This window comes from Pseudomonas sp. IT-P218, assembly GCF_949767605.1.
GTDB lineage: Bacteria > Pseudomonadota > Gammaproteobacteria > Pseudomonadales > Pseudomonadaceae > Aquipseudomonas > Aquipseudomonas putida_AE.
Genome location: NZ_CATKQQ010000013.1, coordinates 1 through 57,671, shown reverse-complemented (window position 1 = coordinate 57,671; position 57,671 = coordinate 1). Strand labels below are relative to the sequence as shown.

39 protein-coding genes, 1 tRNA gene and 1 pseudogene (1 of these 41 running past the window's edge) are annotated in these 57,671 nt (G+C 61.9%); 25 read left to right on the top strand and 16 right to left on the bottom strand.

The annotated features are described in order from the left end of the window. Positions 1 to 344, bottom strand: partial view of an acyl-CoA dehydrogenase gene (locus tag ACM6I6_RS12455; protein WP_414919968.1) — the start only. 685 nt of this gene lie to the left of the window's left edge; only the first 344 of its 1,029 coding nucleotides appear in the window; its start codon is at positions 342 to 344; its stop codon lies beyond the left edge, outside the window. A gap of 174 nt (positions 345 to 518) precedes the next feature. Between ACM6I6_RS12455 and ACM6I6_RS12450 the strand changes: the two genes are divergently transcribed. Next, a complete protein-coding gene (locus tag ACM6I6_RS12450) occupies positions 519 to 1,058 on the top strand; it encodes a cupin (RefSeq protein ID WP_414919967.1) in 540 nt (179 codons plus the stop codon). A 51-nt stretch (positions 1,059 to 1,109) separates the two neighbouring features. Further along, on the top strand, positions 1,110 to 1,262 hold the full coding sequence (locus ACM6I6_RS12445; protein ID WP_166621360.1) for a hypothetical protein: 153 nt from the start codon (positions 1,110 to 1,112) through the stop codon (positions 1,260 to 1,262). A 12-nt stretch (positions 1,263 to 1,274) separates the two neighbouring features. Here the strand turns inward: ACM6I6_RS12445 and ACM6I6_RS12440 are convergent, their stop codons facing one another. Genes ACM6I6_RS12440 through ACM6I6_RS12430 form a run of 3 tightly spaced genes read right to left on the bottom strand, consistent with a single transcriptional unit; the run spans position 1,275 to position 3,864 of the window. Next, complete coding sequence (locus ACM6I6_RS12440) at positions 1,275 to 2,219, bottom strand: methyltransferase (protein ID WP_414919966.1); 945 nt, start codon at positions 2,217 to 2,219, stop codon at positions 1,275 to 1,277. Between the two features lie 17 nt (positions 2,220 to 2,236). Next, the gene (locus ACM6I6_RS12435) at positions 2,237 to 3,619 is read right to left on the bottom strand and encodes an iron-containing redox enzyme family protein (RefSeq protein ID WP_414919965.1); all 1,383 of its coding nucleotides are present in this window, start codon (positions 3,617 to 3,619) and stop codon (positions 2,237 to 2,239) included. A 47-nt stretch (positions 3,620 to 3,666) separates the two neighbouring features. After that, positions 3,667 to 3,864, bottom strand: coding sequence for a hypothetical protein (locus tag ACM6I6_RS12430; RefSeq protein ID WP_166621358.1), 198 nt, complete (start codon positions 3,862 to 3,864; stop codon positions 3,667 to 3,669). 1,117 nt (positions 3,865 to 4,981) lie between these two features. Between ACM6I6_RS12430 and ACM6I6_RS12425 the strand changes: the two genes are divergently transcribed. The 4 genes from ACM6I6_RS12425 (at position 4,982) to ACM6I6_RS12410 (ending at position 11,434) form a co-directional block, all read left to right on the top strand. Then, positions 4,982 to 7,690: a type VI secretion system Vgr family protein gene (locus tag ACM6I6_RS12425; protein ID WP_414919964.1), complete on the top strand. Its 2,709-nt coding sequence runs from the start codon at positions 4,982 to 4,984 to the stop codon at positions 7,688 to 7,690. Further along, a complete protein-coding gene (locus ACM6I6_RS12420) occupies positions 7,687 to 9,591 on the top strand; it encodes a phosphatidylserine/phosphatidylglycerophosphate/cardiolipin synthase family protein (protein WP_323609139.1) in 1,905 nt (634 codons plus the stop codon). The genes ACM6I6_RS12425 and ACM6I6_RS12420 overlap by 4 nt, the downstream gene beginning before the upstream one ends. Continuing rightward, positions 9,591 to 10,877 (top strand): sel1 repeat family protein, encoded by a 1,287-nt coding sequence (locus ACM6I6_RS12415; RefSeq protein WP_414919963.1) that lies wholly within the window; start codon positions 9,591 to 9,593, stop codon positions 10,875 to 10,877. Before ACM6I6_RS12420 ends, ACM6I6_RS12415 begins: the two co-directional genes overlap by 1 nt. Before the next feature lie 95 nt (positions 10,878 to 10,972). Beyond that, positions 10,973 to 11,434, top strand: a complete 462-nt coding sequence (locus ACM6I6_RS12410) for a hypothetical protein (protein WP_323609137.1) — start codon at positions 10,973 to 10,975, stop codon at positions 11,432 to 11,434. Between the two features lie 161 nt (positions 11,435 to 11,595). Here ACM6I6_RS12410 and ACM6I6_RS12405 read toward each other — a convergent pair whose 3' ends face one another. The 4 genes from ACM6I6_RS12405 to ACM6I6_RS12390 all read right to left on the bottom strand — a co-directional run bounded on the left by ACM6I6_RS12405 (position 11,596) and on the right by ACM6I6_RS12390 (position 15,606). After that, on the bottom strand, positions 11,596 to 13,272 hold the full coding sequence (locus ACM6I6_RS12405; RefSeq protein ID WP_323609136.1) for an MFS transporter: 1,677 nt from the start codon (positions 13,270 to 13,272) through the stop codon (positions 11,596 to 11,598). A 321-nt stretch (positions 13,273 to 13,593) separates the two neighbouring features. Further along, positions 13,594 to 13,668: transfer RNA gene (locus tag ACM6I6_RS12400), tRNA-Gln, on the bottom strand. 121 nt (positions 13,669 to 13,789) lie between these two features. Beyond that, complete coding sequence (locus ACM6I6_RS12395) at positions 13,790 to 14,788, bottom strand: bile acid:sodium symporter family protein (RefSeq protein WP_274076242.1); 999 nt, start codon at positions 14,786 to 14,788, stop codon at positions 13,790 to 13,792. Positions 14,789 to 15,219: 431 nt separating this feature from the next. Then, complete coding sequence (locus ACM6I6_RS12390) at positions 15,220 to 15,606, bottom strand: GFA family protein (protein ID WP_414919962.1); 387 nt, start codon at positions 15,604 to 15,606, stop codon at positions 15,220 to 15,222. A 216-nt stretch (positions 15,607 to 15,822) separates the two neighbouring features. On the opposite strand from ACM6I6_RS12390, the gene ACM6I6_RS12385 reads away from it, so the two are divergent. From ACM6I6_RS12385 to ACM6I6_RS12365, 5 genes are all read left to right on the top strand, one after another. Next, positions 15,823 to 17,196: a glutamine synthetase family protein gene (locus ACM6I6_RS12385; RefSeq protein ID WP_323609134.1), complete on the top strand. Its 1,374-nt coding sequence runs from the start codon at positions 15,823 to 15,825 to the stop codon at positions 17,194 to 17,196. 7 nt (positions 17,197 to 17,203) lie between these two features. Next, on the top strand, positions 17,204 to 18,595 hold the full coding sequence (locus ACM6I6_RS12380) for an aldehyde dehydrogenase family protein (RefSeq protein ID WP_414919961.1): 1,392 nt from the start codon (positions 17,204 to 17,206) through the stop codon (positions 18,593 to 18,595). A gap of 3 nt (positions 18,596 to 18,598) precedes the next feature. Next, the gene (locus tag ACM6I6_RS12375) at positions 18,599 to 19,759 is read left to right on the top strand and encodes an iron-containing alcohol dehydrogenase (RefSeq protein ID WP_323628895.1); all 1,161 of its coding nucleotides are present in this window, start codon (positions 18,599 to 18,601) and stop codon (positions 19,757 to 19,759) included. A gap of 134 nt (positions 19,760 to 19,893) precedes the next feature. After that, positions 19,894 to 21,456, top strand: a complete 1,563-nt coding sequence (locus ACM6I6_RS12370) for an amino acid permease (protein ID WP_323609141.1) — start codon at positions 19,894 to 19,896, stop codon at positions 21,454 to 21,456. A gap of 250 nt (positions 21,457 to 21,706) precedes the next feature. Beyond that, positions 21,707 to 23,833: a TonB-dependent receptor family protein gene (locus ACM6I6_RS12365; RefSeq protein WP_414919960.1), complete on the top strand. Its 2,127-nt coding sequence runs from the start codon at positions 21,707 to 21,709 to the stop codon at positions 23,831 to 23,833. 2,607 nt (positions 23,834 to 26,440) lie between these two features. On the opposite strand, the gene ACM6I6_RS12360 is transcribed toward ACM6I6_RS12365, so the two are convergent. Next, positions 26,441 to 27,226, bottom strand: a complete 786-nt coding sequence (locus tag ACM6I6_RS12360) for a FadR/GntR family transcriptional regulator (RefSeq protein ID WP_274076235.1) — start codon at positions 27,224 to 27,226, stop codon at positions 26,441 to 26,443. Between the two features lie 161 nt (positions 27,227 to 27,387). Between ACM6I6_RS12360 and ACM6I6_RS12355 the strand changes: the two genes are divergently transcribed. The 7 genes from ACM6I6_RS12355 to ACM6I6_RS12325 all read left to right on the top strand — a co-directional run bounded on the left by ACM6I6_RS12355 (position 27,388) and on the right by ACM6I6_RS12325 (position 34,967). Then, positions 27,388 to 28,698, top strand: a complete 1,311-nt coding sequence (locus ACM6I6_RS12355) for an MFS transporter (protein WP_274076234.1) — start codon at positions 27,388 to 27,390, stop codon at positions 28,696 to 28,698. A 15-nt stretch (positions 28,699 to 28,713) separates the two neighbouring features. Then, positions 28,714 to 29,688, top strand: coding sequence for a D-erythronate dehydrogenase (denD, locus tag ACM6I6_RS12350; protein WP_274076233.1), 975 nt, complete (start codon positions 28,714 to 28,716; stop codon positions 29,686 to 29,688). 19 nt (positions 29,689 to 29,707) lie between these two features. Further along, positions 29,708 to 31,000: a 3-oxo-tetronate kinase gene (gene otnK / locus ACM6I6_RS12345; RefSeq protein WP_414919959.1), complete on the top strand. Its 1,293-nt coding sequence runs from the start codon at positions 29,708 to 29,710 to the stop codon at positions 30,998 to 31,000. Further along, positions 30,997 to 31,635 (top strand): aldolase, encoded by a 639-nt coding sequence (locus tag ACM6I6_RS12340; protein WP_274076231.1) that lies wholly within the window; start codon positions 30,997 to 30,999, stop codon positions 31,633 to 31,635. The genes otnK and ACM6I6_RS12340 overlap by 4 nt, the downstream gene beginning before the upstream one ends. A gap of 162 nt (positions 31,636 to 31,797) precedes the next feature. Next, entirely contained in the window at positions 31,798 to 32,583 is a 786-nt protein-coding gene (gene otnI / locus ACM6I6_RS12335; protein WP_406592959.1) for a 2-oxo-tetronate isomerase, read from the top strand. 89 nt (positions 32,584 to 32,672) lie between these two features. Beyond that, entirely contained in the window at positions 32,673 to 33,830 is a 1,158-nt protein-coding gene (locus tag ACM6I6_RS12330) for a GGDEF domain-containing protein (protein ID WP_406592960.1), read from the top strand. Between the two features lie 147 nt (positions 33,831 to 33,977). Beyond that, positions 33,978 to 34,967 (top strand): MBL fold metallo-hydrolase, encoded by a 990-nt coding sequence (locus ACM6I6_RS12325; protein WP_414919958.1) that lies wholly within the window; start codon positions 33,978 to 33,980, stop codon positions 34,965 to 34,967. A gap of 366 nt (positions 34,968 to 35,333) precedes the next feature. On the opposite strand, the gene ACM6I6_RS12320 is transcribed toward ACM6I6_RS12325, so the two are convergent. Further along, the gene (locus ACM6I6_RS12320) at positions 35,334 to 35,855 is read right to left on the bottom strand and encodes a GNAT family N-acetyltransferase (protein ID WP_274076227.1); all 522 of its coding nucleotides are present in this window, start codon (positions 35,853 to 35,855) and stop codon (positions 35,334 to 35,336) included. Then, entirely contained in the window at positions 35,852 to 36,280 is a 429-nt protein-coding gene (locus ACM6I6_RS12315) for an NUDIX hydrolase (RefSeq protein WP_414919957.1), read from the bottom strand. Before ACM6I6_RS12315 ends, ACM6I6_RS12320 begins: the two co-directional genes overlap by 4 nt. A gap of 839 nt (positions 36,281 to 37,119) precedes the next feature. On the opposite strand from ACM6I6_RS12315, the gene ACM6I6_RS12310 reads away from it, so the two are divergent. Then, positions 37,120 to 37,332 carry a DUF4287 domain-containing protein gene (locus tag ACM6I6_RS12310; RefSeq protein ID WP_414919956.1) on the top strand — a complete coding sequence of 71 codons (213 nt, stop codon included), beginning with the start codon at positions 37,120 to 37,122 and terminating at the stop codon, positions 37,330 to 37,332. Between the two features lie 10 nt (positions 37,333 to 37,342). Here the strand turns inward: ACM6I6_RS12310 and ACM6I6_RS12305 are convergent, their stop codons facing one another. Then, positions 37,343 to 37,558: a hypothetical protein gene (locus ACM6I6_RS12305; protein WP_046816415.1), complete on the bottom strand. Its 216-nt coding sequence runs from the start codon at positions 37,556 to 37,558 to the stop codon at positions 37,343 to 37,345. Positions 37,559 to 37,730: 172 nt separating this feature from the next. Between ACM6I6_RS12305 and lldD the strand changes: the two genes are divergently transcribed. From lldD to katG, 6 genes are all read left to right on the top strand, one after another. Next, the gene (lldD, locus tag ACM6I6_RS12300; protein ID WP_414919955.1) at positions 37,731 to 38,876 is read left to right on the top strand and encodes an FMN-dependent L-lactate dehydrogenase LldD; all 1,146 of its coding nucleotides are present in this window, start codon (positions 37,731 to 37,733) and stop codon (positions 38,874 to 38,876) included. 27 nt (positions 38,877 to 38,903) lie between these two features. Next, the gene (locus ACM6I6_RS12295; protein WP_414919954.1) at positions 38,904 to 39,671 is read left to right on the top strand and encodes a metallophosphoesterase; all 768 of its coding nucleotides are present in this window, start codon (positions 38,904 to 38,906) and stop codon (positions 39,669 to 39,671) included. Positions 39,672 to 39,863: 192 nt separating this feature from the next. After that, the gene (locus tag ACM6I6_RS12290; protein ID WP_274076222.1) at positions 39,864 to 40,382 is read left to right on the top strand and encodes an HIT family protein; all 519 of its coding nucleotides are present in this window, start codon (positions 39,864 to 39,866) and stop codon (positions 40,380 to 40,382) included. 84 nt (positions 40,383 to 40,466) lie between these two features. After that, positions 40,467 to 42,173, top strand: coding sequence for an amidase (locus tag ACM6I6_RS12285; protein WP_414919953.1), 1,707 nt, complete (start codon positions 40,467 to 40,469; stop codon positions 42,171 to 42,173). A 343-nt stretch (positions 42,174 to 42,516) separates the two neighbouring features. Further along, entirely contained in the window at positions 42,517 to 46,611 is a 4,095-nt protein-coding gene (locus tag ACM6I6_RS12280) for a molybdopterin-dependent oxidoreductase (RefSeq protein WP_414919952.1), read from the top strand. A 1,949-nt stretch (positions 46,612 to 48,560) separates the two neighbouring features. Then, complete coding sequence (katG, locus tag ACM6I6_RS12275; protein ID WP_414919951.1) at positions 48,561 to 50,813, top strand: catalase/peroxidase HPI; 2,253 nt, start codon at positions 48,561 to 48,563, stop codon at positions 50,811 to 50,813. 61 nt (positions 50,814 to 50,874) lie between these two features. Here the strand turns inward: katG and ACM6I6_RS12270 are convergent, their stop codons facing one another. The 4 genes and pseudogenes from ACM6I6_RS12270 to ACM6I6_RS12255 all read right to left on the bottom strand — a co-directional run. Next, on the bottom strand, positions 50,875 to 52,872 hold the full coding sequence (locus ACM6I6_RS12270; protein ID WP_323609459.1) for a U32 family peptidase: 1,998 nt from the start codon (positions 52,870 to 52,872) through the stop codon (positions 50,875 to 50,877). Positions 52,873 to 53,106: 234 nt separating this feature from the next. Then, the gene (locus ACM6I6_RS12265; RefSeq protein WP_033044524.1) at positions 53,107 to 53,487 is read right to left on the bottom strand and encodes a RidA family protein; all 381 of its coding nucleotides are present in this window, start codon (positions 53,485 to 53,487) and stop codon (positions 53,107 to 53,109) included. A gap of 97 nt (positions 53,488 to 53,584) precedes the next feature. Continuing rightward, the gene (locus tag ACM6I6_RS12260; RefSeq protein ID WP_414919950.1) at positions 53,585 to 56,395 is read right to left on the bottom strand and encodes an amino acid adenylation domain-containing protein; all 2,811 of its coding nucleotides are present in this window, start codon (positions 56,393 to 56,395) and stop codon (positions 53,585 to 53,587) included. 131 nt (positions 56,396 to 56,526) lie between these two features. Continuing rightward, positions 56,527 to 56,904, bottom strand: a pseudogene (locus tag ACM6I6_RS12255) (helix-turn-helix domain-containing protein); the annotation flags it as partial. Positions 56,905 to 57,671: the final 767 nt, after the last annotated feature.

The following is a 57,671-nucleotide window of genomic DNA, read 5'->3' as shown; positions in this document are numbered from 1 at the left end:
CCTGCATGGCGATCGACAATCTCGAGCCGGGCATAGGGAGGCTCGGCCGCCCAGGTTCCCCAATTGCCCGCGGCCGCAGGCGAGTCGGGCTCGAGCTCGGCCATGATTGCCAGCGCGTCGGTATGGCCTTCGAACAACTTGGCCAGCCGCAGGTCGCTGGCGGAGACGGCGGCCAGCGTGCGCCAGCGTTCCAGCGTACGGCCCTGCCCGGGCATTGGCAGGTCAGCAAATCCAGCTCTAATCAGTTGCTGCAACATCGGTTGCAGCGCAGCGTCCGCGGTGCTTATCGCTGGCCGACAGGCAAACGGCTGCAGCAGGCGTTCGAGGGTTGCCGCATTGCTCATGGCCCATTCTCCCTTCTGAGTGCTCTTGAAACTCATGACTTGAAGTTGAGAGGCAGGCAGCCTGCAGGAGTTCATTGCATCTGTACGTGTATCGCTGAGCCCGTTTTTAGAACCACCCGGGCCAAGGCAATGTCTCTGCTCTATAGACACCCTTCACAATGGAGGAGAGCTCGAATGAGCAACTCACAAGCGCATGCTCCAGCGCAAAAACTGATGTTCGAACGCAATGGCTGGGTGCCGAACAACCCGCGCCTGCCGGTGCTGATCTATCCCAAGGCCATCGCTGTCCAGGGCGACGATCCAGCTGCCCTGTTCGAGCAAACCTTCAGTGCCAACGGCTGGCCGCCGCAATGGCGCTATGGAGTGTATGACTATCACCACTACCACACCGAAGGCCATGAGGTGCTTGGGGTGGCCAGCGGGCATGCACGCCTGATGCTGGGCGGGCCCGATGGCCTGGTGCTGGAAGTCGGTGCCGGGGATGTGCTGCTGTTGCCGGCCGGCACCGGTCACTGCAACCTGGATTCGAGCGACGACTTCCTGGTGGTCGGTGCTTACCCGCCGGGCCAGCACGCCGACATTTGCCGTGAAGCGCCGAGCGCTGCGCAACAGCAAAGCATCGACACCCTGCCGTTTCCCGAGCAGGACCCGGTGCAGGGTTCCCATGGCGCGGTGAGCGAACATTGGTCAAAAGGTCAGCCGAGAAATATCTAGAACTCGTAGCCCGGGCTTCGATCCAATGTATACCCACTGGAGGCCAGCGCCATGAACAACGATGACCGCATCACCCCTGCCGACACGCCGACCGAGGAGGATGAAAGCCTCGAACCTTCGCCCCCCGAAACCACCGAGGAGCAAGCCGAAGACCTGCGGCGCAAAGTTGACGAGATACAACGCAAGGTGGCGGACGGCAACTGATCCGGCGCTGCATCAATGCCGCCGGGTCACGATCAACGCCACCACGGCGATGCGCTCCACCCGTTCATAACCGGGTTTGAGCAGTTCCTCGCCGAACACGTCGGGGTCCAGCTCTCGATAGGTCCAGTCGTACCTGTCGTCACTCAGCAGCGGCTGTACGGACTCCAGGAAGGGGTCCGTCCCGGCGACCATCGCCACCCCGGTGTACAACACCAGGCTGCCGGCCTTTTCCAGGCGCGGCAGCGATTCGCGGACGATGCGCACAGACAAGGCTTCGCCCAGCGCGCCACCGCCATGGCGATAGGCGCGTTGCTGGCTGTCGTTCATGTAGGGCGGATTGGCGATGATCAGGTCGAACTGCCCTTCGACACTGCCCAGCACATCGCTGTGGTAAGCGCTGACATTACTGGCCTGGGCCAGCTCGGCATTCACCGCCGACAGGCGCAGCGCCCGTGGATTGATATCCACCGCCAGCACTTCGGCGTCCGGCCGGGCAAGGGCGATAACCAGCGCGCCAATGCCGGACCCGCAGCCTATGTCCACCGCTCGCCGCACGGGTTCCGCGCGCTGCTGCAGATGGGCTTCGATCAGTTGCGCAAAACGATAGCTGTCGGGTCCGAAGAACACCGAGTCGCTCTGCGTGGTCGGATACGCCGAATGGGCAATCAGCAAGCGCCCAAGGCTTGACCAGCGCACCGTGCTGCGCCAAAGCGATCCCTCCTTTTCGACGATGCCCGCCTGTTCCAATTCAGCCAGCTGCTGCGGTGAAAACAGCCCGTGCTCGAAAGGCATCGACCAGCCGAACACATCACGCAGGTCCTTGGCCAAGAGCGGCACAAAGCGCTGGCACACCCGTTCGTGGGTCAAGGGCGTCGGGGTGATGAAACGGTAGTCCTCGGCAGCCAGAAGCCTGCCTAGCTCCAGCAATGTGCGATCGGCTATCTGTTGTCCTGACATGCATGACTCTCCTGAAATCAGCGCAAACGGGCCACGCATTCAATGAAAAGTCGCGTGGCGTAAAGTCCGGCGGGTCGACAATGGCGCTGGGCCGAAAGCCACGGGATCAGCAATTGCAGTTGTTGCCGCGGTGACTGGTCGCGCAGGGAATCCTGCAACGCCTTGAGCTCAGGGTCGTTCGCAAAGGCTTCATCGGCGAAGGCATCGTCGGATGGCGCCCGACGTGGCACAGGCTGGCGTTGCGGGTCTTGCCAGTCACCGGCGATCCAGTCGTGCAGCAGTTGTTTTTCATAGCCACTGAACACGCCGAACATGGCCGCCGTATCGCCCTCGATCAATTGCCAGAATCGGCTCTCCTTGGGCGGGCCATGGCGTTTGATCCAGCCCTTGCGTTGCAGCGCGCCGAGAAACTCTTCGATCTGGCCCGGAGTCGCCAGCCACTGATTGACGGTCTGGCCTTCGACCTTGCAGTAATCGGAATGCATGTGCTGGCCGAAGCTGCGTTTGCGTTCGAGCATGGCGATCACTTCCTGCTGCAGGTCGAAGCCTGCAATCACCGCCGTCGAGCCCGGCCCCAGGTCATTGAGTCGATAGCCGATGGCGACACGCCGATAGAACTCCTCCCGTCCCTGCTCCATCGGCATCAGGTCGAGCAGCGCTTCAATCGCCTTGCGTCCGTGCCCGCTGCTGACGTTGTCGATGGTCACGTGCAGGGTGAAATAGTACGGGTCGATCCCCAGCTCACGCAGTTCATAGGCGCTGATCAGCAGGTGCAGCGGCAATTGCTCGTAGCCGAGGTTGTAGCCGATCACCTCGGGCATGAACCTGTCGCTGCACTGCCCCAATGCGAGTTGAATCGCGCCTTGGCGAAAGTGTTCGTCGAGCAGTCCCTGTCGGTCGCCACAGTCGTGCGCAGCCAGCAGCTTGCGGTAGATCACCACGTGATTCTGCCGCGGATCGCCGTTGCCCAGCTCTTCCAGATAAGTGCTCAGAAGCCCGTCATAACGCAGGTCCTGCCAGTGCTCGAGCACACCGGCTAGCCAGGCGCCGTCGACCTCCTTGGTGGGCGCTACCCGTTGCAGGAAAAACAGGGCATGGGCCTTGTTCGAGAAATACCGAGGTGGCCCGCCCTGCTTGCGTTCCTCGAGGTAGAGGGCATAGTCGCGCGCGACGTCGGCGCAATGATGTTCTGACCATGCCGCCAGCTGTCCTGGCGCTTCGGGCAGATCACAGGGCAGTTCAGCGGCCTCGGCCAGTTGCTCGCGCAGGAACTGCTCGCCCAGCGCTGCTGCTTGTGGGTCGTTGCTGTACAGCAGATCGTAGAGTTCGCGGTACTGGCCGCCGGCGTCGGCATCCGCAAGCGTCGAAGGCGAACCTGTCAAGGGCGTGAATAGGGTCATTGGCTGTTCTCCTGGGCAGTACTTCGATCTATCACCGGGCGCTTTTCCTAGCGCCTGTCGTCGGACAAAGGTGTTTGCTCATCTGCCTCAGGCAGCTTCCTGTCGCGCTCGTTCCATTCCTGCTCGCCCTCTTCATCGTCGAGGTCGGCCTGTTTCAGGGGATCGTATTTGCCCGGATCGTCCGACGTGGGTAGCGTCTTGTCCGGGTCTTGTTTGTTGTCCTGGAAAGTCGACTCGCTGGACATGTCTCACCTCACAAACTGTGCCCGGGTTTTCCGGGTCGTACAGCTTTGAAGGCGTCCAGGGGATTGCGTGCGTTCGAGTAGACGAGCGGCATACAGCCTTGCAGGAGATCGACATGCCAGCGAAGGCGCCCTCCAGTCAACCTGTCCCCCACGGCTGTCCCCGATCTACTGTAGGAGCCGGCTTGCCGGCGAAGGCGCCCTCCCAGTCAACCACTCTCTCGCGACTGTACCCGACCTACTGTAGGAGCCGGCTTGCCGGCGAAGGCGCCCTCACAGTCAACCACTCTCTCGCGGCTGTACCCGACCTACTGTAGGAGCCGGCTTGCCGGCGAAGGCGCCCTACCAGTCAACCACTCTCTCGCGGCTGCACCCGACCTACTGTGGGAGCCGGCCTGCCGGCGATGACGTCCTCCCAGTCAACCTGTCTCTCGCGGCTGTACCCGACCTACTGTGGGAGCCGGCCTGCCGGCGATGACGTCCTCCCAGTCAACCTGTCTCTCGCGGCTGTACCCGATCTATTGTGGGGCCTGCCGACGATGGCGGCCTGACAGCCGACCTGTTCCCAAGTGAACGCATCCCCCTGTAGGAGCTGCCGAAGGCTGCGATCTTTTGATCTTCTATTCAGCCCGATCAATCCGATCCAACACCCGACTCACCGCCAGCTCGCCGAGCACCGCTTCAACCTTAGCCGGGCTACTAAACCCGATCACTGACCATCAGTGACACGAATCAAGTTACCGAGCAGCCCCAAGGCGCACAAGCCGGCGGATTCTGGCGTAATCGTAGGAGACGACGCACGGCGCTGTGGCTTTCGGGAAGTAACCTGATGGGCTTTTAAACACTCTGCAAACTGCTCGAAAAAACGCTGCCAATAGAGGCGGAACAACCCTCGCTCCAAACGCTTGAATGCCGTGGGATTACCGCCGCGTCCCTCCCTTCGTCAACCCCGCAAAAAATCCTACAGATCCGGCACGCAACCATCTCGGACGCATCCTACGCGCTCATCGGAAGCGTCCGATCCCATCCTTTATCAGATTCCTGAAAGCTCTCGTGTGCTTGAACGAGGGTGGAAAACCAAGCCTCCCCGTATGCCGATCCAGCCCAGGGAGGACTGATTTTGTCCAACACACCGCGCATTTTCTTTGACCACACTCGCCACAAGTTCACCATCTACCGATTCGACGCTGTCTTCGACGTCCTGGCCTTCGAAGGCCAGGAGCACCTCAGCCAGCCCTTCACCTATCGCATCGAATTCACCTGCACCAATCAGGACCTCAGCGCCGAGCAGATGCTCAACAAGGACGCTCGTTTCAGCCTGTACCCCTCGCCGCCAAGGCCACCTTACCCAGGCTTTCCAGCGCCCGAGTACAAGCCGTTGCGAAGCCTCTACGGCATGGTCAACAACTTCCAGCGTTTGTCCAGCTCCCGCGACGAAGCCCGCTATGAAATCACCCTGCAACCGCGCCTGGCGCTGCTCGCACACGGCCGCCAGTACCGCCTGTACCAGCAGCAGTCGGTCCCGGAGATCGTCGAGCACATCCTGCGCAGTCGCCACGACTTTCTTGGCCAGCACTTCCTGTTCCAGCTGGTGCGTGAATACCCCCGCCGCGAGCAGGTCATGCAGTACGGCGAAAGCGACCTGGCGTTCATCGAACGGCTGCTGGCCGAAGTCGGCATCTGGTACCGCTTCAGCCACGACGACCGCCTGCAGATCGACGTCGTCGAGTTCCACGACGACCAGCGTCACTACCAGTTCGGCGTAAAGCTGCCGTTGCGTGCACCGGCCGGTTTCGCCAGCGGCGAGGACGGCGTGTGGGGCCTGCAAACCCGTCACCAGGTGGTGGAGAAATCCATCAACTTCCGTGCCTATCACCACCGCGATGCCAGGGCTAGGCTCGATGGCGAAGTCGACCAGACCCGCGCCACTACGACCACCACTTACGGCGAGGCCTACCACTACGCCGAACCCTATCGCGTGCTCGGCGATCGCCTCGATCAGGACGAAGACCTGCAAAGCGAAAGCGGTTTTTTCTACGCGCGCCTGCGCCACGAACGCTACCTCAACGACCAGACCCACCTCAGCGGCGCCAGCAGCAGCGCCACCCTGGCGCCGGGCCAGGTGCTGAAAATCGCCGACGCGCCCCAGGCCTTTGCCCCCGGCGCGGTGATCACCGGCCTGCACACCCGCGCCGCCCGCGACCGCAGCATCGAAGTAAATTTCGAGGCCATCCCCTACGCGGAAATGGTCTGCTTCCGCCCGCCGGTACCGCCCAAACCGATCATCGCCGGCACCCTGCCGGCCCGCGTCACCAGCGGCAAAGCCAACGATCCCTACGCCGAAATCGACCTCGAAGGCCGCTACAAGGTCAACTTCCTCTTCGATCGCGACCCCTGGAAGCTCGGCCAGGAAAGCATGTGGCTCCGCCAGGCACGCCCCTACGCCGGCGACACCCACGGCCTGCACCTGCCGCTGATCTGCGGCACCGAAGTGGCCATCGCCTTCGAACAAGGCGACCCCGACCGCCCCTACATCGCCCACGCCCTGCACGACAGCGACCACCCGGACCACGTGACCTTGCGCAACTACAAGCGCAACGTGCTGCGCACTCCGGCGAACAACAAACTGCGCATGGAGGACAACCGCGGCGAGGAGCACGTCAAGCTCAGTACCGAGCACAGTGGCAAGAGCCAGCTGAACCTGGGGCATCTGGTGGATGCCAAGAAACAGAAACGTGGCGAAGGATTTGAGTTGCGCACGGATGGGCACGGCGCCATCCGGGCAGGCAAAGGCTTGTTCATCAGTGCCGACCTGCAGCCCAAAGCCCAGGGCCAGGTGCTGGACATGCAGGCTGCACAGGGCCGCTTGCAACAGGCTGGCGATCAACTGCAAGGCCTGTCCAGCGCCGCCCAGGCGGCTCACGCCGATCCCGCCGATGTGCAGGCCCAATTGTCACTGCTGCATGAGCAACTCGACGAGCTCGAGGCTCAGGTGATCCTGCTCAGCGCGCCCCAAGGCATCGCCTTGAGCAGTGGCGAGCACCTGCAACTGGCGGCGCAGGACAACCTGATGCTCAACGCCGGCGGCGAAGCCGACATCAGCGTGGTCAAGCACTTGTTCATGGGTGTGGGCCAGGGATTTAGCCTGTTTGTGCGCAAACTGGGGATCAAGCTGTTTGCCAACCAGGGACCGATCTCAGTGCAGGCGCAGAACGACTCCCTGGAACTGCTCGCTCGCCACGGGCTGTCGATTACCAGCACCGAAGACGAAATCCATATCACTGCAAAAAAGAAAATCGCCCTCAATGGCGGGGGCAGCTATCTCAGCTTCGATGCAGGCGGCATTGAATCGGGGACGGCGGGCGACCACAAGGTCAAGGCTGCGCACTTCGCCTTTAGCGGCCCGGCCAGCATGACCGCCGCCCATCCGGATTATCCGCAAAGCCTGTCAAAACAAACGCTGCGATTCAACGTAGCGCAAACCCCCAATGCCAACCGCCGTGTCTGGGCGGGTATGCCCTACACGCTTTACGCCGACGGTGCCGAACTCAAACAAGGCGTGCTGGACGCTTCCGGGCAAATCCTGATCGATCATCAGGTCGTGACACGCGGCTACCGGTTGGTCATGGCTAACGGTGTGACCTACCAGATCCCGGTTCCTACCGATTACCGCAATTCCGATCAGGCGCACCTGGCTAATCGCGGATTGCACAACCACCCCTCTCGAGTCCACGACGAGGTAAGCCAACCCACATCGCACACGGATCACCGAGGCCTGTATGCCTCGGTGATGGAAGGAATCAAAGAGCAGGAAGGGAAAACACAATGAGCCAATACGAGATCGTGACACCGGTCGCACTCCAGCATACCCAAGAGGTGACCTGTACTCCGCCCTGGTATGTGCGCAATACCGAATACCCTCCCGCGATGGCAACTTACCAGCCGTTGATCAATGGGGAAGAAACGTTTCGGGCTGTGCACCTGGCCATTTCAAAGGCCCAGGCAACTATCGACATCATCTGTTGGGGGTTTCAGCCGTCGATGTATTTCATTCGCGACGGCATATCGCCGCGCATCGGTGAATTACTGATGGCCATGGCTCGGGAAGGCGTCAAGGTCCGGATACTCGGATGGGAGATGCCATTCAATACGGCAGGCAAAGCCGGAGAAGCCAACCTGCCCGGAAAAGGCCCATTCCGATACTACGATCGGGAGATGCAACCCTCCACGGATGAACAATACGCTTATGACCGCCAGTGGTTTGCCAACTGTTCGCTTGCCGACAGCATAGCCGCGGCGCATGTGGCAGCTCGCAGCACTCCAGTGTTCGTCAGTCGCGGTTTCAGCGTGTTTGAAAGGGCTGAAATAGCCCATCAGGCGATGTACAAAAGTCTCGACCCGAAGATCAGTGCCACCACGCAATTCGTCCTGACGGCAACAGCGACCCATCACCAAAAAACCGTCCTCGTTGATTATGAACTGCCAGACCGTGCCGTTGGTTTCGTGATGGGTCACAACATGCTCGACGAGTACTGGGACACCGATGACCATTCGGCACTGAACCGTGACAAGAACACCAAGCCCGCCCCCAACAAGGGTCCGCGAGGCGATACTCCACGGCAGGACATTTCAAGTCAGGTCAGCGGACCGATCCTGGAACACCTGCACCACAACTTTGCCACCGCCTGGCGCAAGGAAACCGGCGAGAATTTGCTCGACTCACGCCAAGCCATGCAAGTGGGGCCGCTACTGCAATGCACCCCGCAAGCTACCCGCCAAATCGCACAGATCCTGCGCACCCAGGCCCAGGAGAGTAAACGCGATATCGAGAAGCTTTACCTGCAAGCCGTCAACAACGCGACCCAGTTCATCTACATCGAAAACCAGTATTTCCGATGGCCGCCCCTGGCCGAATTGATCAAGGCCGTCGCCGCCGGTCAGACCAAGGCCGGGCGTGACCCCGCCATTCATGGGCACTTGCACCTGTTTGTGATCACCAATGCCAGTGAGGGTGGCATAGGCTCCGGCACTGTAAACACCCAGCGCATGCTCGAAAGCCTTGGGCGTGGCCATACCATGCCTGCAATCACCAAGTTACGGCGTATTGAAAAGGCAAAAGCTGAAGCTGCCGCACAGAAATCCGGTCTTAGCGAACGTATTGAACGGCATGCCCTGATCACGCTGACGAATCTCACCGACGCATTGGGCGGAACCGATCTCAGCGAAAAGGCCAAGGAAGATCAGCGGAGCAAGGCCTGGCACAACGATTGGCGCAAAGCCGAACTCGAGCGCCAAATCGAGGCAATCGAGGGTGAAACATTTGCCCAACTTCCGGAACTCTCCGGCCTGAAAGTTCATGTGTGCTCACTGGTGGCCCCCGACTCACCAGCGGGCAAGGACTGGATGCCGGTGTACATCCACTCCAAGTTGATGATCGTCGACGACGTGTTTACCACCCACGGCTCGGCCAACATCAATACCCGCAGCATGCAGGTGGATAGCGAGCTGAATATTGCGCATGAGTGGGCAAGTGTGACGCAGGGGTTGCGGCGACGGTTGTGGGAGATGCATACGGATAAAAAGGGTGCGCAGGATGACCCACAGGAGGCGTTCAAAGCCTGGCAAGACATCATCAATCGAAATAAAGGTCTTCAATCCAAAGAATTGACTCCCTACGCCCCCCTCGTCGAGTTCTATTTCGGCAAATCCGACCTGTCGGATCTCGACTGATGCGACGGCTCTTTTTGCTTTCATGCCTGCTGCTGGTTGCCTGCGACATCAGTAACCCTCCTTCTTCTTCGACCGAGAAAATGCCCTTGAACCCTTTAACTGAAGCCAAGGCCAGGATGGCTTTTAACTGTGTGCACGAGCAGATACCTGAGGCTCCCGCGGAGGCCGATGTGCTATTCCGCTACGCGCGCTGGTTGCAAAAGAATAACCAACTCAAACAGGACAAGACTGTCGATGGAGAGATCGAACGTCTATACCGCATCGCCAGTGAGAACGGACACTACAAGGCCAATATCAATCTGCAGAACGGTGCGATGCGCGGTTTCTTCAAACTCCGTGGTGAAGAGCATTTGCGCATGAGTGAGCAACTGATCGACGCGGGCGTGGGAGCGGGATATTACTTTGTCGGCATTTTTCTGCAGCATGGTTCGGCCGGGTTGCAGCAGGATCACGAAATGGCGTTGCGTTACTACCGCAAGTCCGCCGATCAAGGGAATGCACAAGGCCAGACATATATCGCCGACAAGTTAGCGCCGATCAACATTGCCCCGGACGTTGCCCGGCTAATGCGCCGTTGTGCTGGGGAGCAAGGAAACGGTAAAGCTGCAGGAGCACTCGGTGTTGATTTGTCGATAGATGGGCATTTTCAAGAGGCACTCGAAGCATTCCAACTTGGGGCAGCTGCCGGTGATAGTACTTCGGCTTCTTTTTTGACCGAGGGCTTCCGTGGTCCGGAGCCGGATGATCGGCTGTACTACCTGGGCCAACAAGAAGACCTCGAACGCGCCGATCGCTACAAAAAAATCTGGAAAATCCTCTCGGACTACTCCTACGCCAATCCCAAAGTCCCCGAGATCAACGAGATCGTCCCGCTGCCACCCGCCGAGTTGCCCGCCTGGGACGGCAAGCTGCAATGGCTGGAAGAACGCCTGGCAAACATCCCACCAGAAAAACCCAGTGAAGCGCTGATTCTTAATTTGGCCAAGGCCAAAGCCCTCGATCCTGCCACCGGCCGACCGCTGCCGGATTCTCCCGGCTTCATCCAGGCTACTTCCCCCAGGCCGACCTGCAACAGCGGCCAAGCCTGCCCGCAGTCTGGCTACTGGAAAGCCGATATAGGTAACCAGTTTTTCTCGCGCCTCGAAGGTGCACAAATTCGCCGTTTCGAGAAGGGCGAAATCCTGCCAACAGTAAAAATCCAAAGGCACCACAGCCGCTTCTTGCTCGCCGACCGAGTGATCGTCGAAGAGGAAAATATCAAATGGATATTGTTCGGAGAAGCCTGAGTATTTCCTGATGGGCAGGGTGCAACTGGTAACACGCACGACTCACACCTTAGAAACAACACCGCCAATTCCGGCAACTAAAAAGGAGCAGCATAATGAGCAAGCATGAAGCAGACGATAAAATAACGTTCGAGATACATACGCCGGAAACAGAGGTGCCAGCGGGTAAAAGCGTACTTCACCTAGACGACGAAAATAACGTCCTTGGCGGTCAGGTTTATGGTCACGTCATCGAAAAAATTGAGGGCGGCATGAAAGTCACTCGTCCGGACGGGGCAACGATGGTCATGCGGGATGGTAGTGTGACCATCGAAAATCTTGTCCCTAAGTCAATAGGGATCAGGAACTTGTCTGAGATCGAATCATTTGCTGTGCGAACACAGAATCATACGCGTATTTTTCGCATGGATTTTGTTGGTGGCGGCCATGTCGAAGTAACGTACGCACACGACGGACAGGTCAGGGAAGTCACCGGCCAAAACCTCCAGCAAACAATCAGCAAGGACAATGCGATTATCGTTCGCCAAGGTGATTCGAGCACTGGGCAAACGCATTGAATCAAGAACAGCCTCGATAGACGCCAAACAGGCTAGCAAAAGATCAAAGGATCGCAGCCTGCGGCAGCTCCTACAGAGTGAATATCAGAAGGCGATTTCCTACGCCTTGGCTGAAGGAGCGAGCGGGCGGCGGACAGCCGCGCCGCTGGCTCCAACAGATTTCAAGTGTGATGAATCTCCCGATCCTTGGTTTCCGGCATGAAGAAGATACCCAGGATCGCCGTCATCACCGCGATGACGATCGGGTACCACAGCCCGTAGTAGATATCGCCCGTGGCCGCGACCATGGCGAAGGCCACCGTCGGCAGGAAGCCGCCGAACCAGCCGTTGCCGATGTGGTATGGCAGTGACATCGAGGTGTAGCGGATACGCGCCGGGAAGAGTTCCACCAGCCAGGCGGCGATCGGGCCGTAGACCATGGTCACGTAGATCACCAGGATGGTCAGGAGCAGCAGCACCATCGGGTAGTTGGTCTTGGCCGGGTCGGCCTTCTCGGGGTAGCCGGCTTCCTTGAGGGAGGTGCCCAGGGCCGCGACGAAGGCGTCGTTGCGGGTCTTGAAGTCGGCGGCCGGCATGCCGGTGCCTTCGAAGCTGGGGATCACTTTGTCGCCGATGCGAACCTGCGCGACAGTGCCCGGGGCGGCCTTCTCGTTCTTGTAGGGTATGGCCCGTTTTGCCAACACGGTCTTGGCCAGGTCGCAGGAGCTGGTGAATTTGGCCTTGCCCACCGGGTCGAACTGGAACGAGCACTGGTCTGGATCGGCGATCACCGTGACCGGGTTCTTCTCCTGTGCGATGAACACGTCGGGGTTACCGTACTGCGTCAACGCATGGAAGATCGGGAAGTAGGTCAGCGCCGCGAGGATGCAGCCGGCCATGATGATGCCCTTGCGCCCGATGCGGTCGGACAGGCTCCCGAAGATGACGAAGAACGGCGTGCCGATCAGCAGCGAACCGGCGATCAGCAGGTTGGCCGTCTGCGCGTCGATCTTGAGCGTCTGCAGCAGGAAGAACAACGCGTAGAACTGCCCGGTGTACCAGACGACGGCCTGGCCGGCGGTACCGCCGAGCAGCGCCATGATCACGATCTTGAGGTTGTCCCAGCGGGCGAAGGATTCGGTCAGCGGCGCCTTGGAGGACTTGCCCTCGGCCTTCATTTTCAGGAACACCGGTGATTCACTGAGCTGCAGGCGGATGTACACCGAAACGATCAGCAGCAGGATCGACAGCAGGAAGGGAATCCGCCAGCCCCAGGCTTCGAACGCTTCGGTGCCAAGCACCGTGCGACAGGCGAGGATCACCAGCAGCGAAAGGAACAGGCCGAGGGTCGCGGTGGTCTGGATCCACGAGGTGAAATAGCCGCGCTTGCCTTTGGGGGCATGTTCGGCTACGTAGGTCGCCGCACCGCCGTACTCGCCACCCAGGGCCAGGCCTTGCAACAGGCGCAGGGTGATCAGGATGATCGGCGCGGCCACGCCGATGGTCGCGTAACCGGGCAGGAAGCCGACGATCGCCGTGGAGACACCCATGATCACGATGGTGATCAGGAAGGTGTGCTTGCGCCCGATCATGTCACCCAGTCGACCGAACACGATGGCACCGAAGGGGCGTACGGCGAAGCCGGCGGCGAACGCGAGCAAGGCAAAGATGAAGGACGTGGTCTCGTTGACGCCGGCGAAAAAGTGCTTGGCAATGATCGCGGCGAGGGAGCCATAAAGGTAGAAGTCGTACCATTCGAACACGGTGCCCAGGGACGAGGCAAAAATAACCTTGCGCTCCTCCTTGGTGATGCCGTGGTGAGGCGTGTTGCCCGCGGTGGTGTTATCGATTGCGGCCATGAGTCGTCTCCGTCTTTCTCTTGTTATAGGCCGGAGTACCCCACTACCTTCTTGTTGCCGCACCCTGGCCCTGGGGCTGATGTCATTGGATTACGGATTGCGCAAAGCATGCACACAGGCTGACGGCCTCGCATCGCTGCAAGGTTTCATTGAGCATAATCGGCTTCTTGCAGATATCCACTCGCCATCACGCGCAGACGGGATCGAGGAACGAACCTGCAAAGGAGGTTGTGCCGTGGGAAGGTGTTTTGTTACGGAGGGGATGAACAGAATGCAATAAGCAGCACCCGCGAAGTGCGCGAGTGCTGCTTATCAGAAATATGGCAGGGGCGGCTGGATTCGAACCAACGCATGGCAGGATCAAAACCTGCTGCCTTACCGCTTGGCGACGCCCCTGTAGCTGCTGCCTGGAGAGCCGGGGAATGCCCTCAGCAGGAATGGGCGGCAATTTACCAACATTCTTGCCGCCTGGGAACCCCCTCGCTAAATTATTTTATTTTAAAACAGCGACTTACCATCAAGGATCGACCTGCCCCATCAGTTCGGGCACCGATTCCGGGCGATTGGCGAAGCGCTGGGCAAGCACCGCGCAGACCATCAGCTGGATCTGATGGAACAGCATCAGCGGCAGGATCAACACGCCGATGGTGCTGCCGGCGAACAGCACCTGGGCCATCGGCACGCCCGTGGCCAGGCTTTTCTTCGAGCCACAGAAGAGGATGGTGATGCGGTCTTGCTGATTGAAACCCAAGGCCTTGCCCAGCACGGTGGAGGCCACCAGCACCAGCCCCAGCACCACGCAGCAGGCGACCACCAGCCCGGCCAGGTCGCGCAACGGGATCTGGTGCCAGATGCCTTCGATCACCGCTTCGCTGAAAGCACCGTACACCACCAGCAGGATCGAGCCCTGATCGACAAATTTCAGCCAGCTCTTGTTGCGCGCCACCCAGGCGCCGATCCAGCGCCGCGCGATCTGCCCGGCAATGAAGGGCAGCAACAACTGCACGCTGATCTTCACGATCGCATCGAGGGTCGAGCCCCCATCGCCGTGCACGTCCAGCAGCAAGGTCACCAGCAAAGGCGTGAGGAAGATCCCGAACAGACTGGACGCCGCCGCGCTGCAAATCGCAGCCGGGATGTTGCCTCGCGCCAGGGAGGTAAAGGCAATCGCCGACTGCACTGTGGCCGGCAGTGCGCAGAGGTAGAGCATGCCCATGTACAGGTCGGCGCCGATCATCGGTGACAGCAAGGGCTTGAGCGCCAGGCCGAGCAGCGGGAACAGGACGAAGGTCAGGCCGAACACCAGCAAGTGCAGGCGCCAGTGGCCGGCACCGGCAATGATCGATTCGCGGGACAGTTTGGCGCCGTGGAGGAAAAACAGCAGGGCGATGGCGCTGTTGGTCAACCAGCCGAAGCCTACGGCCACCTGGCCACTGGCGGGCAGCAGGCTGGCGAGCAGGACCACGCCGACCAGGGTCAGGGTGAAGTTGTCGGGCAAGAAACGGGGGCGGGTCATGAGGGTTATCCAGGCGGCCGGGAGCGTTGAGACCACTCTAGCGCGCCGGCCGATTGCCGGCTAACGCTAATAAGCCAGGAGATGTCGCCTAACGGACACCTCCCAAAATCACGGGTGACTGATATGCCGCTTTCGCTGCGATGCGGCGACCCGACAAGCCAGCTCCTACAGGATTTGTGCCATACACAGCTTTTGTGTGCGCTGCGGGCACCTGTAGGAGCTGGCTTGCCAGCGATGAGGCCGGCACATCCAACATCACGGGTGACTGATACGCCGCCTTCGCTGGCAAGCCAGCTCCTACAGGGAATTTGTGCCATACACAGCTTTTGTGTGCGCTGCGGGCAACTGTAGGAGCTGGCTTGCCAGCGATGAGGCCGGCACATCCAACATCACGGGTGGCTGATACGCCGCCTTCGCTGGCAAGCCAGCTCCTACAGACGACCGCTGCCCTCTCGATCCCTCTTATAGTGCCGAGCAAGCGGGAACTCCGGCAACCAGGCCTCGCGACGCACCGTCCAGCATTCGTAGGTGGGCATGAACTGGTCGGGCGCATCGAATGAACCCAGGTTCACTTCAATTTCGTCATCGCTACGGGCAAACACCGACGAGCCACAGCGAGGGCAGAAATGCCGCCCGGCGTAGTCCCGGGTTTCGCCCTCGATCGTCACCGCGTCCTCGGGGAATATCGCCGAGGCGTAAAAGAGCGCCCCGTGATGCTTGCGACAGTCCAGGCAGTGGCAAAGGCCTACCCGATAAGGTTGCCCCGACGCCACAAGCCGGACATCGCCACACAGACAACCACCCGTAAATTGCTGCATGCCGCCCCTCCTCTTCCTGGATTCGAAAGTAGCCATTCAACGACTGTAAGAGGCTAACAAAGCCTTCACAGCAAAAACTTGCAAAAAGCGACGGTAGGCTAAGCTTACGTCAGCTTATTGCCCTTGATGCTCGCGGCGGCAGTTGTTGGTTTTTCTGGAGAGCGTCTGCAACAGCTATCTCAGACTGGCCCAGACAATTTGCGCAGGATTGCCGTGATGACCGAGCCGTTACTCAGTTTTGACCAACTCAAGCGTGCTGCCGCCTCTGGCGAAATCGATACTGTCCTGGTGTGCATGGTCGACATGCAGGGCCGCCTGGTGGGCAAGCGTTTCCAGGTCGAGTTTTTCATCGACAGTGGCCATGAAGAAACCCACTGCTGCAATTACCTGCTGGCCGACGACATCGACATGGAGCCGGTGCCGGGTTATGCCGCCGCCAGCTGGAGCAAGGGCTACGGCGACTTCGTGCTCAAGCCCGACATGCGCACCTTGCGCAAGGTACCCTGGCTCGAGTGCACGGCGCTGGTGCTGTGCGATGTGCTCGACCATCACCATCGCCAGGACCTGCCCCACAGCCCGCGGGCGATCCTGAAAAAACAGGTCGAGCGCCTGCGTGAACGCGGCTACACCGGCATGTTCGCCTCGGAACTGGAGTTCTACCTGTTCGACGAGAGCTACGAGGCCATCCACAGGCGCAACTACCACAAGCCGAAGACCGCCGGGCACTACATCGAGGATTACAACATCCTGCAGACCACCCGCGAGGAGCCGGTGCTGCGGGCGATCCGCAAGCACCTGCAGGCCAGCGGCATCCCGGTGGAAAACTCCAAGGGTGAATGGGGACCCGGCCAGGAAGAAATCAACATCCGCTACGCCGACGCCATGACCATGGCCGACCATCACGTCATCATCAAGCATGCGTGCAAGGAGATCGCCCAGCTCCAGGGCAAGGCGATCACCTTCATGGCCAAGTGGCGCTATGACGCCGCCGGTTCCAGCAGCCACATCCACAATTCGCTGTGGGACAAGAACGCCAAAAAGCCGTTGTTCTTCGACGCCAAGGCCGAGTTCGGCATGTCGAAACTGATGCGTTCCTGGGTGGCCGGACAGCTCAAGTACGCCAACGACATCACCTGTTTCCTCGCGCCCTACATCAACTCCTACAAGCGCTTCCAGGCCGGCACCTTCGCCCCTACCCGTGCAGTCTGGAGCCGGGACAATCGCACCGCCGGTTTTCGCCTGTGCGCCGAGGCCAGCAAGTCGATCCGCATCGAATGCCGCATCGGCGGTGCCGACCTCAACCCTTACCTGGCCTTCGCCGCGCTGATCGCCGCCGGGTTGGCGGGCATCGATGAAAAACTCGAACTCGCCGCGCCTTTCGAGGGCGATGCCTACGTTGACGAGCATCTGCCAGAAGTCTCCAAGACCCTGCGCGAGGCCAGTGCCGCACTGCAAGGCTCAAGCATGTTGCGCGAGGCCTTCGGCGACGAGGTGGTCGACCACTACGTGCACACCGCCGAATGGGAACAGAAAGAATACGACCGGCGCATCACCGACTGGGAACTGCAGCGCGGCTTCGAGCGCTACTGAGAGCACCATGACCAACACTGTTCAAATCATCTCGCCGGTCGATGGCCGGGTCTTCGCCGAGCGCCAGTACGCCGACATCGTGCGAATCGAGCAGGCACTGGCGGCGGCCACAGCCGCCCAGGCGCAATGGAAGCGCCGGCCAGTGAGCGAACGCGCGGCTTTTTGCAGCGCCGCGGTGGACGCGATGCTGGCCATGAAGGATGACATCGTCCCCGAACTGGCCTGGCAAATGGGCCGCCCGGTGCGCTATGGCGCCGGCGAGTTGCGCGGCTTCGAAGAGCGTGCCCGGCACATGATCGCCATTGCGGCGCAGGCCCTGGCGGCGCTCGAAGCCGATCCGCTCACGGGTTTTCGCCGCTATATCAAACGCGAGCCAATGGGTACCGTGCTGGTGGTCGCACCGTGGAATTACCCCTACCTCACCGCAGTGAATACGATCATTCCGGCACTGATGGCCGGCAACAGCGTGATCCTCAAGCACGCTTCGCAAACCCTGCTGGTGGGCGAGCGTTTTGCCGAAGCCATGCGCCGCGCCAACCTGCCTGAGGGGCTGTTCCAGAACCTGCTGCTCAGTCACATCCATACCGGGGTGGTCATCGGCTCCGGACAGGTGCAGCAGGTGAACTTCACCGGCTCAGTGGCGGCCGGCCTGGAAATGCAACGCTCTGCGGTCGAGGATTTCCTGCGCGTGGGCCTTGAGCTCGGCGGCAAGGACCCGGCCTACGTGCGGGCCGATGCCAACCTCGAGCATGCGGTGGAGAACCTGGTGGACGGCAGTTTCTTCAATTCCGGGCAGAGCTGCTGCGCCGTGGAGCGTATCTACGTCGACCGGAAAATCTACCCGGCCTTTGTCGATCGCTTCGCCGAATTGACCCGTCAGTACGTACTCGGTAACCCGCTGGACGAAGCCACCACCCTCGGCCCGCTGGTGAGTCCGGGCGCGGCGGATTTCGTCCGCGGGCAGATTGCCGATGCGCAGGCCCTGGGCGCGAAGGCGCTGATCGACCCGCATGCCTTTGCCGCCGACTTGCCGGGCAGCGCCTACCTCGCCCCGCAGGTGTTGGTCGAGGTCAATCATCAGATGTCGGTGATGCGTGATGAAAGCTTCGGGCCGGTGGTCGGCATCATGCCGGTGGACAGCGACGAAGAAGCCATCGCCCTGATGAACGACAGCGAGTTCGGCCTCAGCGCGTCGATCTGGACCCGGGACCTGGTCGCCGCCGAACGCCTGGGCGACGAGATCGACACCGGCACCCTGTTCATGAATCGCTGCGATTACCTGGACCCGGCCCTGGCCTGGACCGGGGTGAGGAACAGTGGGCGCGGCGTCACCCTGTCGCCCATGGGCTATGACCACCTGACCCGCGCCAAATCCTTCCATCTGCGCCACGAGACCTGAGCCATGAGCCTGACTGGAAACTGGAACTACCCCACGAGCATCCGCTTCGGTGTCGGCCGCATCGCGGAACTGGCCGATACCTGTCGCAGCCAGGGTATCCAGCGCCCGCTGCTGGTCACCGACAGTGGCCTGGGGCGTGCGTCGATCACCACGGCTGCTCTGGACGCTTTACGTAACGCGGGGCTGGGTGCTGCGTTGTTCTGCGACCTCAAGCCCAATCCGGTCGAAGCCAACCTGGCGGGCGGGCTCGAGGCCTGGCGTGCGGGCAACCACGATGGCGTGGTGGCCTTTGGCGGTGGCAGCGGCCTGGACATGGGCAAGCTCATCGCCTTCATGAGTGGCCAGACCCGTCCGGTCTGGGATTTCGAAGACATCGGCGACTACTGGACCCGCGCCGATGAAAGCCGCATCGCCCCGATCATCGCGGTGCCGACCACCGCGGGTACGGGCTCCGAAGTGGGCCGTGCGGCGGTGATCATCGACGATCGCACCCACACCAAACGCATTATCTTCCACCCGAAAATGATGCCGCGAGTGGTCATCAGCGACCCGGCCCTGACCGTCGGCATGCCGGCCAAAGTCACCGCTGGCACGGGCATGGACGCGTTGGCGCACTGCCTGGAGTCGTACTGTGCCCCGGGATTTCACCCCATGGCCGATGGCATCGCCGTCGAGGGCATGCGCCTGGTGAGCAATGCCCTGGTGCGCGCCGTCCACACCCCGTCGGACCTCGATGCACGCGGGCAAATGCTGGCGGCGGCGGCGATGGGCGCCACTGCTTTCCAGAAAGGCCTGGGCGGGATGCACGCCCTCGCGCATCCGATCGGCGCCCTCTACGACACCCACCACGGCATGACCAACGCCACCCTGATGCCCTACGTGCTGAAGTTCAATCGTCCGGCCATCGAGGAACGCATCACGCGGCTGGCCGCGTATCTGCACCTGCCCTCCCCGGGCTTCGACAGTTTCCTGGCCTTCGTCCTCAAATTGCGCAAGGACATTGCTGTGCCGCATACGCTGTTCGAGTTGGGAGTGGATGACCAGCAGGCTGACCTCATCGCGGACATGGCGATAGTCGACCCCAGTGCCGGCGGCAACCCGCTGCCGTTGACAAAGGCCGGCGTGACGGAAATTTTCCAGGCGGCTTTCCACGGCCGACTCTGACTCGATCGAGGGTCCATGATCGAAACAGCAACAGGTTAGCGGTTGTAAACAGGAGCAGTACGACAAGGGGTTGAAAGCCAACCCATCCGGAGACCCGGATGGCTGCGTATCAAAACCTGAAGGGGCACACCAGCATGAACCCAGCAAGCCAGCCCGGCACCGACGCGCCGCACGACGATGACGTCAAGGTGCTGCACAGCATGGGCTATGCCCAGCAGCTGTCGCGACGAATGGGGGTTTTCTCCAACTTCGCGATTTCCTTTTCGATCATCTGCATCCTCTCCGGCGGCATCAACTCACTGGCCCAGGGCACCTCGGGCGCCGGCGGTGCCGCGATCGGCATCGGCTGGCCGATCGGTTGCCTGATTTCCGGGGTGTTCGCCCTGGCCATGGCGCAGATTTCCTCGGCCTACCCCACCGCCGGCGGCCTGTATCACTGGGGTTCGATCCTCGGCAACCGTTTCACCGGCTGGCTCACAGCCTGGTTCAACCTGCTGGGGCTGGTCACGGTGCTCGGTGCGATCAACGTCGGCACCTACTACTTTTTCTTTGGCGCCTTCGGCCCGACACTGGGCATGGAGGACACCACCACCACCCGGGTGATCTTCCTCGCCATCCTCACCGGGCTCCAGGCCCTGTGCAATCACCTGGGCATCGGCCTGACCGCCAGGCTCACGGATTTTTCCGGCTACCTGATTTTCGCCACCGCACTGGCGCTGACCATCGTCTGCCTGATCTCGGCCCCCAGTTTCGAGTTCTCCCGGCTGGTGACCTTCGGCAACTATTCCGGCGAGGCCGGCGGCAGCGTCTGGCCACAGGTGTCCAACGGCTGGATCTTCATGCTCGGCCTGCTGCTGCCGATCTACACCATCACCGGCTATGACGCTTCCGCGCACACCTCCGAGGAAACCCGCAATGCCGCCATGTCGGTGCCTCGGGGCATGGTCATGTCGGTGGTCTGGTCGCTGCTGTTCGGCTGGGTGATGCTCAGCGCCTTCGTGCTGATGCTGCCGAGCATGGACGAGGCGGCCAAGCAAGGCTGGAACGTGTTCTTCTGGGCGATGAACACCCAGGTCAATCCGCTGCTCAAGGACGCGCTGTACGTGGCGATTTTCATCTCCCAGGTGCTCTGCGGGTTGGCCACTGTCACCTCGGTTTCGCGCATGATCTTCGCGTTTTCCCGTGACGGCGGCCTGCCCTTCTCGAAAGCCCTGTCCTCGGTCTCGCCGACCTTTCGCAGCCCGGTGGCGGCGATCTGGACCGGCGCTACCCTCGCGGTCCTGTTCGACTGGGGCTCATCGGTGATCTCGGTCGGCGAGACTCCGGTCTACACCATCGTGGTGTCCTGCACGGTGATCTTCCTGTTCTTCTCCTTCATCATTCCCATCGTGCTGGGCCTGTTTGCCTACGGGACCTCGAAGTGGCCAACCATGGGACCGTGGAACATCGGGCGCTTCTGGTACACGGTGTTTGCCCTGCTCTCGGTGCTGTCGATGGTGATCATCTTCGTCATCGGCATCCAGCCACCGAACGACTGGGCGTTGTACATCACCATCGGCTTCCTGGTGCTGACGGCCATCGTCTGGTTCGGCTTTGAAGCACGCCGCTTCCAGGGCCCGCCGGTGGGCGACGTGATCGTCAAGCGCCAGGCCGAAATCGCCGCGGCGGAAGCGGCGTTGAACCGCAAAACACTGTAGGAGCAGCCGCGAGAGATGGAGCGGCTGTCAGGCAGCCATCGCTGGCCAGTTCCTACAGGATTTGTGGGGCCATGTTGAATGCATGGCAATATGCACATCTGTAGGAACCGGCTTGCTGGCGGTCGCAATTTCACGGCAAGCTCGCCCCTGCCGATCCCCCGACAAAATAACAAAATCCCCATGTGCTCCCTTCGTCCTTTCATACGTCGCAGACTTCACTGCCCGTTTCCCCCTGTCCGGAGTTTTCCCAATGCCCTCGCCCCATTCCCTGTCCGCCGCGTTGCTCGGCCTGGCCCTCGTCTGTCCGGCGATAGCCGAGGCCCAGGGCCTGGAGTTGGGGCAAGTGCTGATCGGGGCCGAGGACCAGAGTGACGAGGACCAGGGGATCGAAGACGCCAGGGCCCGACTCGAACAGGTGCCCGGCGGCACCAACGTGGTCGACATGCGCCGCCCATTGCAGGGCCGGGTGGCGAGCAATCAGGATGTGCTGGCCTATCAGCCAGGTGTCTATGCCCAGTCGGCGGGCAACGAAGGGGTGAAGATCTCGATCCGCGGATCGGGGATCAACCGTGCGCCGGGCGCCCATGCCTCGGGCCTGTACGCCATGCTTGACGGTCTGCCGCTGACCGGCCCTGGCGGCACGCCCTATGAACTGCTGGAGCCGCTGTGGCTTGACCATGTCGAGGTGCTGCGCGGCGCCAACGGATTCGACCGCGGCGCCCTGGCCCTGGGCGGGGCCATCGATTACGTCAGCCACACCGGCTACAACGCACCCAAGCTACAGGTGCGCTACGCGACGGGCAGCCACGGCTATCAGCAGCGCCAGGTCAGTTCCGGGCAGGTGCTGGGCGACTTCGACTACTACATGGCCCTGACCGATGCACGCGCGGACGGCTATCAGGATCACACCGCCAGTGACAGCCAGGGCGTCATCGCCAACTTCGGCTATCGCTTCAACCCGAACCTGGAAACGCGCTTCTACCTGCGCTATCGCCAGACCGACAACGACCTCGCCGGTCGGGTCACCAAGCACAGCATCGAGCACGATCCGCGTGTGGCCAACCCCGCCTACGTGGCGCGCGACGATCGCCGCGAACAGCCGGGCAGCACCTTTATCGGCAACAAGACCACCTACTACATCGACGACGATTCGAGCATCCAGGCCGGCCTTGCCTACCATGACTACCCCATGGACCTGCGCGAGGGTCCCAACCGCCTGAAAGTGGCGTACACCGATGTCAGCGGCACCTTCGACTACAAGCGTCGCGACACCCTCTGGGGCCTGCAGAGCCAAAGCACCTTGGGCCTGCGCGTGACCAAGCACCTGCCCAACGCCGGTGCCAGTGAAGAAGTACGCATCCCCAGCGGCAACACTGCCGGTTATGCGCCGGGCACGGCCATGCGCAACTTCACCTACCAGGGTTCGGACAGCGTCCTGCACGTGGGCAATGACCTGGAAATCGCCGACGACCTGTGGCTGACCACTGGCCTGGCGGCCATCTACACCCGCCGGGAAAGCGCGGTGACTTACCCGCAAGGCGGTGGCAAGACCAGTATGGGCGACTGGGACTACGCCCCGCGCCTGGGCCTGCGCTACCAACTGACACCCGACCTGCAACTGTTCGGCAACCTCAGCCGCTCGGTCGAGGCGCCGCACCCCTGGTCGCTGATCTACAGCTCCAACGTTCGCTTCCCGGCCGGCAGCGGCCCCGCCACCGGCACCCAGCGCGATCCGATCGAACTGCAGAACCAGACCGCGACCACCCTGGAGCTCGGCGGTCGCGGCGACAGCGCGATGGGCCAATGGAGCCTGGCCTGGTACTACGCCCAGGTGCGCCACGAACTGCTCTCGGTGTTGCCGGACGCCAACGCCACCACGCCCTACGAGCTCAACGCCAGCCCGACCGTGCACCAGGGCGTGGAAGCCAGCCTGCTGAGCAACCTGTGGTCGGGCGGTGACGGCGGTGAACTGAGCCTGCGCCAGAGCTATACCTTCAGCGACTTCCACTACCGCGACGACGAACGCTTCGGCGACAACCGCCTGCCGGGACTGCCGATGCACTACTACCAGGGCGAACTGCGCTACGACTGGCCCCAGGGCTTCTTCGCCGCGCTCAACACACAATGGGTGTCCAAGGTGGCAGTCGATTACGCCAACAGCTACTACGCCGATCCCTACGCACTGTTTGGCGCGACCCTGGGCTACAACGCGCCCAAGGGTGACTGGCAGACGTGGGTGGACATGCGCAACCTCACCGACAAGCACTACGCCGCCACCGTCACGCCGGGCTACGACGACAAGGGGCTGGATGCGGCGCGGTCGACTCCCGGAGAGGGCATGGCGGTGTATGTCGGGGTGTCGTGGAGTCTGCTGTGAGGCCGATGTTCAACACAAATCACTGTAGGAGCTGGCTTGCCAGCGAAGAGGCCCAAAAGATCACCGCACTATTCAAGGCCGCCATCGCCGGCAAGCCGGCTCCTACAGGTCCGCGGCGACCGCGCCTCCATGCTCAACACAAACCATTGTAGGAGCTGGCTTGCCAGCGAAGAGGCCCAAAAGATCACCGCACTATTCAAGACCGCCTTCGCCGGCAAGCCGGCTCCTACAGGTCCGCGGCGACCGCGCCTCCACGCCCAACACAAACCATTGCAGGAGCTGGCTTGCCAGCGAAGAGGCCCAAAAGATCACCGCACTATTCAAGACCGCCTTCGCCGGCAAGCCGGCTCCTACAGGTCCGCGGCGAACACGCCTCCACGCCCAACACAAAACATTGTAGGAGCTTGCCAGCGAAGAGGCCCAAAAGATCACCGCACTATTCAAGGCCGCCTTCGCCGGCAAGCCGGCTCCTACAGGTCCGCGGCGAACACGCCTCCACGCCCAACACAAACCATTGTAGGAGCTGGCTTGCCAGCGAAGAGGCCCAAAAGATCACCGCACTATTCAAGACCGCCTTCGCCGGCAAGCCGGCTCCTACAGGTCCGAGGTGCCCACGCCTCCACGCCCAACACAAACCATTGTAGGAGCTGGCTTGCCAGCGAAGAGGCCCAAAAGATCACCGCAACATTCAAGGCCGCCATCGCCGGCAAGCCGGCTCCTACAGGTCCGCGGTGCCCACGCCTCCATGCCCAACACAAACCATTGTAGGAACTGGCTTGCCAGCGAAGAGGCCCAAAAGATCACCGCAACATTCAAGGCCGCCATCGCCGGCAAGCCGGCTCCTACAGGTCCGCGGCGACCGCGCCTCCACGCCCAACACAAACCATTGTAGGAGCTGGCTTGCCAGCGAAGAGGCCCAAAAGATCACCGCACTATTCAAGACCGCCTTCGCCGGCAAGCCGGCTCCTACAGGTCCGCGGTGCCCACGCCTCCATGCCCAACAAAAACATTGTAGGAGCTGGCTTGCCAGCGAAGAGGCCCGAAAGGTCAACGCAATGTTCGAAGACGCCTTCGCCGGCAAGCCGGCTCCTACAGGTCCGCGGCGTCCGCGCCTCCACGCTCAACACAAACCATTGTAGGAGCTGGCTTGCCAGCGAAGAGGCCCAAAAGATCACCGCACTATTCAAGGCCGCCATCGCCGGCAAGCCGGGCTCCTACAGGTCCGCGGTGCCCATGCCTCCACGCCCAACACAAACCATTGTAGGAGCTGGCTTGCCAGCGAAGAGGCCCGAAAGGTCAACGCAATATTCGAAGACGCCTTCGCCGGCAAGCCGGCTCGTACAGGTCCGCGGCGAACACGCCTCCACGCCCAACACAAAACATTGTCGGAGCTGGCTTGCCAGCGAAGAGGCCCAAAAGATCACCGCAATATTCAAGGCCGCCATCGCCGGCAAGCCGGCTCCTACAGGTCCGCGGCGACCGCGCCTCCATGCCCAACACAAAACATTGTAGGAGCTGGCTTGCCAGCGAAGAGGCCCAAAAGATCACCGCAACATTCAAGGCCGCCTTCGCCGGCAAGCCGGCTCCTACAGGTCCGCGGCGAACACGCCTCCACGCCCAACACAATTCATTGTAGGAGCTGGCTTGCCAGCGAAGAGGCCCAAAAGATCACCGCAACATTCAAGGCCACCATCGCCGGCAAGCCGGCTCGTACAGGTCCGCGGCGAACACGCCTCCACGCCCAACACAAAACATTGTCGGAGCTGGCTTGCCAGCGATGAGGCCCGAAAGGTCAACGCAATATTCGAAGACGCCTTCGCCGGCAAGCCGGCTCCTACAGGTCCCCGGCGACCACGCCTCCACGCCCAACACAATTCATTGTAGGAGCTGGCTTGCCAGCGAAGAGGCCCAAAAGATCACCGCAACATTCAAGGCCACCATCGCCGGCAAGCCGGCTCCTACAGGTCCGCGGCGAACACGCCTCCACGCCCAACACAAACCATTGTAGGAGCTGGCTTGCCAGCGAAGAGGCCCAAAAGATCACCGCACTATTCAAGACCGCCTTCGCCGGCAAGCCGGCTCGTACAGGTCCGCGGCGAACACGCCTCCACGCCCAACACAAAACATTGTCGGAGCTGGCTTGCCAGCGAAGAGGCCCGAAAGATCACCGCAACATTCAAGGCCGCCATCGCCGGCAAGCCGGCTCCTACAGGTCCGCGGCGACCGCGCCTCCATGCTCAACACAAAACATTGTAGGAGCTGGCTTGCCAGCGATGAGGCCCGAAAGGTCAACGCAATATTCGAAGACGCCTTCGCCGGCAAGCCGGCTCGTACAGGTCCGCGGCGACCGCGCCTCCACGCCCAACACAAACCATTGTAGGAGCTGGCTTGCCAGCGATGAGGCCCGAAAGGTCAACGCAATGTTCGAAGACGCCATCGCCGGCAAGCCGGCTCCTACAGGTCCGCGGTGCCCACGCCTCCACGCCCAACACAAAACATTGTAGGAGCTGGCTTGCCAGCGAAGAGGCCCAAAAGATCACCGCAACATTCAAGGCCACCATCGCCGGCAAGCCGGCTCCTACAGGTTCGCGGTGAACGCGCTCGGAGTTACGAGGTTCTCGCCCCCGGGTTCTGCCAGAACGCGGGATCGGCGCTCTTGAGTCGCTCTACCGCATTATTGATGTGGTTGAGCGCAGCATGGCGTGCGCCTTCGGGGTCGCGGGCGGCGATGGCTGCGTAGACGGCAAAGTGTTCGACCCGCACCGTCTTGGCCAGGTCGCGGCGGCGTTCCTCGTTGGAGCGGGTGATGCGGATCGCCTCCTTGATGTACTGCGCGATGAATTCGTGCAGTGACGGGTACAGAGGATTGCCCGTTGCCCTGGAAATGGAGTGATGGAAGCCCAGGTCTTCCTCGACGCCATCGCGCCCCGCCTGCTCGGCGGCATCGATGGCCTTCAGCGCCTGGTGGATGGCCTCCAGCTGCGCCGGCGAATGCCGCTGTGCCGCCAGGGCCGCCGCCTCCCCTTCGATACCGCGGCGCAGCTCGGTGACCCGCAATACCGCCTCGATCGACCCGCTGACATCCAGGTCGATGGTAAACGCCTTGATGTGCGCGCCTTCGCTGACGACAGTGCCGCTGCCCTGGCGGACCTCGACCAGACCGGCAGACTTGAGGCGCGAGATCGCCTCGCGGATGACCGTCCTGCTGACCCCGAAACGCTCCGACAGCACGGGTTCCGTGGGCAGGCGAGCGCCCGGCAGCACTTCGCCGTTGGCGATATAGGCCTTCAGGGCCGCCGTCACCTGATCGGACAGCGTGCCCTTGGCGGAGTCCTTCAGAACGGCCAGCGCCTCGGCGGAACAGGGGGATTTATCAGGAGTGGGCATAGGCATCTCTGGGCTCAAATCGGTGAACGGTACTGCATTTTAGACCCGTCGTCCTCCCTGACTTATACGCCTTGAATTCGTATGACGTATTATGATAAAAAACCGACCTTCATGTTACTCCGATAAAAAAACGTCACCCACTACAAAAATAAGGATGGGGGAAACACATGACTGAATCAGTGATTCAAACCGGTGCCATCGCGCCCGCCGATCGCTTCGAGGACCTGGCGTATCGCAAGGTCGCGTGGCGAATCCTGCCGTTGTTGTTGCTGTGCTACCTCGTCGCCTATCTGGACCGGGTGAACGTGGGTTTCGCCAAACTGCAGATGTCCGACGATCTGCAATTTTCCGAAGCCGTCTATGGCCTGGGCGCAGGGATCTTCTTCATTGCCTACTTCCTCGTGGAAATTCCCAGCAACCTGATCCTGCATCGGGTCGGCGCGCGGTTGTGGATCGCGCGCATCATGATCACCTGGGGCATCATTTCCTCGGCCATGGCCCTGGTCAGCACGCCCATGTCCTTCTACATCATGCGCTTCCTGCTGGGCATCGCCGAGGCCGGGTTCTACCCGGGTGTCATCCTCTATCTGTCCTACTGGTTCCCGACCCATCGCCGCGGCAAGATGTATGCCCTGTTCGCCACGGCAGTGCCGCTGTCCGGGCTGATTGGTGCGCCCCTGTCCGGCTGGATCATGAGCGCCTTCAACGGTGACCATGGGTTTGCCGGCTGGCAATGGCTGTTCTTCCTCGAAGGGCTGCCTTCGATCGCCGTCGGCATCCTGGTGATCTTCTGCCTCAGCGACCGGATCTCCAAAGCGAGCTGGCTGACCAGCGAAGAGAAACACCTGCTGCAGACCCGCATCGACGCCGAAACCGCAGGCCACCAGACCCACAGCCTGAAAGAGGTGTTCCTGCAGCCGCGCATCTGGCTGCTGACGGCCATCTATTTCTGCATGATCGCCGGCTTCTACACCGTCGGTTTCTGGCTGCCGACGCTGATCCGCCAGGCCGGTGTCAGTGATGTATTGCAGGTCGGCATGCTCACCGCCATCCCTTATGCCGCCGCGGCCATGACCATGATCCTGGTGTCGCGCAGCGCCGACCGGTTGCGCGAGCGTCGCTGGCACCTGGCGCTGACCGCGGTGCTGGGCGGCATCGGCCTGTTCATCTCCGCCACCTGGAGCGACAACTTCACGATTTCCATGATCGGCCTGACCCTCGGTTCCATGGGGGCGATGAGCACCCTGCCGCTGTTCTGGAGCCTGCCGACTGCCTTCCTCGGCGGCACCGCTGCGGCCGCCGGCATTGCTCTGATCAACTCCTGGGGCAACCTGGCGGGCTTCGTCTCGCCGTACCTGATGGGTTTCCTCAAGGACACCACCCACAGCACCACGATCGGCATGTACGTGATGGCAAGCGCGCTGTTCCTCGGTGCCCTGCTGGTCTTCAGAATTCCCGGAAAGCTCGTCAACCGTTGACGTTTGGAGTAACTCATGAAAATTCTCGTGACCGGTGCAGCCGGCTTCCTTGGCCGCCGTCTGATCCAGGCCCTGCTGTCCCGTGGCTCGCTCACCGACCGCGCAGGCCAGTCTCAACCGATCAGGCAAATCGTCGCCTTCGACATGGTCGCGCTCGAAGGCATCGATGATCCGCGGGTAACGGTGGTGTGTGGCGATATCGCCGACCCTGAAGTGCTGGACAGCCTGATCGATGCCGGCACCGACAGCATCTTCCATCTGGCTGCGGTGGTTTCCAGCCAGGCGGAGGCCGATTTCGAACTGGGCATGCGCATCAATTTCACCGCGACCCAGAGCATGCTCGAACGCATTCGCCTGCTCGGCACCTGCCCGAAATGGGTGATGACCAGCTCCGTTGCGGTGTTCGGCGGGCAATTGCCGGAACAGGTGCGTGACGATCAGGTCTGGGCTCCGCAGAGTTCCTATGGCACGCAAAAAGCCATGAACGACCTGCTGCTCGCTGACTACAGCCGCCGCGGTTTCGTCGACGGCCGCAGCCTGCGCATGCCGACCATCGTGGTGCGCCCGGGCAAACCCAACCTGGCCGCTTCGAGTTTCGCCAGCGGGATCATCCGCGAACCGCTCAACGGCCAGCCCAGCGTGTGTCCGGTAGCCCTCGATACGCGGCTCTGGCTGATGTCGCCAAGGCTGGCGATTGAAAACCTGATCCATGGTCATGAGCTATCCGGCGCGCAATTGACCGAGGGCCGGGTGATCAACATGCCGGGCCTGTCGATTACCGTCGAACGGATGATCGATGCCCTGCGCCAGATCGCGGGTGCGCAAGTGGCCGCGCGGATTCGCCTGGAGCGCAATCCGGCGATCGAGCGCATCGTCGGTTCATGGCCAGGGTCCTTCTGCGCCACCTATTCCCGGGACTTGGGGTTCAAGGCGGATGAGGCGTTCAGCGCCGTGATCCAGCAGTTCATCACTGAATATCTGCCCGGCTAAACCGATGGAGGAGCTCGACATGTTGAATGCCCCTGCCCGCCCCCTGCTGGGCTGCATCGCGGACGATTTCACCGGTGCCACTGACCTGGCCAACATGCTGGTGCGCGGCGGCATGCGCACCGTGCAAAGCATCGGCATCCCCACTGCCGAGGTCGCCGGCCAACTCGATGCCGACGCGATCGTCATCGCCCTGAAGTCCCGGACCGTGCCGGCCGCCGATGCCGTAAAGGAGTCGCTCGAAGCACTGCGCTGGTTGCGTGAGCGTGGCTGCGAACAGATTTTCTTCAAATACTGCTCGACCTTCGACTCGACCGCCGCCGGCAACATCGGCCCGGTCAGCGAAGCCCTGCTGGAGGCGCTGGACAGCGATTTCACCCTCGCCTGCCCGGCCTTCCCGGAAAACGGCCGCACGGTGTTTCGCGGGCATTTGTTCGTCCAGGACCAGTTGCTCAGCGAGTCGGGCATGCAGCATCACCCGCTGACCCCGATGACTGACGCGAACCTGGTTCGGGTCCTGCAATCGCAGAGCCAAGGCAAGGTCGGCCTGCTGCGTTATGACAGCGTGACCCAGGGCGTCGAGCGCATTCGCGCCCGCATGACGCAGCTGCGCGCCGAGGGTGTGCGCCTGGCGGTTGCCGATGCCGTGTCCGACGCGGACCTGCATCGGCTGGGCGAAGCCTGTGCCGGTCTGGCGCTGCTGACGGGAGGCTCAGGCCTGGCACTGGGCTTGCCGGATAATTTCCGCCGTGCCGGTAAACTGCGCGATCTGGATGCCGCCCGTGTACCTGCGGTCGAAGGCGGCGAAGTGGTGCTCGCGGGCAGCGCTTCGCAAGCCACCAATGGGCAAGTGGCGACCTGGCTGCAGGCAGGTCGCCCGGCCTTTCGTATCGATCCGCTGGCGTTGGCGGCGGGACAGCCGGTCATCGAGCAGGCAATAGCCTTCGCCGCTGATCATGCCGAACCGGTGTTGATCTACGCCACCAGCTCCCCGGATGAGGTAAAGACCGTACAACGCGAGCTGGGGACCGAGCGCGCGGGAAACATGGTCGAGCAGGCCATGGGCCGAATCGCCAGCGGGCTGCACCAGGCCGGGGTCCGGCGCTTTGTGGTCGCCGGCGGAGAAACGTCCGGGGCAGTGGTGCAAGCCCTGGATATCCAGCTATTGCAGATCGGTGCGCAAATTGACCCGGGCGTGCCCGCCTGTGTCAGCACGCCTGGGGAACCCATGGCCCTGGCGCTCAAGTCCGGCAACTTCGGTGGCCCGGACTTCTTCGCCAAGGCGCTCAAGCACCTGGCGGGAGTTCCAGCATGAACAATGAAAACGCCCTGCGCGAAGAAATCTGTGACGTCGGCGGCCTGCTATACAGCCGCGGCTACACGGTCGGCAGTGCCGGCAACATCAGCGCCCGCCTCGACGATGGCTGGCTGATCACGCCCACGGACGCTTGCCTGGGCCGTCTGGACCCGGCGGCGATATCCAAGGTCAACCTGGCGGGGGAATGGGTCAGCGGCGACAAACCGTCAAAGACCCTGGCCTTGCACCGTGAGGTCTATGATCGCAACCCGGGTGTCGGCGGCGTGGTCCACACCCACTCGACGCACCTGGTGGCGTTGACGCTGGCCGGGGTCTGGCAGCAGGATGACATCCTGCCGCCGCTGACCCCCTACCAGGTGATGAAGGTCGGGCACATCCCGTTGATCGCCTATGAACGTCCCGGCTCGCCGAAGGTGGCCGAGCGTGTCGCGCAACTGGCCAACAGCGTGCGCGGGGTCATGCTCGAGCGGCTGGGTCCGGTGGTGTGGGAAAGCTCGGTGTCGAGGGCGAGCTACGCCCTGGAGGAGCTGGAAGAAACCGCGCGCCTGTGGCTGATGAGCAACCCCAAACCGGCTCCGCTCGACCAGGCGGCACTGGATGAGTTGCGCGAAGTTTTTGGCGTGCAGTGGTAACACCGTGGCCTTAGGCTGTTCAATTGTAGGAGCGAGCTTGCTCGCGAAAAACCTGAGAGCCCTGCGGCGTGTCAGGTTTCCCGCGTTATCGTTGGCCTCCATCGCGAGCAAGCTTGCTCCTACAAAAGCCTTACGCTTTTATTTTCGACTTCAGGAGTCTCCATGCCTCGTTTCGCTGCCAACCTCAGCATGCTCTACCCGGAACACGATTTCCTCGACCGCTTCGCCGCGGCCGCCGCCGACGGTTTCCAGGCGGTGGAATACATGTTCCCCTACGACTACAGCGCGCAACAATTGAAACAGCGGCTCGACGACAACGGCCTGGTGCAGGCCCTGTTCAACGCGCCGCCGGGCAATATGGCGGCGGGCGAAAAAGGCACCGTGTCCTTGCCTGGCCGTGAAGCGGAGTTTCGCGCCGGTTTCGACCAGGCCCTGGAGTATGCCGCGATCCTCGGCAATGACCGCATCCACGTCATGGCCGGCCTGCTGACGAGTGAAGCCGACCGTGCCCGACACCAGGAGACCTACCTGGAAAACCTCAGCCACGCCGCAACAGAAGCCGCCAAAGTCGGCGTCACGGTATTGCTCGAGCCGATAAACACCCGTGACATTCCGGGCTTCTTCCTCAACCACCAGCATCAGGCACAGGCGATCTGCAAAGCGGTCGGCAAGGACAATCTCAAGGTCCAGTTCGACATCTACCATTGTCAGATCGTCGAGGGTGACGTGGCGACGAATCTGCGTCGGGATTTCGCCGGCATCGGTCATATCCAGATCGCGGGCGTGCCGGATCGCCACGAACCGGACCTGCACAACGAGTTGAACTATCCCTACCTGTTCAATCTGATTGATGAGCTGGGCTACAGCGGATGGGTGGGTTGCGAGTACCGGCCACGCGGCAACACCAGCGAAGGTCTGCAATGGCTGCGTGATTGGCAGGCCCGCTGAGTCATTGATGGGCAGCAGGATCTGCGAAAAACCGGCCCGAGCATTTACAATCACGCCTTTCACCGCAGATCAGAAAGGTTCTCCAGGTTATGGCGCTCGACCCTCCCACGATGTTGACACTCTCGATCGCCCTCGCAGCGGCTGCCGCGCTGTACCTGGCGATCGAATGGCGCAGCATTCGCGAGCCCTCGCTGCTGTTCTGGAGCGCAGGTTTCGCCACGATCACCCTGGGCTCGACCCTCGCCTTGCTGCGCAGTTCCGGGCTGTTGCTGGTCGGCATCTGGTTCGCCAACGGCCTGCTGGTGGTGGCCCACTGGTGTTTCCTGCTGGGTGTCGCACGCTTCACGCAGACGCGCCTGTCCCGTGCCTGGTACCTGATCTTTGTTGCCTGGATGGCCTTGCTGTTGTTACCGGACGAGCCGTCGTGGTCCAAGGTCATGCTGCTGGCCAATTCGCTGCTGGTGGCGGTGACGACACTCAGGGCCAGTTTCCTCCTACGCCCCCATGGCAGGTCGTTGAGCGTGGGCGCGGTGCAACTGCGTTATGTGCTGCTGGTGCATGGGCTGTTCTATCTGGCCAAGTCGATCACTGCGATCGTTCCCGGGACGCTGATCGATCTTGCCGCCTTTCGTGGCGAGATCATTCAGATATCCCTGGTCGAGGGCGCGATGGCGATCATGCTGATCGCCTTGTCCATGACCGGCACCGAGCGCTACCGGCGCGAGAAACACATCGCCCGGCTGGCCGCCCGTGATCCGTTGACCTCCCTTTACAACCGCCGCGCGCTCGAAGTCCGAGCAACGCGCCTGCTCGAATACGTCTCGCCGGCTCGCCCCGGCGCCTTGCTGTTGATCGATATCGACAACTTCAAGCAGGTCAACGACCTCTACGGCCATACCGCAGGCGACCGCCTTTTGGTGACGCTGAGCGGGATGATCCGTTCAGTCTTGCCCGAAGGCGCATTGGCGGCTCGCCTGGGCGGTGACGAGTTCGTGATTCTGCTAAGCAATGCCTCGCAGGAGCAGATCCTGGGGCTGGGCAACGCGCTACGTGAGCAGTTTCACCACGCTGCGACCCACACCTTCGCCACCCCGGAAGCGGTGACCCTGAGCATCGGCGCCAACCTGTTCGACCATCCCCCCGCTAGCCTGGCGGCATTGATCGAGCAAAGCGATGCGGCGCTCTATCAGTCCAAGCGTGGCGGACGAGACAGCCTGCGCCTGGTCGATCAGACCGTTTCTGGTTGAGGCCTGCACGAAAGGCCCTCGCAGTATCTTTTGGTGGGAAACGCTCACGCTAAAGTGCAAGCCCGCTATACACCCGTATGGTATCGAGGGCGGTGTGTGGCGTTGCACACTGATTGCCCGATTGATCCTGGCAATAGGTGAACGACCATGACAACGCATCTGGACTACCCCACCCCAACGGCTGGTACACATCAGAAAACTAGCGGCCAGCCGGCGTCAGAATCGAGCTTGCCCGGCACCCCGTACTCCGGTGGATCGGGGTCGCAGGAACTGGTGCCTTCGCGCTATGCGCTGCGGGTCGGCGAGATCGACGTGCTGGTGATCAGCGATGGGGTGCTGCCGCTGCCGACCGCGACGATGTCCACCAATGCCGACCCGGCCGCCCGCGCGGCCTGGTTCAAGGAGATGTTCCTGGGGCCGGACGCGTTCGATTGGGCGTTGAACGTACTGGTGGTGCGCAGTGGCGAGCAGACCATTCTCGTCGACGCAGGACTGGGTGGACAGTTCCCGGGCTTTCCACGGGCCGGGCAGTTCCCCAAGCGACTGGAGGCCGCGGGTATCGAGCTTTCGGCGGTAACCGACGTGGTGATTACCCACATGCACATGGACCATATCGGCGGGTTGCTGGTCGATGAGGTGGAGAACAAGTTGCGGCCAGACGTGCGCATCCACGTTGCGGCTATCGAGGTTGCGTTCTGGGAGTCGCCGGATTTCACCCACACCGACATGCCTTCACCGGTACCGGACGTCCTGCGGGCAACCGCCAATCAGTTCATCAACGCTTACCGCAGCAATGTGCGGACATTCGAAGACGAGTACGAGGTGGCACCGGGCGTGGTGGTCAAGCTCACCGGCGGCCACACCCCGGGTCACAGCGTGGTCTACGTGACGTCCGGCGGCGAGCGGTTAACGTTCGCCGGCGACGCCCTGTTCCCGGTCGCCTTCGAGCATCCCGACTGGCACAACGGTTTTGAACACGACCCTGAGGAGTCGGTTCGCGTTCGGGTGCGACTCATGCGAGAGGCGGCGGCGAGCGGTGAGCTTTTTGTCGCCACGCACCTGCCGTTCCCCTCCGTTGGCCGGGTGGCCGTCAATGGGGACGCCTTTCGCTGGGTCGCGGCTTTCTGGGACTACTGACATACCCGCTGGCGCGGGTTGTCGTGGACCATTGTAGGAGCAGCCGGTCGACGCTCGATTGCTCGCGAAAAACCTGAGAGCACCGCGGAGCGTCAGGGTTTCCGCGTCATCGTTAACGACCATCGCGAGCAATCGAGCGTCGACCGGCTGCTCCTGCAGGGATCGCGGTCAATTGCGGTTCAATCGTACACAGGGGTCGTCGCTTACCTCATCGTAGCCGATGTCTAAACGCATCGTCGGCACTGCCACCGTGCGCCGTCGGATCGGTGAGCATAAGCCTGACCCCGGCCGGCAAGGTGTTCCTGATCAGTCGTCGAGTGTTGCCCTTCACCCAAGTGACCCAGAACTGACCAGCATGCTGAGTTCCTACTCGCGCTTGCGGCACCGGGCCAGAGGCTGAAGCAATCGGTATTCGGCTTCTGGCGCTTCGTTTCCGGAGGATTGTTCAAGCACGAATCCGCAACGCTCCAGTACTTTTCTCGAGCCCACATTTTCCTTGAACACATAAGCTATCAGTTGCGTCAGTTGCCAACGGCGCTGTGCCTGCTCGATCAGATGCCTGAGCGCCTGTGTCGCCAGGCCCTGGCCGCAAGCGTCGCGATCGATTCGATAGCCCACCTCCGCAGACCCCGTCGCAGGGTCGATGCTTTTCAGGTTGGCTCGACCCACTATTTTTTCATTGCAGTCTTCGATGACAAACGGATGCCAGGCGCCGATGGCGAAACCGGATAAGTAGCCTTGAATATGCTCGGCGACGCCCTGCAATGAGTAAAAAGAAGGATCGCGGGCATCGATATGGGATTCGAACCACTCACGGTTGCGGACTTCGAATGCGAGCAACGCTTCGGTGTCGGTGCTTTTCAGCTCGCGAATCTTGAATGTCTTCATTCATCAACTCTCCTGTGTTCAGGCAGAAGCGTGGCCGTCAGGTGCCGTAATGCCCGACGGAAGACCGGATGACAATCGGCAATCGGCAACTCATCAAGCGGGGCCCAGAAAAAGCTGAAGGCGTGGCCATGGTCATCGCGCGTTTGATGGGTCCATTGTTCGGGCAGCGGCGCCTGTGCGTGGCACAGATGAAACGACCATACCTGCTCGAGATGCTCGGCGTTCCAGCAACCCAGGTCACGGACAACCGAGGCGTCGTCTATTCCAGACTCCTCGCTCAACTCACGAAGAGCGGCCTCGGCGGGTGTTTCTCCTGGCTCGATTGTGCCCTTGACCAATTGCACGCCTGCCAGGGGATGGCGGAGAAGGATGCGTGGCGCAGGCATGCTGGAGAGAATGACGGGGCAAGCCTTGTTTGGCGACATGGCGATCTCCTTATCGACGATGAAGCCAATATCATACGGTCAGTTCACCTTGCGATGCGATGGTGGCCGTTACACCGCCATCGCCGGCAAGCCAGCTCCTACAGGATTTGTGGGGCCATGATGAATGTGTAGCGTTACGCGCATCTGTAGGAGCCGGCTTGCTGGCGATGCGATGGTGGCCTTGGTGCCGCCATCGCTGGCAAGCCAGTTCCTACAGGATTTGTGGGGCCATGATGAATGTGTAGCGTTACGCGCATCTGTAGGAGCCGGCTTGCTGGCGATGCGATGGTGGCCGTTACACCGCTATCGCCGGCAAGCCAGCTCCTACAGGATTTGTGAATGCTGTTGGATTTGGGGCATTACGCGCATCTGTAGGAGCCGGCTTGCTGGCGATGCGATGGTGGCCGTTACACCGCCATCGCCGGCAAGCCAGCTCCTACAGGATTTGTGGGGCCATGATGAATGTGTGGCATTGCGCGCATCTGTAGGAGCCGGCTTGCTGGCGATGCGATGGTGGCCGTTACACCGCTATCGCTGGCAAGCCAGCTCCTACAGGATTTGTGGGGCCATGATGAATGTGTGGCATTGCGCGCATCTGTAGGAGCCGGCTTGCTGGCGATGCGATGGTGGCCTTGGTGCCGCCATCGCTGGCAAGCCAGCTCCTACAGTAGATCCGATTCGGCCGTGAGAGATGGATCGGCTGTCAGGCCGCGATTGCTGTGATGCGATACCAGGAGTGGACGGCGAATTCAGCACAGGCTAAAAAGTACCGTTACCGATGCTGCGTCGGGAGCATTTCCCGGCTCTCCTGATCACCCAGCAAAAATGGAGTTTGCAACGTGACTGAAGACACAAAAACCAAAGGACCCGCCTCGTATTTCCCTTCCATCGAAAAAAAGTACGGGCACCCGGTCAGCCACTGGCAGGACTTGCTCAAGACCGTCAGCAACAAGAAGCACATGGAAATGGTCGCCTGGCTCAAGACCGAGCATGGCCTGGGTCATGGCCACGCCAATGCTCTGGTTGCCTATTACTTGGCTCACGCAGGTTGAAGCAAGCCCGTCACGCAAGCTTGATAGCGCCACCCTGGATCTCGTCACGGGCAATGCGCAAGTCGATGGCGTCCTGGTTGAGCCGATGAATCAGGTTGAGCAAGCGTTGGCGCAGCACCTCGTCCTTGAGCTGTTCAGCGGCGCGCATCACATCCAGCGCCGCGCCCTCGTTGTTGGAGGCCACGGAGTCGAGCAGTTTGCGGATGCTTCTTGATGGCCGGTTCATGGGTCGCTCCCTCGGTTTTGGTTGAGGCGGATCATAGGCGCGTTATGTTTCGTCCATGTTGCAGCCACCAAAGGTTTGCACGGCTTTTCAACAGAGTTGCAATTGCATGGGCTAATCTGCCCTCAAGCTCGACAGGCGTCACCGTCCCCCATCAGCTCAAGGCATCGGCAATATGATCATTTCGTCCGCATCCGACTATCGCGAGGCAGCCCGTCGCAAGCTCCCGCGTTTTTTGTTCGACTACATCGATGGCGGAGCCTATGCCGAGCACACGCTGAGGGCCAACAGCGCCGATCTGGCAGACGTCAGCCTGCGCCAGCGCATCCTCAAGAACGTCGAAGCATTGAGCCTGGAAACCACCCTGTTCGATCAACGCCTGTCGATGCCCATCGTATTGGCGCCGGTAGGGCTGACCGGCATGTTCGCCCGCCGTGGCGAAGTGCAGGCGGTCAAGGCCGCCGAAAACAAAGGCATCCCGCTGTGCCTGTCCACCGTGTCGGTGTGCTCGATCGAAGAGGTCCGCGCCAACACTCAACAGCCCATCTGGTTTCAACTGTATGTGCTCAAGGACCGCGGGTTCATGAGAAACGCGCTGGAACGCGCCAAGGCCGCCGGCGTGCAGAACCTGGTGTTCACGGTCGACATGCCGACGCCCGGCGCCCGCTATCGCGACGCCCATTCGGGCATGTCTGGTCCCTATGCATCGTCGCGGCGAATGTTGCAGGCCATCACCCGGCCCGACTGGGCCTTCAACGTCGGCCTCATGGGGCGGCCCCATGACCTGGGCAATGTCTCGAAGTATCTGGGCAAGGCCGTTACGCTCGAAGATTACACCGGCTGGCTGGCCAACAACTTCGACCCGTCGATCAGTTGGAGCGACCTGGAGTGGATTCGCGATTTCTGGAAGGGCCCGATGATCATCAAGGGCATTCTCGACCCCGAGGACGCCAGGGATGCGGTCAGTTTTGGCGCCGACGGTATCATCGTTTCCAACCACGGCGGCCGGCAGCTGGATGGCGTGCTCTCCACGGCCCAAGCCCTGCCGCCAATCATGCAAGCGGTGGGCAATGACCTCAAGGTGCTGGTCGACTCGGGGATCCGCTCGGGGCTGGATGTGGTGCGCATGTTGGCACTGGGAGCCAAAGGGGTACTGCTTGGACGCTCCATGGCCTATGCCCTGGCGGCCGACGGTCAACGCGGGGTGGAAAACATGCTGGATATCTTCGCCAAGGAAATGCGCGTGGCCATGACATTGACGGGGGTCACCTCCATCGACCAGATCGACGAATCGATTCTGGTGCGTCATCCCCTCAAGTAATTAGCACCCACTGCCAGGAACCGTTCCATGCGCATCGCCCTGCTTTCCGATATCCATTTGTCCGTCGATGCCCTGCCGTTTCCGGCGGTGGAGGCGGATATCGTGGTCCTGGCCGGCGACATCTCCCGGCCGGCCGCCGCCATCGAGTGGGCCAGGGCATGCCCGACACCGGTGCTGTACGTGGCCGGCAATCACGAATTCTACGGCAGCGACTTGATCTCGACCTACGAGCAACTGCACCGCTTGTCCCAAGGCACATCGATCCACGTGCTGGAACGTACGGCGCACGTCCACAACGGCGTACGGTTCCTCGGTTGTACCCTGTGGTCCGACTACCGTCTTTTTGATCAAGCCGAAGATCGGGCCCAGGGAATCGACATGGCCACGAGTCTGATCCGCGACTTCAGCCGCATCAGGGTTTCGCCTGATTTTCCAGACCTGTTCACCCCGGCCATTTCCCAGCTGATTTTCCTGCAGACGGTGGCCTGGCTGGAAGACTGTTTTGCCGCCGACCGCAGCACTCCTACTGTGGTGATCTCGCATTTCGCACCGACCCGCTCGAGCATCAGCCCGACTTTCGTCGACTCGCCGATCAACGCAAGTTTCGTTTCAGACCTCGAAGAGCAGATCAAGGCGTGGCAGCCGGCACTCTGGTTGCATGGCCATACCCACGGCAGCTTCGATTACCGGATCGGCAACACCCGGGTCATTTGCAACGCCCGGGGCTATGCCAGGAATGGCATCAATGAAAACGCTCAGTTCGAGGCCGCCCATGTGATTGACCTGGACCTGTGAATCCCCCGGCTTCATACCAAAGCGTTAACCTGCTACACCCAGGTCTGGTGGTCGGCGGCAGGATTTGCCCCTACATTGCCCGCGCATGGCACCAGCGCAAAAAGCGTATCCCACGGAGCTTTGCTGGATTTAGAATCAGTCGAGGCCAACCCACCCGCCCCTTTTGGCAGCGTCGCCAACGGACATTGACCCATGGACATAGCACCCCGTTTCATCATCCATGAAACCGCCCACTGGATCCTCAACCACCATATGTCTTCGGCGCTCCCCGGCTATCTGGTCCTGGGCACCCGGCACAACGCCAATTCATTGTCCGATCTTCCCGAGCAGGCCCTGGCGGAGATGGGCGGGCTGCTCGCCAGGGTGCAGAAAACCCTGCAAGCGGAGTTGCAGCCCAAGTGGCTCTACATCAGCCGATTCGGCCACGATCCGCGCTTCCCCATCCATTTCCATTACATCCCGGTGTACCCGTGGGTCGAGGACCTGTTCTGGCAGGATGAGCGCTATCGGCTGCTGGAAAACTTCGGCGACAGCGCCAGCGCACACACGCTGACCGATGGCGCGGAGATGACCCTGTTCATCTGGCGTGAGTTCGGCGAGAGCCCGCAACCACCGGCCATTGAAGGCCCTTCGATCGACCGGGTCATCGAGCGCTTGCGCACCGCCTTCAGTCCGGCGAGCCAGCGCCTGCTTGTTCAAGCCGGCAGCTGACATCGGCGATCGCGGTGCTAACATGACGGGCGTACCCGGATGCCTCAACCCGCGCATCCCCCATCAACAGCCGGCAGTCACCGCATGATCGAAGTCACCGAAGTTTCCATAGCCCAACTGCGCGCTGCGCTCGAATCCGGCCAGACCACCGCCGTTGAACTGGTCCAGGCCTATCTCGCGCGGATCGATGCCTACGACACGCCCCAGACGCCCACGGCGCTCAATGCGGTCGTGGTGCGCAACCCCGAGGCGTTGCAAGAGGCCCAGGCCAGCGATGCCCGGCGCGCCAAGGGCCAGGCCCTGGGCCCGCTCGATGGCATTCCCTACACGGCCAAGGACAGTTACCTGGTAAAGGGGCTGACCGCCGCCTCCGGCAGCCCGGCCTTCAAGGATCTGGTCGCCCATCGCGATGCCTTCACCATCGAACGGCTGCGCGCCGCCGGCGCCATCTGCCTGGGCAAGACCAACATGCCGCCGATGGCCAACGGCGGCATGCAGCGCGGCGTCTATGGCCGCGCGGAAAGCCCGTACAACGCCGACTACCTCACTGCCCCCTTCGCCTCCGGCTCGTCGAACGGTGCCGGAACCGCCACCGCCGCCAGCTTTGCCGCCTTCGGCCTGGCTGAAGAAACCTGGTCGAGCGGTCGTGGCCCGGCCTCCAACAATGGCTTGTGCGCCTACACGCCTTCGCGCGGGGTGATCTCGGTGCGTGGCAACTGGCCGTTGACGCCGACCATGGACGTCGTCGTGCCGTTCGCCCGGACCATGGCGGACCTGCTCGAGGTGCTCGACGTGGTGGTGGCCGAAGACCCCGACACCCGCGGCGACCTGTGGCGCCTGCAACCCTGGGTGCCGATTCCACCTGTCGCCTCGGTGCGCCCCGCTTCCTACCAGGACCTGGCCGCCAACGCCGCGGCCCTGGCTGGCAAGCGCCTGGGCGTTCCGCGCATGTACATCAACGCCGATCCGGAAGCCGGCACCAGCGAGGCCCCGGGCATCGGCGGCCCGACCGGGCAGCGCATCCACACCCGGCCTTCGGTGATCGGGTTGTGGGAGCAGGCCCGCCAGGCCTTGCAAGCCGCCGGCGCCGAAGTCATCGAGGTGGATTTCCCGCTGGTCTCCAACTGTGAGGGCGATCGTCCCGGTGCGCCGACCGTGTTCAATCGCGGCATCGTGTCCAAGGAGTTTCTGCATCACGAGTTGTGGGACCTGACGGCCTGGGCCTTCGATGATTTCCTGCAGGCCAACGGCGATCCACAGTTGAACCGCCTGGTCGATGTCGACGGACCGCTGATTTTCCCCCATGACCCAGGCACCCTGCCCAACCGCGAGGGCGACCTTGCCGCCGGCATGGACGAGTACGTGCGCATGGCCGAGCGGGGCATCACCCCGTGGGACCAGATCCCGACGGTGCCGGACGGCCTGCGCGGCCTTGAACAGACGCGCCAGATCGATCTCGAGCAGTGGATGGATCGGCTGGGGCTCGATGCGGTAATTTTCCCGACCGTCGCCGACGTCGGCCCGGCCAATGCCGATGTCGACCCGGCAGCGGCGGACATCGCCTGGAGCAACGGCGTCTGGGTGGCCAACGGCAACCTCGCGATACGCCATCTGGGGGTGCCGACCGTCACCGTGCCGATGGGGGTCATGCCGGACATCGGCATGCCCGTGGGGCTGACCTTTGCCGGTCGCGCCTATGACGACTCGACCCTGCTGCGCCTGGCCTCGGCGTTCGAGGCCACCGGTTCGAAGCGCTTGATCCCGCCGCGCACCCCAGCGCTGGGCAAGTGACAGCGCGGGCGGGATTGGCGCGCTGCAGGTGCCAGTCCCGCCACCGCCACCGACTGGTGCACCCGGGTGCAGGTGGCGCTTTATAAAAGTGCAGGGTGCAGCGTTCATTTGCACCGATGCTCGACGATCTCCCCTTGCCCGCCCCCGTATCGACAACGATCACGGCCTGAAAGGCATTTCTGGCGCGTGACTTGCTAGGTACACCTCAACCCTGCAGTCAACGCTGATTGCATGCATACGACAAAGGCGCCGTGTGTCCCCCGTTTTTTATGACGGTGGGCCGCATGGCGCCTTTTTTGTTTCCGGCATCGGTAACGGCCGGCAAGAGATTCGAGGGGCGAGGATGGCAAGCAAAACCGTACGCAGTGTGTGTCCCTATTGTGGTGTGGGCTGCGGCATCGTCATGCAGGTGGAAAACAACCGGGTCGTCAAGGTCAGCGGCGACAAGGCCCACCCGACCAACGCCGGCCGGCTCTGCACCAAAGGCACCACCTGCGGCCAGGCCATCGCCGAGTCGGGGCGGATGGAGCATGCCTACCTGCGCCAGGAACGCCAGCGCGACCCGGTGCGCATCGCCATGGACAAGGCGATCAGCGAGACGGCCAGCCGGTTGCGCGACACCCTCGATCGCCATGGTCCCGATGCATTGTCGTTCTACGTGTCCGGGCAAATGTCCCTGGAAGCCCAATACCTGATCAACAAGCTGGCCAAGGGTTTTGTTCGCACCAACAACATCGAGTCCAATTCCCGCCTGTGCATGGCCAGCGCCGGCAGCGGCTACAAGCTGTCCCTCGGTTCTGACGGCCCTCCGGGTTCGTACCAGGACTTCGATCAGGCGGACCTGTTTTTCGTCATCGGCGCCAACATGGCCGACTGTCACCCGATCCTGTTCCTGCGCATGCTGGACCGGGTCAAGGCCGGGGCGAAGCTGATCGTGGTCGATCCACGGCGCAGCGCCACCGCGGACAAAGCCGACCTGTTCCTGCCGATCAAGCCAGGGACCGACCTGGCCTTGCTCAATGGCTTGCTGCACCTGCTGGTGAAAAACGGCCATACCGACCCGACCTTCATCGCCGCGTTCACCGAAGGCTGGGAGGCCATGCCCGAATTCCTCGAGGACTATCCTCCCGCCACGGTCGCGCAGATCACCGGCCTGCCCGAGGCGGATATTCGAAAGGCTGCGTCATGGATCGGCGAAGCCGCCGAATGGATGAGCTGCTGGACCATGGGCCTGAACCAGAGTACCCACGGCACTTGGAACACCAACGCCCTGTGTAACCTGCACCTGGCCACCGGGGCGATCTGCCGGCCGGGCAGCGGGCCGTTTTCCCTGACCGGGCAACCCAATGCCATGGGCGGCCGCGAGATGGGCTACATGGGGCCAGGCCTGCCCGGACAGCGCTCGGCGCTGGTCGAGGCGGACCGCCAGTTCATCGAAGACTTGTGGGACATCCCGCGCGACAGCCTGCCGCGCAACGTTGGCGGCGGCACCGTGGCCCTGTTCGAAGACATGAGCGCAGGCAAGATCAAGGCCTGCTGGATCATCTGCACCAACCCGGTCGCGTCGGGCCCCAACCGCCAGAAAGTCATCGACGGCCTGCAAGCGGCCGAACTGGTAATCACCCAGGACGCCTACCTCGACACCGAGACCAACCGTTACGCCGACATCCTCCTGCCCGGCGCGCTCTGGGCCGAGGCCGAGGGCGTGATGATCAACTCCGAGCGCAACCTGACGCTGATGCAAAAAGCCGTGGAGGCCCCGGGCGAGACGCTGCCCGACTGGCAGATCATCGCCCGGGTGGCTTGCGAGATGGGCTTCGCCGACGGGTTCACCTACAGCGCTGCCGAGGAAGTGTTCGAAGAGATCAAGCGTGCCTGGAACCCCAGGACCGGCTACGACATTCGCGGCGCCAGCTACACGCGCCTGCGCGACCAACCGCTGCAATGGCCCTGCGCGTCCGAGGCTGCCCCGCAGCGCAATCCGATTCGCTACCTCAACAACGGTGTGAGCCAGACGCTCAAGGTCGAAGCCGATGGCCACCAACCGGCGATCGTGTTTGCCACCGAGCGCGGCAAAGGCATCTTCCTCGCCCGGCCGCACATGGCGCCGGCAGAAATGCCCGATGAAGCCTTTCCCTTCGTGCTCAACACCGGGCGCTTGCAGCACCAGTGGCACACCCTGACCAAGACCGGCAAGGTGGCGACCCTGAACAAGCTCAACCCGGGCCCCTTCGTCGAGATCCATCCCGAGGATGCCAGTGCGTTGGGCATCAAGGACAAGGACCCGGTCGAAGTACGCTCCGTGCGCGGTCGCGCGGTGTTGCCGGCGGTGCTGACCGACCGCGTGCGCCAGGGCAATTGTTTTGCGCCTTTTCACTGGAACGATGTGTTTGGCGAAAACCTGGCGATCAATGCCGTGACCAACGATGCCGTCGACCCGATATCGCAGCAGCCGGAATTCAAATTCTGTGCGGTCGCCCTGCAACGGGTCGAACTGATCGACCATCAGTTCCTGCAAACCCCAGCGCCTGCCGCCGTCGCCCCCTCCCCCTTGCCAGAGGAACTCGCCATGTCGAGCATCGAGACCTTCGCTGATCTGGCGGGCATCCGTCGCCTGCCCTCCCCGACATTGAACGACAGTGAACGCACTTACCTGGCCGGTTTTCTCAGTGGCCTGCAATCCTCCGCCGGTCGCCAGGCGCCTGGTGTGCCGGTGCTGCCGCCCAGCGCGCCGCTGGCCACCGAGACGCGGCTGTGGCTGGACGGGCTCCTGGGTGGGTTGTTCAGCCGGGTCGATGCGGGTGTTGCGCTGGGCAACCAGGTTGAAACCCCAGCCGCCGCCAACGCACCCGCCGTGACGTTGCTCTGGGCCTCGCAAACCGGCAATGCCGAAACCCTGGCCGAGCGTTTGGCCGCGCGCCTGCGTGACGGCGGCTTCGCCGTGGAGCTGAGCGCGATGGCCGATTTTCCGGCCAGCAAGTTGACCAGCACGCAGAACCTGGCCCTGATCAGCAGCACATTCGGCGATGGCGACCCGCCGGACAACGGCGAAGGTTTTTGGCACAGCCTCAGCACCACCCAGACACGCCTGGAATCGCTGCGCTTTGCCGTGCTCGCCTTGGGTGATCCGGCCTACGACCAGTTCTGCCGTCACGGCAAGCAACTCGATCAGCGCCTGCAGGAACTGGGCGCCACCCGTCTGCTGGAACGGGTCGACTGCGACACCGAATTCGAAGAGCGCGCCGATACCTGGGTGGCGCAATTACAGAAGACCCTCAGGCCCGAGCCAGCGGTCGCTGTCGAGGCGCAGGGTGCCGCCAGTCCCATCGAGACTACGGGCAAGGCCAAGCCCCGTGCCTCACGGCTGCTGGTCAACCTTCACCTGAACAGCCAGAGCCCGCATAAGGAAACCCGGATGTTTTCCCTGGACCTGGCGGATTCGGGACTGGGCTACGAGGCGGGTGACGCGCTGGGCGTCCATCCGCGCAATTGTCCTGAACTGGTCGATGAGTTGCTCGACCTGACCCGGTTGAATGCCGAGGCGCCGGTGAGCGTCGATCAATTCGGCGAGGTGTCGTTGCGTCAGGCCCTGACCGAACACTTTGAAATCGCCCGGCCCAACAGCGACACCCTCGCCTTCATCGCCGAGCGCAGCGCCAACCCGGGCTTGAAACAGCTGCTGGGCAATGACCGCAAGGCTCAGCTGAAAGAATGGTTGTGGGGACGGCAACTGGCGGACGTGCTGCAGGAGTATCCGCTCGACTGCTCGGCAAGCGAGCTGCTGGGCACCTTCAAACGCCTGCAACCGCGCCTGTATTCCATTGCGTCAAGCGCCAAGGCGCATCCACGGGAAGTCCATCTCACCGTGGCCGCGGTGCGCTACGGCAAACGCAAGGGCGTGTCCTCGACCTTTCTCGCCGACCGCGCGCAGGACGCCGAGGTACCGGTTTTCGTCCAGCCGTCGAAACATTTTCGCGTGCCCAGCGACGGTGATGTACCGATGATCATGATCGGCCCCGGCACCGGCATCGCACCCTTCCGCGCCTTCCTGCAAGAGCGCCGCGCGCGGGGCGACCACGGCAAAAACTGGCTGTTCTTCGGCGAACAGCACGCCGCCAGCGATTTCTATTACCGCGATGAACTGCAAGGCATGCAGCACGATGGCCTGCTGACGCACCTGAGCCTGGCGTTTTCCCGTGACCAGGCGGAGAAGATCTACGTACAGGACCGCATCCGCGAACAAGGCGCCGAACTCTGGCGCTGGCTGCAGGACGGCGCCCGGTTGTACATCTGTGGCGATGCCAGCTGCATGGCCAGGGACGTCGATCAGACGTTGCGCCAGGTCGCGCAACGACATGGTGGACTGGATCCGCAAGACGCCGCTGATTATTGGCGCCAGATGAGTGAGCAGAAGCGTTATTTGCGGGATGTCTATTGAGTGGTTGGAACATTGTAGGAGCCCGGCTTGCCGGCGAAGGCGGCCTTGGGTATTGCGCTGGTCTCTCGGGCCTCTTCGCTGGCAAGCCAGCTCCTACAGGTCCGTGGAAAACCACGGATTCATGCCCAACACAAAACATTGTAGGAGCCCGGCTTGCCGGCGAAGGCGGTCTTGAGTATTGCGCTGGTCTCTCGGGCCTATTCGCTGGCAAGCCAGCTCCTACAGGTCCGTGGAAAACCACGGATTCATGGCCAGCACACAACATTGTAGGAGCCCGGCTTGCCGGCGAAGGCGGTCTTGGGTATTGCGCTGGTCTCTTGGGCCTCTTCGCTGGCAAGCCAGCTCCTACAGGTCCGAGGACGACCACGGTTCCATGTCCAACACACAACATTGTAGGAGCCCGGCTTGCCGGCGAAGGCGGCCTTGAGTATTGCGCTGTTTTTTCGGGCCTCTTCGCTGGCAAGCCAGCTCCTACAGGTCCGTGGAAAACCACGGATTCATGCCCAACACAAAACAGTGTAGGAGCCCGGCTTGCCGGCGAAGGCGGCCTTGAGTATTGCGCTGTTTTTTCGGGCATCTTCGCTGGCAAGCCAGCTCCTACAGGTCCGTGGAAAACCACGGATTCATGCCCAACACACAACATTGTAGGAGCCCGGCTTGCCGGCGAAGGCTGCCTCGAGTATTGCGCTGGTCTCTTGGGCCTCTTCGCTGGCAAGCCAGCTCCTACAGGTCCGTGGAAAACCATGGATTCATGTCTAACACACAACATTGTAGGAGCCCGGCTTGCCGGCGAAGGCGGCCTGGAGTATTGCGCTGTTTTTTCGGGCCTCTTCGCTGGCAAGCCAGCTCCTACAGGTCCGTGGAAAACCATGGATTCATGGCCAGCACAAAACATTGTAGCAGCCCGGCTTGCCGGCGAAGGCGCCCGTCAGATCGACATCGCTGGCAAGCCAGCTCCTACAGGTCCGTGGAAAACCACGGCTCCATGCCCAACACAAAACATTGTAGGAGCCCGGCTTGCCGGCGAAGGCGGTCTTGGGTATTGCGCTGGTCTCTTGGGCCTCTTCGCTGGCAAGCCAGCTCCTACAGGTCCGTGGAAAACCATGGATTCATGGCCAACACACAACATTGTAGGAGCCCGGCTTGCCGGCGAAGGCTGCCTTGAGTATTGCGCTGCTCTCTTGGGCCTCTTCGCTGGCAAGCCAGCTCCTACAGGTCCGTGGAAAACCACGGATTCATGCCCAACACAAAACATTGTAGGAGCCCGGCTTGCCGGCGAAGGCGGTCTTGAGTATTGCGCTGTTTTTTCGGGCCTCTTCGCTGGCAAGCCAGCTCCTACAGGTCCGTGGAAAACCACGGATTCACGCCCAACACAAAACATTGTAGGAGCCCGGCTTGCCGGCGAAGGCGGCCTGGAGTATTGCGCTGTTTTTTCGGGCCTCTTCGCTGGCAAGCCAGCTCCTACAGGTCCGTGGAAAACCACGGATTCATGCCCAACACAAAACATTATAGGAGCCCGGCTTGCCGGCGAAAGCGGCCTTGAGTATTGCGCTGGTCTTTCGGGCCTCTTCGCTGGCGATACGCCACTGACGCTTTCATAGGAAACATTTCGAGGCGTAATTTTCAGGCGCCTTGAAAGATTCCACCTATCGACTACAAATACTCCAGCTATTAGCCGTCTGCCCAAGGGCGGTCTAGCCTTAACTAGCGCCGGTGCGGTCTGGCCGGCCCAGACCTGATAAGAAGATAAAGCAGGAGTCAGAAACCGACTAGGCATACCTGGGTCATCGCGTTGGTTACTCGCTTGCCAGTGCCGCGATGCCCGTTTGGCCACGATGATCAGTTGATCGACTTGCTGGGCCAACAGCCTGAGTCATTGATTTCACTCACCGCTATCGGACCTCAACCGGGACGATGGCTGAATGAACACGACCAAAGGTAGCTCACAGATGGGAACTGAAACGAAATGCCCGTTCAATCACGCCGCTGGTGGTGGCACCACGAACCGCGATTGGTGGCCGAACCAGCTTAATCTGAAGATCCTGCACCAGCACTCGTCCCTGACCACCCCCACGGACGCGGGATTTGACTACGCCAAGGCATTCAAGGAACTGGATTTTGCCGCGGTCAAGCGTGACCTGACCGCCCTGATGACTGATTCCCAAGACTGGTGGCCAGCGGATTTCGGTCACTACGGCCCGCTGTTCGTGCGCATGGCCTGGCACTCCGCCGGCACCTACCGTACCGGCGATGGCCGCGGCGGCGCCGGCTCCGGCCAGCAGCGTTTTGCACCGCTCAACAGTTGGCCGGACAACGTCAGCCTGGACAAGGCCCGCCGCCTGCTGTGGCCGATCAAGCAAAAGTATGGCGACAAGATCTCCTGGGCCGACCTGATCGTCCTGACCGGTAACGTCGCGCTGGAATCCATGGGCTTCAAGACCTTCGGTTTTTCCGGCGGCCGGCCTGACGTCTGGGAACCAGACGAAGATGTGTACTGGGGCTCGGAAAAAAAATGGTTGGGTGGCGACACCCGATACGACTCAAAGCAAGAACCGGCACAAGAACCCGGCGAAGGCCCGCTCGTCGCCGAACCCGGGGAAAATGAGGAGAGCCGCACCGATCAAGGCCGCAATCTGGAAAACCCTTTGGCGGCCGTGCAAATGGGCCTGATCTACGTGAACCCGGAAGGCCCGGAAGGCAACCCGGACCCGGTGGCCGCCGGCAAGGACATCCGTGAGACCTTCGGCCGCATGGCCATGAACGATGAGGAAACCGTGGCGCTGATTGCCGGCGGTCACGCGTTCGGCAAGACCCACGGTGCCGGCCCTGCCGACAACGTCGGTGCCGAGCCCGAAGCGGCTGGCCTGGAAGAACAGGGCCTGGGCTGGAGGAACAAATTTGGCACTGGCAAAGGCCCGGACACTATCACCAGCGGCCTGGAAGTGACTTGGACCACCACGCCGACCCAGTGGAGCAACAACTTCCTGGAGAACGTATTCGGCTTCGAATGGGAACTGACCAAGAGCCCCGCGGGCGCCCACCAATGGACGCCGAAGAACGGCGCCGGTGCCGGGATCATCCCCGACGCGCACGACCCGTCAAAACGCCGTAATCCAACCATGCTGACCACCGACCTGGCGCTGCGCTTCGACCCGATCTACGAGCCGATTTCCCGGCGTTTCCTGGAGAACCCCGATCAACTGGCCGACGCCTTCGCCCGTGCCTGGTACAAGCTGATCCACCGCGACATGGGCCCGCTCTCACGCTACCTCGGCCCGGAAATGCCTAATGAAGAACTGCTGTGGCAAGACCCGATTCCTGCCGTCGATCATCCACTGGTCGACGACAGTGACGTCGCGGCCCTGAAAAGCAAGCTGCTGGCCTCGGGCCTGTCGGTCTCGCAACTGGTCTCGACGGCGTGGGCGGCGGCTTCCACCTTCCGCGGTTCGGACAAACGCGGCGGTGCCAACGGCGGGCGTTTGCGCCTGGCCCCACAGAAGTTCTGGCAGGCCAACCAGCCCGACCAACTGGGGAACGTGCTGGCGAAACTCGAAAGTATCCAGCAGGAATACAACGCCGGCGGCAAGAAAATCTCCCTCGCCGACCTGATCGTCATCGCCGGTAATGCGGGGGTTGAACAAGCCGCGAAAAATGCCGGGCACACGATCACGGTGCCGTTCACCCCAGGGCGCATGGACGCTTCCCAGGAACAGACCGATGTCGAGTCGTTCGGTTTTCTCGAACCGATCGCCGATGGCTTCCGCAATTACCTCAAGGGCAGATACAGCGTATCGGCGGAGTCGCTGTTGATCGACAAGGCGCAGTTGCTGACCCTGACCGCGCCGGAAATGACCGTGCTGATCGGCGGTCTGCGCGTGCTCAAGACCAACGCCGGAAACACCTCCCACGGCGTCTTCACTACGCGGCCCGAGGCACTGACCACCGACTTCTTCACCAACCTGCTGGACATGGGTGTGGAGTGGAAACCGGTGTCGGACGCCCAGGAAGAGTTTGAAGCGAGCGATCGCAAGACCGGCCAGAAAAAGTGGACGGGCACCCGAGTCGACCTGGTCTTCGGCTCCAACTCGCAATTGCGCGCGCTGTCGGAGTTCTATGCCAGTAATGGCGAGGAGAAGTTCATCAAGGACTTCGTGGCGGCCTGGACCAAGGTGATGAACCTTGACCGCTTCGACCTGAAGTGAGCTGAACTGCGAGGGGTGAGTTGGCGAGCGCGCAGCCTTTGACTGCGCGCTCGCCGATCACTCAGTGGGGCGCGCGGTGGATGGTCTTGAGCAGGTCTTCGGGGCTGATGTGCCCGACGACCTGTTGCACGCTGCCCGGTTGCGGCAGATCGAGGATGTGCCCCTTCATCTTGCCGATCACGTGCATTTCGCAAGGCTTGCAGTCGAATTTCAACGTCAGCACTTCATCGCCGTGGATCAACTGCATTGGCGCGACCTTGGTGCGCACGCCGGTCACGCCCTTGGCCTGCTTGGGGCACAGGTTGAAGGAGAACCGCAGGCAGTGCTTGGTGATCATCACTGGCACTTCACCCGTCTCTTCATGGGCCTCGTAGGCCGCATCGATCAGCTTGACCCCGTGACGGTGATAGAAGTCGCGGGCCTTCTGGTTGTAGACGTTGGCCAGGAACGACAGGTGCGATTCCGGGTACACCGGTGGCGGTGTGGTCTCGGCTTTACGGCCACCCCGTGGATGGGCCGCGATGCGCGCCACGGTGAGTGCTTCGATCACTTCGCGGCGCAAGGCCTTGAGCTGCGAGTTGGGAATGAAGAACGCCTGCGGCGCGTCCAGCTTGATGTTGGTGGCGTGGTACTCGGTGGTGCCCAGTTGGCCCAGCAGATCGTGCAGCTGCTCCAGGGCCTGCTCCGGCTTGTTGGCCACGCCGAACGGACCATCCAGGGCCACACTGGCGCTGATGCCCTCTTCGCTGGTGGCAATCAGTTCCAGGCGCTCTTCACGCAGGCGCGCCACCCAGGAAAGACCGATCCGGCGCTCGGCGGAGGTCTTTTGCAGCGCCTGGGCCCAGTTGTGATCCAGGTTGCGGCTCAACGGGTGATTCGGGCGCAACTGGTGCAAGCCCTTGGGCATCTCGTTCGGCTCGACGCGGTAGCGATAGCGTTTCTCGCCGTCTTCTTCGAATTCACCTTTTGGCTCGGCGATGTTCGTCCGCCAGCCCACCACTTCACGCTTGACCAGGACGTTGAGGCCGTCACCGTTGGACAGCGGCTCGTGGGTGACCACCAGCAGATCGCGCTTGCCGACTTTTTCCACCACGCCCACCGGCAGGCCGGTGAAGGTTGGCGAGTCGAAGGCGCCGATGTCGATCTTGCGCTCGCTGACGAAGTAGTCGGTGCTGCCACGGTGGAAGGTCTTGTCCGGATCGGGCAGGAAGAAATGCGCGGTGCGGCCGCTGGACGCGCGGGCCAGGTCCGGGCGGTCTTCGAGCACGGCGTCCAGGCGCTGGCGGTAATAGGCGGTGATGTTCTTCACGTAGCCCATGTCCTTGTAGCGCCCTTCGATCTTGAACGAGCGCACGCCAGCTTCCACCAGGGCGCGGATGTTGGCGCTCTGGTTGTTGTCCTTCATCGACAGCAGGTGCTTCTCGTAGGCGATCACCCCGCCCTTCTCGTCCTTGAGGGTATACGGCAGGCGGCAGGCCTGGGAGCAGTCGCCGCGGTTGGCGCTGCGGCCGGTGTGGGCGTGGGAAATGTTGCACTGGCCGGAGAACGCCACGCACAGCGCACCGTGGATGAAGAACTCGATCGCCGCGTCGGTTTCGTCGGCGATGGCGCTAATTTCCTGCAGGTTCAGCTCGCGGGCCAGTACCAGTTGCGAGAAACCGGCCTGGTCGAGGAATTTCGCCCGCTCCAGGGTGCGGATGTCGGTCTGGGTGCTGGCATGCAGCTCGATCGGCGGGATGTCCAGTTCCATCACGCCCAGGTCCTGGACGATCAGCGCGTCGACACCGGCATCGTACAGTTCGTGGATCAGCTTGCGGGCCGGCTCCAGCTCGTTGTCGTGCAGGATGGTGTTGATGGTGGTGAATACCCGGGCGTGGTAGCGATGGGCGAACTCCACCAGGGCGGCGATATCGCTCACCTCGTTGCAGGCGTTATGCCGGGCGCCGAAGCTCGGGCCGCCGAGGTAGACGGCATCAGCGCCATGCAGGATGGCCTCGCGGGCGATCGCCACGTCACGGGCGGGGCTGAGCAATTCCAGGTGATGTTTGGGCAGGGACATAATATTTTTTAGTCAGGCTGTCACGGTCGAGGCGCGCATTGTAGCGGTGAAATGCCTGAGGGGCACCCGTGTACTGCCAGGTGGCGGCTTGCGGGTGCGAAGATGCAGCTTCGCGTACCAAAAAACCCTTGTAGGAGCTGGCTTGCCAGCGAAGGCGGCCTTGAGTATTGCGTTGCTCTTTCTGGCCTCTTCGCTAGCAAGCCAGCTCCTACAGTTTCGCGTGTGGGATTACGATCAGGCTTTGGCAGCCATTGCGGTGACTTCCACGCGCATCCCTTCGACCGCCAACGACGCCACGCCCACCGCAGCGCGCACCGGCCACGGTTTGGCGAAGAAGCGCTTGTAGACCTCGTTGAACGCGGCGCGGTCGGCCATGTCGGTGAGGTAGATGGTCAGGTGCAGCACCCGGTCCATGGAACTGCCGGCGCGCTCCAGCGCCACTTTCAGCGCTTGCAGAGTGCACTCGCTTTGCAGGGTGATATCGCCCAGTTCAAGGCTGCCATCGGCACGGGTCGGAATCTGGGTGGAGACCAGCATGCCGGCGAAACCGGCGACGTCTGAGGAAATGGAGTCCGCATCGGGATCGGGAACGAAGGTCAGGTCTTGGTTTGCCATGGGGGTCTCTTGCTTGAGGTGGTAAGTCGGCGGCGCGCGCATGTCAGCAGCGGCATGCACGGCGCAACGCCTGTTGCGCCGCCAGTTTACGGAACCGTCACGCCACCCGCTCGATTTTATCCGCACCACGCTTCTTGCCGTCGCCATTGCCGCGCATCATCACCCAGCGCACCACCTTGTTCCAGACATACGCCACCGCCACGCCACCGACGACGGCGAGCACCACCGCGAGCAGCGGATAATCGCCGAGGCGCCGGGCCACCGACAGGAACTGGAAGTGCGTCAAGTAGATATACAGGGTCGAGGAGGCAATCAACGCCATGCCCCGCGCCATCAGACCGGGTACGGGAATGGACCGGACCCAGATCACCAGGAGCGCGGCAGGCAGGGCGATATCGAAATGGCTCCAGATCTCGCCGGCGAACGGTCCATACCCCAACATGGCCACCATGTCCTGCCAACCCACCACCAGGACGGCAACGGCACTGACGATCCACTTCTGGGTGGTCGTACTGGCACTGTGAATGGCCATGCCGAGCACCATGATCGCCAGGTAATGCTGTGGCACCCGATTGAACAGCGCGCTCGCATCGAACACATAGAGACTGATCAGCACGTCAGCCACCGCCAACACGCATGACGCGATGACAAAACAACGAAACGGGTCTGCACTGATGATGTTTCTCACGCGCTCGAACGACAGCGCGAACCCGATGATCACCAGCATCTGCACCAGCAGTTCTATGTACCAATAGGTGAAGACACCGACGCTATCCGCTGTAAACCAATTGGAAATCAGCAACAGTGATTGCCAATGCACTTTGTCGAACAGCAGTTGCACCAACACCGTATAGAGGATCGTTGGTACCGCGATACTGGCAACGGACTTCACCAGCGTGCGCACGCTCCCGTACTCATTGATGGCCTTGAACTGAAACCTGGCCAGGCTGACCCCGGAAATCAGGAACAGGGCCATGGTTTCGCCGAACACCGGCCACGGCGTATACACATTGAAATGCCCCATCACAATCAACACGATGGACACCACGCGTAAAAACACCGGCACTTCCATTGCCCGAATCGAAAACCGCGAGGCCTTGGTGTCGCTGGCCAGTTCACACAATTCAACGACCGGGATCATTTCCCATTGATCGGGCAGATGGCCGATCAGCTCTTCCAGCACCATGGAAGCCTGGACGAACGAGAGTGAATCCCCGCCCAGCTCAACGAACGTCAACTGCGGATCGATGCGCGGCACTTCAAGAATTTCCGCCCATGCCTGGGACAACTTGAGCGCCAGCGGCGACAGGTCCTGGCTGGCATTGACGGGGGCCGCCTGGTTGTCGACCAGCGCCTGCAACGCCCGCTTGTCGATCTTGCCGTTGGGCGTCAGTGGAATGGACTCCACGAACACGAACAACGCCGGCACCATGTAGTCGGGCAGCGCCTGCCCCACCTGCTCACGCAGTTCAACCGCTGCAACCGGCTTGGCTGCAACGCAGCAGGCCACCAGCTTCACGTTCGAACGGTCGTTGTCGGCCAGCACCACGCACTGTTTGATCCGCGGATGCCTGGAGATCGCACCTTCGATTTCAGCGAGCTCGATGCGATGGCCGCGAATCTTCACCTGGCTGTCGCCGCGCCCGCGGAACATGACACTGCCATCGGCAAGGTAGGTGCCCAGGTCGCCGGTTCGATAGCAGATGTCACCCTCGGCCCGGGTAAAGGGGTTGACCACGAACTTTTCCTTGGTCAGCGCTGCATCACCGTAGTAACCCAGGGACAGATACGGGCTGCGTATCAGGATCTCCCCGACTTCGCCTTCGCCGACCAACCGATTGGCCTCATTGACCAGCAACAGTTGCGCGCCTTCGATACCTTTGCCCAGCGGGATCCTTGAATTGTCGAGCGCGGGATCGATCTGATGGTAAGCCATCGCCTGGGGCGTTTCGGTCGTGCCGTAGAAGTTGACGCTGATGGCGTTGGGGGCGATGGCGCAGATTTGCTGGTACAGGGTGTTGCTCAAGGCATCCCCGCCCCAGAACAGGTAGCGCAGGTCATCGAACTGCAAGCCACTGATCTTCGCCCCGGTTTCAATGAGTTTGCCCAAGGGCGGCGTGAGGTGAATGACGGAGATCCCGTGCTGGTGTATCCATTTGGCCAATGCGGCTGGATCGATAACGGTCGACTGGGCCGGGATCACGACCTTTGCGCCAATGGACAGCGGCGTGAACACGTCCCTGTAGACCGGGTCGTGACCCAGCCCTGACAGCAGGGAAAAGCAACTGTCCCTGGTCAACGAATGACGCTGGCTATGCCATTCGATGAAATGCACCAGGGGCGAGTGATGGGTGACAATCCCCTTCGGCTCGCCGGTACTGCCCGAGGTGAAGGTGATATAGGCCGGGTCTCCAGGATTGACCTCTGGCAAGCCCCTTGGCTCGACGGCGAAGGCCTTCAGCACGTCGCCGGGCATTTCAGGGATATTGACCAAGCGTATCGCAGACGATCGCCGGGGATCGAGCTCGAACGCGGCCTCGCCGCAAACGAGGACAAAACTCGGCTCGAGCACATGGATGATCTGCTCGATGCGCGCACGGGGATAGGCCATGTCGGCAACGGTGAAGGTCAAGCCGGCGCGCGAGGCACCGAGCATGGCGTAGACCAGCCCCGCACAGCGCCCGGAGACGATAACCACCCGGTCGGATGGCCTCGCGCCCTGTTCAAGCAGAAAGCCCGCCAGGCGCTGGCTGATCGCTTCCAGTTCGCCGTAGCTGCACGTGGCGTGTTGGGAAACCACCGCCACGGCATCGGGCGTGCGTCCGGCGTGCTGCAGGAAGTCCATGAAAATCGGACGTTCGACACAATACTCCAGGTCCAGCGTCGGGTTTGGGCGCGCATCCTGCATATTATTGATCGACTCCCCAGGGCCTGTACGAGGTAGACACGACGGGACGCTGGCAAACCAGAGACTCCCCCCAAGAAGCTAGCACAGCTGCCGTGGCCCGCCAGTGCGCCGGCCAACATACGCTGGCCGCGTTATCCTCTCCACTGCCGGGGACTGACCCCGGTCTTGCGGCGAAACGCCCGGGCCAGTGCCGAAGGGCTTTCATAACCGACCTCTTCGGCGATCAGGGCAATGGGCTTGCCTTCACCCAGGCGCTTCTGCGCCAGGCTGATGCGCCAACTGACCAGATAATCCATCGGGGCCTGCCCGACCACCCGTTTGAAGTGCTCGGCGAAACTGGCCCGGGACATGTTGGCCGCCACCGCCAGGTCGGCCACGCTCCAGGCCTTGCCGGGCGCTTCGTGCATTTGGTTCAAAGGGCGCGCCAGACGTGGATCGGCCAGGCCGGCCATCATGCCCGGCTGCTGATCGCGACTGCTCAGGATGTGGCGCAACAACAGGATCAAAACGCTGACCCACTACCTGAACAACGTCGCCCTGACCGATATCGATTTTCCGGCTATCGACGGCTGAACCACCCTGCTGCTGGCGGCTAGCGATAACGGCGTAACGGCCACCATCGCATCGCCAGCAAGCCGGCTCCTACAGATGCGCGTAATGCCCCAAATCCAACAGCATTCACAAATCCTGTAGGAGCTGGCTTGTCGGGTCGCCGCATCGCAGCGATGGCGGCGTCACGGCCACCATCGCATCGCCAGCAAGCCGGCTCCTACAGATGTGCGTAATGCCCCAAATCCAACAGCATTCACAAATCCTGTAGGAGCTGGCTTGTCGGGTCGCCGCATCGCAGCGATGGCGGCGTCACGGCCACCATCGCATCGCCAGCAAGCCGGCTCCTACAGATGCGCGTAATGCCCCAAATCCAACAGCATTTACAAATCCTGTAGGAGCTGGCTTGCCAGCGATGGCGGCATCACGGCCACCATCGCATCGCCAGCAAGCCGGCTCCTACAGATGTGCGTAATGCCCCAGATCCAACAGCATTCACAAATCCTGTAGGAGCTGGCTTGCCAGCGATGGCGGCATCACGGCCACCATCGCATCGCCAGCAAGCCGGCTCCTACAGATGCGCGTAATGCCCCAAATCCAACAGCATTCACAAATCCTGTAGGAGCTGGCTTGCCAGCGATGACGGCGTAACGGCCACCATCGCATCGCCAGCAAGCCGGCTCCTACAGATGTGCGTAATGCCCCAAATCCAACAGCATTCACAAAT

Coding starts and splice junctions, on each gene's coding strand:
- ACM6I6_RS12280 (WP_414919952.1), top strand. CDS start 42,517: ATGGCAAGCAAAACCGTACGCAGTGTGTGTCCCTATTGTGGTGTGGGC.
- otnI (WP_406592959.1), top strand. CDS start 31,798: ATGCCTCGTTTCGCTGCCAACCTCAGCATGCTCTACCCGGAACACGAT.
- ACM6I6_RS12370 (WP_323609141.1), top strand. CDS start 19,894: ATGAACCCAGCAAGCCAGCCCGGCACCGACGCGCCGCACGACGATGAC.
- ACM6I6_RS12365 (WP_414919960.1), top strand. CDS start 21,707: ATGCCCTCGCCCCATTCCCTGTCCGCCGCGTTGCTCGGCCTGGCCCTC.
- ACM6I6_RS12430 (WP_166621358.1), bottom strand. CDS start 3,864: ATGTCCAGCGAGTCGACTTTCCAGGACAACAAACAAGACCCGGACAAG.
- ACM6I6_RS12285 (WP_414919953.1), top strand. CDS start 40,467: ATGATCGAAGTCACCGAAGTTTCCATAGCCCAACTGCGCGCTGCGCTC.
- ACM6I6_RS12325 (WP_414919958.1), top strand. CDS start 33,978: ATGACAACGCATCTGGACTACCCCACCCCAACGGCTGGTACACATCAG.
- ACM6I6_RS12295 (WP_414919954.1), top strand. CDS start 38,904: ATGCGCATCGCCCTGCTTTCCGATATCCATTTGTCCGTCGATGCCCTG.
- ACM6I6_RS12440 (WP_414919966.1), bottom strand. CDS start 2,219: ATGTCAGGACAACAGATAGCCGATCGCACATTGCTGGAGCTAGGCAGG.
- otnK (WP_414919959.1), top strand. CDS start 29,708: ATGTTGAATGCCCCTGCCCGCCCCCTGCTGGGCTGCATCGCGGACGAT.
- ACM6I6_RS12415 (WP_414919963.1), top strand. CDS start 9,591: ATGCGACGGCTCTTTTTGCTTTCATGCCTGCTGCTGGTTGCCTGCGAC.
- ACM6I6_RS12320 (WP_274076227.1), bottom strand. CDS start 35,855: ATGAAGACATTCAAGATTCGCGAGCTGAAAAGCACCGACACCGAAGCG.
- ACM6I6_RS12450 (WP_414919967.1), top strand. CDS start 519: ATGAGCAACTCACAAGCGCATGCTCCAGCGCAAAAACTGATGTTCGAA.
- ACM6I6_RS12270 (WP_323609459.1), bottom strand. CDS start 52,872: ATGTCCCTGCCCAAACATCACCTGGAATTGCTCAGCCCCGCCCGTGAC.
- ACM6I6_RS12315 (WP_414919957.1), bottom strand. CDS start 36,280: ATGTCGCCAAACAAGGCTTGCCCCGTCATTCTCTCCAGCATGCCTGCG.
- ACM6I6_RS12260 (WP_414919950.1), bottom strand. CDS start 56,395: ATGCAGGATGCGCGCCCAAACCCGACGCTGGACCTGGAGTATTGTGTC.
- lldD (WP_414919955.1), top strand. CDS start 37,731: ATGATCATTTCGTCCGCATCCGACTATCGCGAGGCAGCCCGTCGCAAG.
- ACM6I6_RS12340 (WP_274076231.1), top strand. CDS start 30,997: ATGAACAATGAAAACGCCCTGCGCGAAGAAATCTGTGACGTCGGCGGC.
- ACM6I6_RS12395 (WP_274076242.1), bottom strand. CDS start 14,788: ATGACCCGCCCCCGTTTCTTGCCCGACAACTTCACCCTGACCCTGGTC.
- ACM6I6_RS12445 (WP_166621360.1), top strand. CDS start 1,110: ATGAACAACGATGACCGCATCACCCCTGCCGACACGCCGACCGAGGAG.
- ACM6I6_RS12290 (WP_274076222.1), top strand. CDS start 39,864: ATGGACATAGCACCCCGTTTCATCATCCATGAAACCGCCCACTGGATC.
- ACM6I6_RS12375 (WP_323628895.1), top strand. CDS start 18,599: ATGAGCCTGACTGGAAACTGGAACTACCCCACGAGCATCCGCTTCGGT.
- ACM6I6_RS12410 (WP_323609137.1), top strand. CDS start 10,973: ATGAGCAAGCATGAAGCAGACGATAAAATAACGTTCGAGATACATACG.
- ACM6I6_RS12360 (WP_274076235.1), bottom strand. CDS start 27,226: ATGCCTATGCCCACTCCTGATAAATCCCCCTGTTCCGCCGAGGCGCTG.
- ACM6I6_RS12355 (WP_274076234.1), top strand. CDS start 27,388: ATGACTGAATCAGTGATTCAAACCGGTGCCATCGCGCCCGCCGATCGC.
- ACM6I6_RS12390 (WP_414919962.1), bottom strand. CDS start 15,606: ATGCAGCAATTTACGGGTGGTTGTCTGTGTGGCGATGTCCGGCTTGTG.
- ACM6I6_RS12385 (WP_323609134.1), top strand. CDS start 15,823: ATGACCGAGCCGTTACTCAGTTTTGACCAACTCAAGCGTGCTGCCGCC.
- ACM6I6_RS12405 (WP_323609136.1), bottom strand. CDS start 13,272: ATGGCCGCAATCGATAACACCACCGCGGGCAACACGCCTCACCACGGC.
- katG (WP_414919951.1), top strand. CDS start 48,561: ATGGGAACTGAAACGAAATGCCCGTTCAATCACGCCGCTGGTGGTGGC.
- ACM6I6_RS12380 (WP_414919961.1), top strand. CDS start 17,204: ATGACCAACACTGTTCAAATCATCTCGCCGGTCGATGGCCGGGTCTTC.
- ACM6I6_RS12265 (WP_033044524.1), bottom strand. CDS start 53,487: ATGGCAAACCAAGACCTGACCTTCGTTCCCGATCCCGATGCGGACTCC.
- ACM6I6_RS12435 (WP_414919965.1), bottom strand. CDS start 3,619: ATGACCCTATTCACGCCCTTGACAGGTTCGCCTTCGACGCTTGCGGAT.
- ACM6I6_RS12330 (WP_406592960.1), top strand. CDS start 32,673: ATGGCGCTCGACCCTCCCACGATGTTGACACTCTCGATCGCCCTCGCA.
- ACM6I6_RS12305 (WP_046816415.1), bottom strand. CDS start 37,558: ATGAACCGGCCATCAAGAAGCATCCGCAAACTGCTCGACTCCGTGGCC.
- denD (WP_274076233.1), top strand. CDS start 28,714: ATGAAAATTCTCGTGACCGGTGCAGCCGGCTTCCTTGGCCGCCGTCTG.
- ACM6I6_RS12420 (WP_323609139.1), top strand. CDS start 7,687: ATGAGCCAATACGAGATCGTGACACCGGTCGCACTCCAGCATACCCAA.